55 protein-coding genes (1 of these 55 running past the window's edge) are annotated in these 57,671 nt (G+C 40.9%); 34 read left to right on the forward strand and 21 right to left on the reverse strand.

The window, feature by feature from the left end; translation table 11 throughout:
- Positions 1-829: 829 nt before the first annotated feature.
- From H5123_RS15250 to H5123_RS15265, 4 genes are all read right to left on the reverse strand, one after another.
- Positions 830-1,729 (reverse strand): ABC transporter ATP-binding protein, encoded by a 900-nt coding sequence (locus tag H5123_RS15250; RefSeq protein ID WP_182698522.1) that lies wholly within the window; start codon positions 1,727-1,729, stop codon positions 830-832.
- Positions 1,726-2,559, reverse strand: a complete 834-nt coding sequence (locus H5123_RS15255) for an ABC transporter permease (RefSeq protein WP_124018115.1) — start codon at positions 2,557-2,559, stop codon at positions 1,726-1,728. Before H5123_RS15255 ends, H5123_RS15250 begins: the two co-directional genes overlap by 4 nt.
- Before the next feature lie 38 nt (positions 2,560-2,597).
- A complete protein-coding gene (locus H5123_RS15260; RefSeq protein ID WP_124018116.1) occupies positions 2,598-3,251 on the reverse strand; it encodes a YceH family protein in 654 nt (217 codons plus the stop codon).
- Positions 3,252-3,356: 105 nt separating this feature from the next.
- A complete protein-coding gene (locus H5123_RS15265; RefSeq protein ID WP_182698523.1) occupies positions 3,357-4,190 on the reverse strand; it encodes a S1 RNA-binding domain-containing protein in 834 nt (277 codons plus the stop codon).
- Between the two features lie 587 nt (positions 4,191-4,777).
- Here H5123_RS15265 and speA point away from each other — a divergent pair.
- The 13 genes from speA (at position 4,778) to lpxM (ending at position 19,929) form a co-directional block, all read left to right on the forward strand.
- Entirely contained in the window at positions 4,778-6,688 is a 1,911-nt protein-coding gene (gene speA / locus H5123_RS15270; protein ID WP_124018118.1) for a biosynthetic arginine decarboxylase, read from the forward strand.
- 73 nt (positions 6,689-6,761) lie between these two features.
- Complete coding sequence (locus tag H5123_RS15275) at positions 6,762-7,691, forward strand: adenosylmethionine decarboxylase (protein ID WP_182698524.1); 930 nt, start codon at positions 6,762-6,764, stop codon at positions 7,689-7,691.
- Between the two features lie 209 nt (positions 7,692-7,900).
- Positions 7,901-7,972: a hypothetical protein gene (locus tag H5123_RS20860; protein WP_404948320.1), complete on the forward strand. Its 72-nt coding sequence runs from the start codon at positions 7,901-7,903 to the stop codon at positions 7,970-7,972.
- Positions 7,973-8,166: 194 nt separating this feature from the next.
- Positions 8,167-8,805, forward strand: a complete 639-nt coding sequence (gene pdxH, locus H5123_RS15280; protein WP_124018120.1) for a pyridoxamine 5'-phosphate oxidase — start codon at positions 8,167-8,169, stop codon at positions 8,803-8,805.
- Positions 8,805-9,302, forward strand: a complete 498-nt coding sequence (locus tag H5123_RS15285; RefSeq protein WP_124018121.1) for a YaiI/YqxD family protein — start codon at positions 8,805-8,807, stop codon at positions 9,300-9,302. Before pdxH ends, H5123_RS15285 begins: the two co-directional genes overlap by 1 nt.
- Before the next feature lie 50 nt (positions 9,303-9,352).
- Complete coding sequence (locus tag H5123_RS15290; RefSeq protein WP_165870182.1) at positions 9,353-9,928, forward strand: YceI family protein; 576 nt, start codon at positions 9,353-9,355, stop codon at positions 9,926-9,928.
- Positions 9,929-10,010: 82 nt separating this feature from the next.
- On the forward strand, positions 10,011-10,361 hold the full coding sequence (locus H5123_RS15295) for a DUF3802 family protein (protein ID WP_124018123.1): 351 nt from the start codon (positions 10,011-10,013) through the stop codon (positions 10,359-10,361).
- 52 nt (positions 10,362-10,413) lie between these two features.
- On the forward strand, positions 10,414-11,298 hold the full coding sequence (locus H5123_RS15300) for a RimK/LysX family protein (RefSeq protein ID WP_124018124.1): 885 nt from the start codon (positions 10,414-10,416) through the stop codon (positions 11,296-11,298).
- 206 nt (positions 11,299-11,504) lie between these two features.
- Positions 11,505-14,339 (forward strand): ExeM/NucH family extracellular endonuclease, encoded by a 2,835-nt coding sequence (locus H5123_RS15305; protein ID WP_182698525.1) that lies wholly within the window; start codon positions 11,505-11,507, stop codon positions 14,337-14,339.
- A 394-nt stretch (positions 14,340-14,733) separates the two neighbouring features.
- Positions 14,734-15,717, forward strand: a complete 984-nt coding sequence (gene pheS, locus H5123_RS15310; protein ID WP_182698526.1) for a phenylalanine--tRNA ligase subunit alpha — start codon at positions 14,734-14,736, stop codon at positions 15,715-15,717.
- A gap of 15 nt (positions 15,718-15,732) precedes the next feature.
- Positions 15,733-18,120: a phenylalanine--tRNA ligase subunit beta gene (pheT, locus tag H5123_RS15315; RefSeq protein ID WP_182698527.1), complete on the forward strand. Its 2,388-nt coding sequence runs from the start codon at positions 15,733-15,735 to the stop codon at positions 18,118-18,120.
- A 3-nt stretch (positions 18,121-18,123) separates the two neighbouring features.
- A complete protein-coding gene (gene ihfA / locus H5123_RS15320) occupies positions 18,124-18,423 on the forward strand; it encodes an integration host factor subunit alpha (protein ID WP_011637176.1) in 300 nt (99 codons plus the stop codon).
- 570 nt (positions 18,424-18,993) lie between these two features.
- Positions 18,994-19,929: a lauroyl-Kdo(2)-lipid IV(A) myristoyltransferase gene (lpxM, locus tag H5123_RS15325; RefSeq protein WP_124018128.1), complete on the forward strand. Its 936-nt coding sequence runs from the start codon at positions 18,994-18,996 to the stop codon at positions 19,927-19,929.
- A gap of 152 nt (positions 19,930-20,081) precedes the next feature.
- Here lpxM and hisIE read toward each other — a convergent pair whose 3' ends face one another.
- From hisIE to hisG, 8 genes are all read right to left on the reverse strand, one after another.
- On the reverse strand, positions 20,082-20,720 hold the full coding sequence (gene hisIE / locus H5123_RS15330; protein ID WP_182698528.1) for a bifunctional phosphoribosyl-AMP cyclohydrolase/phosphoribosyl-ATP diphosphatase HisIE: 639 nt from the start codon (positions 20,718-20,720) through the stop codon (positions 20,082-20,084).
- Between the two features lie 51 nt (positions 20,721-20,771).
- Positions 20,772-21,545, reverse strand: a complete 774-nt coding sequence (gene hisF / locus H5123_RS15335; RefSeq protein ID WP_182698529.1) for an imidazole glycerol phosphate synthase subunit HisF — start codon at positions 21,543-21,545, stop codon at positions 20,772-20,774.
- Positions 21,527-22,264, reverse strand: coding sequence for a 1-(5-phosphoribosyl)-5-[(5-phosphoribosylamino)methylideneamino]imidazole-4-carboxamide isomerase (gene hisA / locus H5123_RS15340; protein WP_124018131.1), 738 nt, complete (start codon positions 22,262-22,264; stop codon positions 21,527-21,529). Before hisA ends, hisF begins: the two co-directional genes overlap by 19 nt.
- Complete coding sequence (hisH, locus tag H5123_RS15345; protein WP_182698530.1) at positions 22,261-22,911, reverse strand: imidazole glycerol phosphate synthase subunit HisH; 651 nt, start codon at positions 22,909-22,911, stop codon at positions 22,261-22,263. Before hisH ends, hisA begins: the two co-directional genes overlap by 4 nt.
- Positions 22,912-22,920: 9 nt before the next feature.
- Positions 22,921-23,988 (reverse strand): bifunctional histidinol-phosphatase/imidazoleglycerol-phosphate dehydratase HisB, encoded by a 1,068-nt coding sequence (gene hisB, locus H5123_RS15350; protein ID WP_124018133.1) that lies wholly within the window; start codon positions 23,986-23,988, stop codon positions 22,921-22,923.
- 120 nt (positions 23,989-24,108) lie between these two features.
- Positions 24,109-25,182 (reverse strand): histidinol-phosphate transaminase, encoded by a 1,074-nt coding sequence (hisC, locus tag H5123_RS15355; RefSeq protein ID WP_182698531.1) that lies wholly within the window; start codon positions 25,180-25,182, stop codon positions 24,109-24,111.
- A 72-nt stretch (positions 25,183-25,254) separates the two neighbouring features.
- On the reverse strand, positions 25,255-26,541 hold the full coding sequence (hisD, locus tag H5123_RS15360; protein WP_182698532.1) for a histidinol dehydrogenase: 1,287 nt from the start codon (positions 26,539-26,541) through the stop codon (positions 25,255-25,257).
- A 5-nt stretch (positions 26,542-26,546) separates the two neighbouring features.
- Positions 26,547-27,446, reverse strand: a complete 900-nt coding sequence (gene hisG, locus H5123_RS15365) for an ATP phosphoribosyltransferase (RefSeq protein ID WP_124018136.1) — start codon at positions 27,444-27,446, stop codon at positions 26,547-26,549.
- 859 nt (positions 27,447-28,305) lie between these two features.
- Between hisG and H5123_RS15370 the strand changes: the two genes are divergently transcribed.
- The gene (locus tag H5123_RS15370; protein WP_182698533.1) at positions 28,306-29,175 is read left to right on the forward strand and encodes a diguanylate cyclase domain-containing protein; all 870 of its coding nucleotides are present in this window, start codon (positions 28,306-28,308) and stop codon (positions 29,173-29,175) included.
- A gap of 218 nt (positions 29,176-29,393) precedes the next feature.
- Here H5123_RS15370 and H5123_RS15375 read toward each other — a convergent pair whose 3' ends face one another.
- A complete protein-coding gene (locus H5123_RS15375) occupies positions 29,394-30,737 on the reverse strand; it encodes a hypothetical protein (protein ID WP_182698534.1) in 1,344 nt (447 codons plus the stop codon).
- A gap of 185 nt (positions 30,738-30,922) precedes the next feature.
- On the opposite strand from H5123_RS15375, the gene H5123_RS15380 reads away from it, so the two are divergent.
- The 11 genes from H5123_RS15380 (at position 30,923) to rnd (ending at position 41,778) form a co-directional block, all read left to right on the forward strand.
- On the forward strand, positions 30,923-31,291 hold the full coding sequence (locus H5123_RS15380; RefSeq protein ID WP_182698535.1) for a Fis family transcriptional regulator: 369 nt from the start codon (positions 30,923-30,925) through the stop codon (positions 31,289-31,291).
- 213 nt (positions 31,292-31,504) lie between these two features.
- Complete coding sequence (locus tag H5123_RS15385) at positions 31,505-32,515, forward strand: permease (RefSeq protein WP_182698536.1); 1,011 nt, start codon at positions 31,505-31,507, stop codon at positions 32,513-32,515.
- 24 nt (positions 32,516-32,539) lie between these two features.
- Positions 32,540-32,770, forward strand: a complete 231-nt coding sequence (locus tag H5123_RS15390) for a thioredoxin family protein (RefSeq protein WP_182698537.1) — start codon at positions 32,540-32,542, stop codon at positions 32,768-32,770.
- Positions 32,771-33,167: 397 nt separating this feature from the next.
- Complete coding sequence (locus H5123_RS15395) at positions 33,168-35,093, forward strand: ATP-dependent DNA helicase (RefSeq protein ID WP_124018142.1); 1,926 nt, start codon at positions 33,168-33,170, stop codon at positions 35,091-35,093.
- 74 nt (positions 35,094-35,167) lie between these two features.
- Entirely contained in the window at positions 35,168-35,869 is a 702-nt protein-coding gene (gene tsaB, locus H5123_RS15400) for a tRNA (adenosine(37)-N6)-threonylcarbamoyltransferase complex dimerization subunit type 1 TsaB (RefSeq protein ID WP_182698538.1), read from the forward strand.
- Between the two features lie 59 nt (positions 35,870-35,928).
- Entirely contained in the window at positions 35,929-36,258 is a 330-nt protein-coding gene (locus H5123_RS15405) for a hypothetical protein (RefSeq protein ID WP_124018144.1), read from the forward strand.
- Positions 36,251-36,928 carry a M50 family metallopeptidase gene (locus H5123_RS15410; protein WP_124018145.1) on the forward strand — a complete coding sequence of 226 codons (678 nt, stop codon included), beginning with the start codon at positions 36,251-36,253 and terminating at the stop codon, positions 36,926-36,928. The genes H5123_RS15405 and H5123_RS15410 overlap by 8 nt, the downstream gene beginning before the upstream one ends.
- A complete protein-coding gene (locus H5123_RS15415) occupies positions 36,925-37,788 on the forward strand; it encodes a class I SAM-dependent methyltransferase (protein ID WP_182698539.1) in 864 nt (287 codons plus the stop codon). The genes H5123_RS15410 and H5123_RS15415 overlap by 4 nt, the downstream gene beginning before the upstream one ends.
- A gap of 21 nt (positions 37,789-37,809) precedes the next feature.
- Complete coding sequence (locus H5123_RS15420) at positions 37,810-38,703, forward strand: alpha/beta fold hydrolase (protein ID WP_182698540.1); 894 nt, start codon at positions 37,810-37,812, stop codon at positions 38,701-38,703.
- Between the two features lie 198 nt (positions 38,704-38,901).
- The gene (fadD, locus tag H5123_RS15425) at positions 38,902-40,575 is read left to right on the forward strand and encodes a long-chain-fatty-acid--CoA ligase FadD (RefSeq protein WP_182698541.1); all 1,674 of its coding nucleotides are present in this window, start codon (positions 38,902-38,904) and stop codon (positions 40,573-40,575) included.
- A gap of 90 nt (positions 40,576-40,665) precedes the next feature.
- On the forward strand, positions 40,666-41,778 hold the full coding sequence (rnd, locus tag H5123_RS15430; RefSeq protein ID WP_182698542.1) for a ribonuclease D: 1,113 nt from the start codon (positions 40,666-40,668) through the stop codon (positions 41,776-41,778).
- Between the two features lie 91 nt (positions 41,779-41,869).
- On the opposite strand, the gene minE is transcribed toward rnd, so the two are convergent.
- The 3 genes from minE to minC are packed head-to-tail and all read right to left on the reverse strand — an operon-like array spanning position 41,870 to position 43,635.
- Positions 41,870-42,130: a cell division topological specificity factor MinE gene (gene minE, locus H5123_RS15435; protein WP_124018150.1), complete on the reverse strand. Its 261-nt coding sequence runs from the start codon at positions 42,128-42,130 to the stop codon at positions 41,870-41,872.
- Positions 42,131-42,132: 2 nt separating this feature from the next.
- Positions 42,133-42,942, reverse strand: coding sequence for a septum site-determining protein MinD (minD, locus tag H5123_RS15440; RefSeq protein WP_124018151.1), 810 nt, complete (start codon positions 42,940-42,942; stop codon positions 42,133-42,135).
- A gap of 27 nt (positions 42,943-42,969) precedes the next feature.
- Complete coding sequence (gene minC / locus H5123_RS15445) at positions 42,970-43,635, reverse strand: septum site-determining protein MinC (RefSeq protein ID WP_182698543.1); 666 nt, start codon at positions 43,633-43,635, stop codon at positions 42,970-42,972.
- A gap of 117 nt (positions 43,636-43,752) precedes the next feature.
- Here minC and H5123_RS15450 point away from each other — a divergent pair, with 117 nt between their 5' ends.
- From H5123_RS15450 to H5123_RS15460, 3 genes are all read left to right on the forward strand, one after another.
- Positions 43,753-44,031, forward strand: a complete 279-nt coding sequence (locus H5123_RS15450; protein WP_124018153.1) for a YcgL domain-containing protein — start codon at positions 43,753-43,755, stop codon at positions 44,029-44,031.
- 31 nt (positions 44,032-44,062) lie between these two features.
- Positions 44,063-45,031: a lytic transglycosylase domain-containing protein gene (locus tag H5123_RS15455; protein ID WP_182698544.1), complete on the forward strand. Its 969-nt coding sequence runs from the start codon at positions 44,063-44,065 to the stop codon at positions 45,029-45,031.
- A gap of 61 nt (positions 45,032-45,092) precedes the next feature.
- Positions 45,093-45,539, forward strand: a complete 447-nt coding sequence (locus H5123_RS15460) for a YcgN family cysteine cluster protein (RefSeq protein WP_124018155.1) — start codon at positions 45,093-45,095, stop codon at positions 45,537-45,539.
- Positions 45,540-46,000: 461 nt separating this feature from the next.
- Here the strand turns inward: H5123_RS15460 and H5123_RS15465 are convergent, their stop codons facing one another.
- Complete coding sequence (locus H5123_RS15465; protein WP_182698545.1) at positions 46,001-46,750, reverse strand: SDR family oxidoreductase; 750 nt, start codon at positions 46,748-46,750, stop codon at positions 46,001-46,003.
- A gap of 594 nt (positions 46,751-47,344) precedes the next feature.
- Here H5123_RS15465 and H5123_RS15470 point away from each other — a divergent pair.
- Entirely contained in the window at positions 47,345-48,994 is a 1,650-nt protein-coding gene (locus H5123_RS15470) for a methyl-accepting chemotaxis protein (RefSeq protein ID WP_182698546.1), read from the forward strand.
- 84 nt (positions 48,995-49,078) lie between these two features.
- Here H5123_RS15470 and H5123_RS15475 read toward each other — a convergent pair whose 3' ends face one another.
- A complete protein-coding gene (locus H5123_RS15475; RefSeq protein WP_182698547.1) occupies positions 49,079-49,393 on the reverse strand; it encodes a hypothetical protein in 315 nt (104 codons plus the stop codon).
- Positions 49,394-49,587: 194 nt separating this feature from the next.
- On the opposite strand from H5123_RS15475, the gene H5123_RS15480 reads away from it, so the two are divergent.
- Both H5123_RS15480 and H5123_RS15485 read left to right on the forward strand, forming a co-directional pair.
- The gene (locus tag H5123_RS15480) at positions 49,588-50,082 is read left to right on the forward strand and encodes a putative 4-hydroxy-4-methyl-2-oxoglutarate aldolase (protein WP_124018159.1); all 495 of its coding nucleotides are present in this window, start codon (positions 49,588-49,590) and stop codon (positions 50,080-50,082) included.
- A gap of 25 nt (positions 50,083-50,107) precedes the next feature.
- Positions 50,108-51,931: an AsmA family protein gene (locus H5123_RS15485; RefSeq protein ID WP_182698548.1), complete on the forward strand. Its 1,824-nt coding sequence runs from the start codon at positions 50,108-50,110 to the stop codon at positions 51,929-51,931.
- Between the two features lie 262 nt (positions 51,932-52,193).
- Here H5123_RS15485 and H5123_RS15490 read toward each other — a convergent pair whose 3' ends face one another.
- Positions 52,194-53,747, reverse strand: a complete 1,554-nt coding sequence (locus tag H5123_RS15490) for a LysM peptidoglycan-binding domain-containing protein (protein ID WP_124018161.1) — start codon at positions 53,745-53,747, stop codon at positions 52,194-52,196.
- 152 nt (positions 53,748-53,899) lie between these two features.
- Complete coding sequence (gene gloB, locus H5123_RS15495) at positions 53,900-54,679, reverse strand: hydroxyacylglutathione hydrolase (RefSeq protein ID WP_182698549.1); 780 nt, start codon at positions 54,677-54,679, stop codon at positions 53,900-53,902.
- Positions 54,680-54,850: 171 nt separating this feature from the next.
- On the opposite strand from gloB, the gene H5123_RS15500 reads away from it, so the two are divergent.
- Positions 54,851-55,630 (forward strand): methyltransferase domain-containing protein, encoded by a 780-nt coding sequence (locus H5123_RS15500; RefSeq protein ID WP_182698550.1) that lies wholly within the window; start codon positions 54,851-54,853, stop codon positions 55,628-55,630.
- 26 nt (positions 55,631-55,656) lie between these two features.
- Here H5123_RS15500 and rnhA read toward each other — a convergent pair whose 3' ends face one another.
- Positions 55,657-56,130 carry a ribonuclease HI gene (gene rnhA / locus H5123_RS15505; protein WP_182698551.1) on the reverse strand — a complete coding sequence of 158 codons (474 nt, stop codon included), beginning with the start codon at positions 56,128-56,130 and terminating at the stop codon, positions 55,657-55,659.
- A gap of 77 nt (positions 56,131-56,207) precedes the next feature.
- Between rnhA and dnaQ the strand changes: the two genes are divergently transcribed.
- A complete protein-coding gene (dnaQ, locus tag H5123_RS15510) occupies positions 56,208-56,936 on the forward strand; it encodes a DNA polymerase III subunit epsilon (protein ID WP_182698552.1) in 729 nt (242 codons plus the stop codon).
- A 10-nt stretch (positions 56,937-56,946) separates the two neighbouring features.
- A protein-coding gene (locus tag H5123_RS15515) for a TIGR03503 family protein (protein ID WP_182698553.1) crosses the window boundary here: on the forward strand, positions 56,947-57,671 show its 5' portion. The gene runs 613 nt beyond the window's last position; 725 of the gene's 1,338 nt are visible here — the first part of the coding sequence; its start codon is at positions 56,947-56,949; the stop codon falls past the right edge of the window.

Here is a 57,671-nt window from a genome sequence, read left to right on the forward strand (position 1 = left end):
TCATCAACCAGCTCTTGCTATCGGTTGTTATCATCAGAAACTATTTGTTTTTATCAAATCATGATCAATTACTGTCCTTCATCCTTCATCCACCTTCCATCATCCACCTTCTACCATCCATCATCATAAATCTCAGTTTTACTTACGTTTATTATATTATTTCCTGATGCTTAGACCTGGTATCGCGTTAATCATCTTTCATTAGAGTTTGTTTAATCATCGATTACTCGCCGCTATGGGCTTGAGGCTTGTCATTTAATAGAGAATAAGCTCGACTCGGGATAATAAACGATTATCAAACAGTTGTTTGTATCGCGGTTTGACTTCATTGTTTTGCAATGGGCTGGTTATTAAGGTGTTGATCGGTGTTGCTAACAAAACAAATGCGAGGTTAATGAAATAGGCCGAATGGGGGGGATTTAGCTTCCTTACTTCCCATAGCTTAACCTGAGTAATTAAAAATTTGCTCAAACTGATCCGCTAGATCTAATGACAATAACTGGCTGATGTAAGTTGTGCCGCTGTGTGATTAATTTACTCTTGGTTAATACAGTCTATGCCTGCTAGTTCAAGCTAGTAACTAAGGAGTGCGAGTTTAAGAGCCTTTTTGGGAATGGATGGTGTTTGAGCATTGTTAATATCATGAGACGATCACGGAATTGAGAGGGGGGATGATGATGTGGCATTTTTGGATCCCCTCGTTTATGAAAAGTGCTAGTTAATCATAAATAAGGGGACTACATACTATTGCAATAACGTGCAGTGAGTCGCTTTCTCATCACTAGCGAAGCTGATGAGCATAAGTCATATTCTGAATAATCTCTAAATATTAAGAGAATAAGGTTTCTTCTAAAGTTCTGCCTTTCAGCAAGGCTTTATATTGCCATTGATTCACCGTAAACAGTTCAAATAATTGTATTTCAATGGCGAAGCCAGATTGTTTTTGGTACTCAATAACATATTGATCATCACCGATACGTCTAACTTGAATAATATCGTTTAGCCCCAATAGTTTTTGGTGGAGGCTATCCATGTCACACTGTTTCATTGTCAGGGTAATAAAGTCAGTCGCTTGACTGGCTTTTATCGATACAGATTGTTGTAGTTTGCCATGCTCAAGATAGACAACTTGGTCGCATAACTTTTCAAGTTCATCAAGATTATGCGAGCTGATCACAAAAGTTGTATTACCTGATAAATCTTTAACAATCTGGCGGATTTTTTTCGCATTGGCAGGATCAAGTCCAGCTGTTGGTTCATCGAGTAAGACAATTTTAGGTGAACCCATTAACGCTTGTGCTATTGAGACTCGTTTGCTCATCCCGTGACTTAAGCTTTTGGGCTTAGCCTCAGCAGAATCGGTTAAATCAACAAGCGCGAGTACTCGTAATGCTTCTCGCTTGGCGGCTTTTGTTGTCATGCCTTGTAATTGGGCAAAGAATTGCAGTTGTGACACGATACTAAAATTAGGATCTAATGCTGCATCTTGTGGTAACGCAGATAATAGTCCTTGCAGCGCTTTGCTACCTGGCTTGTGGCCTAAAATACTAATGCTGCCATTGGTGGGTTGAATATACCCACATAATAAACTGAATAAGGTCGTTTTACCGGCCCCATTAGGACCAACTAATGCAATGGGTGCGCCCTGTGTCAACGTTAACGATACTGCGTCGAGCGCCAGCTTATTACCATATTGTTTAGAAAGGTTGTCACATTGAATGATACTCATAGTGCGCTCCGGCTCATTAAGTGTTTACCGACAAATAAAATAACCGCAGTTTGCAGTAATGGGATGGGAGCAAGTGCGAAAGAGCTTAGCCCTTGAGTATTAATTAAATTAGAAATTTGCGAACCTGGCAATATCCAATTTAACCAGCTCAGTTGGGGGAAGTTCATATTGATCAAGGCAATAAAAATCGATACCACAGCCCACAAGATAACCGCAAATATACTCGCTTGTCTGGCCGAGTTGGCATGTAATGACAGCACCGCCATTGCGGCTGTGTAGGGCAATAATACAATGACTAAGTTCACCATCACTAATAGGCTGGTGGTTATTGATGGCAGTAATAATGACATATCACGCGAAAGAGCCAATGCGATGGTGGCCAATAGTGTTAACACAATAAGCATTAATTGGATCAGCATTTGACCTAAAAAACGTCCAAAAAACAAACTGCTACGACTAACTCTTAAGGTTAAAAATCGCAAGCTACCACGTTGCTTATCTGAGCTGAATTGATCTGCGGCGATAAAAATACTGAACATGGGAAACAGATATAGTGCGGCTAGCCAGAACACTGCAAATTCTTCAACTGGCCATTCGAATAGATGGCGTAAACTCCCAGGTCCAAAGAGTGCTTCGGTAAAGTCTCTGAAGTTTGGCTGCATAATAAATTCAGATGCACTCTTAATCGGATACAGTAATAAAATTGCCCAAATTAACATAAAGGCAATTAATGAAATCATGCCGCTTTTATTGGTAAAGCGTTTGCTTAACTCATATTTGGCTAATAACCAAATATGAGTCAATGTTGATGGGGAGGCAGTACTTTCCATAATATTGTCCTTGCTTACCGTTTAACGAAAAGCATAAGTTAGTCTAATAGGGGTTCTAATTGTGCGAGCTTTTGTTCCAGCAATTCAACTCTGCGCTCTAATTCTGCAATCCGAGTATCTTGCTGTAATGTTTGCTGCGTGTGGCCTGAAACCACAATGGCATCACTACTGTTAACATCATAGTCGTCAACATTACCACTGAAGCACTCAAGAAAGCGGCAATCACGTTTATTCGGCTCTCGAGCAAGTTGTACCACTAAGGGTTTTTCACCTTGGCTTAATGCCAGTAATACGGATTCAACTTGGGATACATCAGTGAACTCGTGCAGTCTATTTGATCGCGTTTTGAGTTCCCCTGGCGTTTGAGGACCACGTAATAACAACACACAAATTAATCCAACTTCAGCACTGGTTAACTGTAATTCGCTGAACTCAGTATTACAAAAGCGATGTTTATATTTTACGACGCGACTACCAAAACCGGATTGCTCACTGATTAAGCGTTTTTTAGTGAGGTCTTCGAGTATGGTTTGTACTTGAGATTCACTGAGTGACATAACCGGTTCACGGCTACTTTTTTGGTTACATGCTAGGGTAAGTGAGTTTAATGACAGGGGATATTGATCAGGAGTTGTAAGTTCTTTTTCGAGCAAGCACCCGATGACTCGAGCTTCTAGCGGGGTTAATTCCATAAACAGTATCCTTTTAATAAAAAGCATGATTCTATTACTTTTATAACAGAGCCATGCTTTTTCTCAAAGGATTGCACTAGTTTAGGGAGGTTAATCGATTATTGTTCACACAGTTAAGCGAATACCGTCACTTTCGATAGTGATTTCACCTGCTTTAAATAAACCACCAATAGATTTTTTAAAGGCTTTCTTACTCATAGCGAGTTTGTCATAAATAACATCGGCATCAGTTTTGTCGTGTAAAGGTAAAAAGCCGTTTGCACTGCGCAGTTTATTGATGATCAAGCGAGCATTTTTATCGAGCTCATCTTTGTCACCTTTTTGTAGCACAAGATCAATTTTGCCATCACTGCGCATCGTTTTAATAAAACCGGTGACTTTTTGGCCAAAGCGAAGTTTTTGAAACACTTCATTTTGGTATATCACTCCCCAGTGCTGGTGATTGATAATAGCTTTGTAGCCTAAATCTGTTGTGCCGCCAATGATCAAGTTAACTTGTTCGCCTTCGGTGTAATGAGCTTCTGTTTTATCAACAAACTTATCCAGTTTAGAGGAGGCCATGATGCGTTCATCGGCATGGTTAGCATGAACATACACTAAATATGAGTGGCCTTCTTCGGCAGGTTTGTGTTGCTCGCCGAAAGGCAGCAATAAATCTTTGTCTAATCCCCAATCTAAAAAGGCACCATATGGGCCTGTTGCAACCACTTTTAAGTAAGCATATTCACCTACTTGAGCAAGTGCTTTTTGGGTGGTAGCTATCACAATGTCTTCTGAGTCTAAGTAAAGAAATACATCGACCATATCACCGACATTACAACCGGTAGGGACAAATTTATTAGGAAGCAAGACTTGCCCAAGCTCTTGAGCATTTAGATAAACCCCAAAATTAACTTGTTTAACGACTTCTAATGAATAACGTTTACCGATTTGTATCATGAATGACTCTGCTCTACTTTAATGAAAGATAAAAATGAAAAGATGATCTTTGGAAATCCGCTTAATTATACACGTAAATTTAGCTGACGTTGTGCCAATTAAGCACGATTAAAAATCATTTATGGTTGAGGTACTGTTTATTGATGTTTAACTCATCGATTATAGACGTTTTTTTCTGGTAATTATTCGGTAATTAACTTGCATTACTCGCCATTGCAGGTTTTAATTGCGCCGTTTTTATAAAGGCTGAAAATGTTACTGGTTTTGGGATTAAAAAGTGATCTAACCGTGCGCGAAATCAGTAAAAAACCTGTTACAGCAACTAGCCGATACTCTGTTAGTAAAATTTGCATGATTTGTGAATATCTGCGTAAGATGATTAGCATTAGATGTTGTGCAATAGATAAATAAAGATGAGATGACATTAGGGCACTTGGCAGTGCCTTTTTAGTCAAGAGTTTTGTAGCTTCAATCGTGCTGCACACTCTTTTACTGTTGAGATAACCTTGTTGTGTTATCTGGATTTTTAACAAGTAGATGCCCCTATTGCGGCACTGCTAACTTTGATACAAATACGGAAAATAATTATGTCTGATTGGTCTATCGAAGATGCTCGCTCGGGTTATAACGTGACTCACTGGAGCCAAGGTTTTTATGGTATTCGTGAAGATGGCGAAGTGACAGTGTCACCTAACCCACAAAATCCTGATCATAAAGTTGGCTTAAATGAATTAGCTAAAAGTATGGTTGAAGCAGGCGTTTCGTTACCGGTTTTAGTCCGTTTCCCGCAGATTTTGCACCACAGAGTGGAAAGTTTATGCGAAGCATTTAATGATGCAATTAAGAAGTACGATTATCAAAATGATTACTTGTTAGTTTACCCAATTAAAGTAAACCAACAGAAAACGGTAGTTGAAGAAATTTTAGCTAGCCAAAAATCGAAAGAAGTCCCTCAATTAGGGCTTGAAGCTGGTAGTAAGCCTGAATTAATGGCTGTATTGGCTATGGCACAAAAAGCCAGTTCAGTCATTGTATGTAATGGTTATAAAGATAAAGAATATATTCGTTTAGCGCTTATCGGCGAAAAGCTAGGCCATAAGGTGTATATCGTTCTGGAAAAAATGTCAGAACTTAAAATGGTATTAATTGAAGCAGAAAAGCTCGGTATTACACCTCGTTTAGGTTTACGTGTACGTTTGGCTTTCCAAGGTAAAGGCAAATGGCAAGCCAGCGGTGGCGAAAAGTCCAAGTTTGGTTTATCTGCAGCGCAGGTGTTGAAAGTTATAGCTGAATTGAAAAGTGCTAACATGCTTAATTCTCTACAGTTATTACATTTCCATTTAGGGTCGCAAATTGCCAACATCCGTGACATTCGCCAAGGCGTAAGTGAAGCTGGCCGTTTTTATTGTGAATTACGCCAACTGGGTGCCAGTATTGATTGTTTCGATGTCGGCGGCGGGTTAGCGGTTGACTACGATGGTACTCGTAGCCAAAGCAACAACTCAATGAATTATGGTTTAAATGAGTATGCAAACAATATCGTCAATGTATTAACCGATTTATGTAATGAATACGAGCAACCAATGCCGCGTATTATTTCTGAATCAGGTCGCCATTTAACGGCGCATCATGCAGTGTTGATTACGGATGTTATAGGTACTGAAGCCTATCTTCCTGAAAATATTCAGGAACCAAGTGAAGATGCACCGCAATTGCTCCACAATATGTGGCAATCTTGGTTAGAAATCAGCGGTCGTTATGATCAACGTGCGATTATTGAAATTTATCATGATAGCCAAAGTGATATTTCTGAAGCACACTCATTGTTTGCTGTGGGTCAATTAAGTTTGGCTGACCGAGCTTGGGCAGAACAAGCTAATTTACGTGTTTGCCATGAAGTGAAGGGATTATTAAGTAACAATAACCGTTATCATCGTCCAGTGATTGATGAATTAAATGAAAAATTAGCCGATAAGTTTTTCGTTAACTTCTCATTATTCCAGTCATTACCTGATGCATGGGGTATTGATCAAGTGTTCCCTGTGTTGCCTTTATCGGGATTAGATAAAGCGCCAGAGCGCCGTGCGGTTATGTTAGATATTACCTGTGACTCAGACGGTATTGTGGATCAATATGTTGATGGTCAAGGTATTGAAACTACCTTACCTGTACCTGCGTGGAGTGCTGACAGCCCGTATTTGATTGGTTTCTTCATGGTGGGTGCGTACCAAGAAATCTTGGGCGATATGCATAACTTATTTGGTGATACTAACTCAGCAGTAGTGCGTATCGATGAGCGTGGATTAAGCCAGATTGAGTCTGTCTTACAAGGCGACACGGTAGCAGATGTATTACGCTATGTGAATCTAGATGCTGTTGACTTTATGCGCACCTATGAAGAGCTTGTGAATCAGCATATTGTTGAAGATGAGCGAGCTAGTATTCTAGAAGAATTGCAGTTAGGTCTTAAAGGCTACACTTACTTAGAAGATTTTTAATCTCTTCTATTAGGTTAACTTGTTATCCAAAAAGCCTAGCACCCTCAGGTGGCTAGGCTTTTAAGTTGCTAAGATGTTTTTTGAAGGTTCAGAGAAAAAGTTAGAGATTATTGTTGATGCAGCCGCGCCTAAATTACGGTCTTTAGATCGAACGTTTTGGCAGGGGCTTGTTGCTGCCTCAAATGCAGACATTTTATCTAGCATAAGCAATGATTTTTGTGATGCTTATTTATTGAGTGAATCAAGCTTATTTGTTTGGGATGATCGTATCGTTGTGCTCACATGCGGGGCTAGTACGTTAGTCGAATCAGCCTGTTACTTCATTGAGCATATAGGTGAACAAGCGATTTCCTATGTGTGTTATCAGCGTAAAAATGAATATTATGCTCATTTACAAGCCAGCTCTTTTGGCGATGATGTGCTTAGGTTAAGAGATTTTATTGGTGGGCAGGCCTATAGAATGGGTCATTTAGATAGCCATCACCATTATATTTTTACCACAGATAAGCATTATCAAGCCAGTCCACTTGATACCACCAATGAATTACTGATGTATCATATTTCTGGTACCGTAGCAGACTATTTACGTGGCGAGCATCAATCAACAGAACAAATTAGTCAGCTGTTACAATTGGAACAATTATTCAGCGGTTTTAGTGTTGATCAATATTTATTCAGTCCTTTAGGGTATTCAATTAATGGTATTCGAGGTGCTGAATATTTTACTATACACATTACGCCGCAGGAAAATAGCTCTTATGTGAGTGTTGAAACCAACATCGATATTAGCTCAAATCAGGTCGATATTTTTGCTGAGCTTATCGTATTATTACAGCCTAACAGCTGCGATATTATTGGCTTTAATAGTCATATGGCCAATAAGCCAATGTTAAATTATGTGTGTTTAAGCCATTGTTCGATGACTCTTGAGCAAGGTTACAACATACATTTTAGCCACTATCAGCAAGATTGCTTAGAAGTGCTGAAGCCTATTTTATTATAATTATCGGTGCTAGCTATCTTTTGCATAGCCTATGACTCCTTTCACCGACAAAGCTAATTATTGGCTTTATTCAAATGTATTTAGCTATTTACGCCAAGCGCTTAATTTTAAACCCATTGAGTCTAACACTGTCATTGTGATTACTTAGATGCTGCTTTTCATCCGCTACGGATACCTCAGAGTGTTGTGGCTTAACCTGTGATAAATCAATGGCAATTATGCGCGGTTTACGTGGTATGAGTCTTGTTGCGATAGATGTTGTTGCAGTCGCAGCATCATAAATTCTGCTGAAATTACCGCGCTTGCAGGTGCAACATTGGACCTTGAAATACTGTATGTTTGGACCCAAGGTAAAGGCTTAATTAAAAAGTAATTTTAACTTTACTATTAAACACCTAAGCCAACGTGTTGACGTTGGCTTTTTTGTGTCTGCTCAGCGTAGAATACAACTTGCAAGCTTTAATGAGGAGCCAGTATGAGTGATTTAAGTGATATTCGCCGTGAATATACCCAAGGTGGATTAAGAAGGGCTAATTTACCTGCTAACCCAATGGATCTGTTTGAACAATGGATGCAGCAGGCTAAAGATGCTCAGCTTTCCGATCCAACTGCTATGTGCGTTGCTACGGTTGATGAAGATGGTCAGCCATTTCAACGTATTGTGTTACTGAAGAAATTTGATGACAACGGTTTTGTTTTTTTTACTAATTTAGAAAGCCGCAAAGCTAAACAAATAGCCGTTAATAGCAAAATCAGTTTATTGTTTCCATGGCATCCACTTGATCGCCAAGTCGCGGTATTAGGTCAAGCGGAGCCATTATCGATGTTAGATGTGGCAAAATACTTTATGTCTAGACCCAAAGACAGCCAAATTGCTGCTTGGGTATCTAAGCAATCAAGCAAAATTAGTGCGCGACAGGCCCTTGAAGGAAAATTTGCAGAAATGAAAGCAAAGTTTGCCCAAGGTGAAGTCCCTCTGCCGAAGTTTTGGGGCGGATATTTAGTTCGTCCTGCCAGTGTTGAGTTTTGGCAAGGTGGTGAACACAGATTACATGACCGATTTATTTACACCAAAACCGATGCTGATTGGAATATTGATCGTTTGGCACCTTAATGAGTGTTAATGAACAGGAGCTTTTAGCTGTGATAACGAATAAAATCTGGGTTGATGCTGATGCTTGCCCTAATCCGGTTAAAGAGATGTTATTTCGGGCATCTGAGCGGAAATCGATTCAACTTGTGCTGGTTGCTAATCAGATGATTAAAGTACCAATATCACCTTTAATTAGCATGATCCGAGTGAGCTCAGGTTTTGATGAGGCCGATAACTACATTGTCGAACAAGTGGCACAAGGGGATTTGGTGGTTACTGCTGATATTCCCCTTGCATCGGATGCGGTTGATAAAGGTGCGCTTGTATTAAATCCCAGAGGAACGGTTTATACCGTGGAAAATATCAAACAGATCCTGACAATGCGTGACTTTATGGAAGAAATGCGCAGCAGTGGTATTCATACTGGTGGCCCGAATAGTTTTTCACAAACGGATAAGCATGCGTTTGCACAAGCATTAGACAAATGGCTGGCTAAATTGATCCCCAGCAAAATATAAGCAAATATTACTCTATACTTAATCTGACTTTCTATACTAAGGACTTTATGATGAAAAAATGGTTACCATTATTAGCCGCTAGCTTGCTCAGCACATCTGTGATGGCAAGTGACTGGCAAGTCAATCAAGATCATTCTCGAGTAAGCTTTATTTCGATTAAGAAAACTGATATTGCTGAAGTGAATCATTTTAAACACGTTGCTGGTTCATTAACGGATGCGGGTGCATTTTCTTTATCGATTGATTTAACCAGTGTTGATACTGGAGTTGAAATTCGTGATCAGCGTTTGCAGTCAGTGTTATTTGAAGTCGCGCAGTTTCCAACATTAACGATAGATGCGGTGGTCAATCCTAAATTGCTTGCCGGATTAAAAGTCGGTGACACATTAACGACCCAAGTTGAAGCGACCATTATGTTACATGGTCAGAAACAACAGAAGAGCTTTGATGTGTTAGTGGCAAAATTATCTGATAAGAAAATGGTGGTTTCAAGTTTAGCGCCTGTGATTGTACAAGCAAATGAATTCGGTCTTGTGGCAGGTGTCGAAAAACTCAAAGAATTGGCCGGTTTACCGAGCATCAGCTTAGCAGTGCCTGTGTCATTTGTGCTAACCTTAGCGCAGTAGTTATCGGTGATTGAAAATGGCATTCGATCATCACGATTGAAAGCCATTTTCGGTTAAGTCGTTTCAAGAAAGGTAGGATAAAATGGTTACTGACAAAGAAGGGTACATACATTTAATTCAGTATTTAACTGAACATTTAGGGCTGTTTGAGTCATCTGAGAATAATGTAGCGGCAACTGAAACTGTCATGGAATTGTTTGAAGAGCAGTTATCTGCTCAGATTATTATGGTTTGCGGCCAGAACCCACAGTTATCGTTTGCTGAGCGCAATATGGTGATCCGTGAAATTGACGCAATTGTATACGATTTAGAAGAGATTTTAGCCTCTGTCGCTAATCATTTAGCCACCCCTGAACAGAGTATTTTTATTACTGAGTTTTCTGGTTTAATTAAAAATTTATTTGATCAAGAAGTTGATCATTTGTTGCGTTAAACGCAGCTAAACGCCCGCTATTAAAGCGATTTGTGGATTTTTGGAATTGATCATGTTTAAAAGAATTGTGATTGCCGCTGTATTGTGTTTCCTTTCTATATCCGTATTTGCAAGTGATAAAACCGTTTTAAGACAAGTTGAAACCATGACTGTTGCTAAGTCTGGACTTCATTATCGTGCCCGCATTGATACCGGTGCAGCCAATACCTCATTACACGCAGTCGATATAGATATTATTGGCGGTGCATCTAAGAAAATGAAAAACGATGTCGGTAAAATTGTTGAATTTACTACACAAAATGAGCGTGGTGAGAAAAAACGTATTCAAGCTGAAATAGTCAGTACATCTAGAGTCAAAAATTCTCAAGGGATTGAAACACGTTATATGGTGAAACTCGACGTCGGTTTTGCCAATGAGTTTCATAATATTCATGTTAATTTACGTGATCGTAGCCATATGAATCACAAATTACTCATAGGGCGTAACTTTCTAAAGCATGATTATATCGTGGATGTTTCAGATAAAAAAATGATTGGGCCTCTAGCTGAGTTGAGTATTAAGCAAACTGGCTTGTTGTATAATACCCGCATTGATACGGGGGCTGTTGAAAATTCATTACATGCGGTGAACATTCGCGTCGATAAAGAAGACACAGTTAATATCGAAAATAACATAGGTAAAATGATCACATTCACCACAGCTAACGAAAAAGGTCAGCAAGCTGAGGTTCGCACCAAAATTCGTGGTACCTCATTAATTCGTAATGCACAAGGTACAGAAAGACGATACATGGTGAGGTTAAATGTTGGTGAACCTCGTCATGAATATGTTGTTGATGTTAATCTTAAAGACCGCAGCAAAATGGGTTACAAATTATTAATTGGCCGCAATTGGCTGCAAGGTCATTATATGGTCGATGTGTCCAAAAAACATTAATCACAGTTAAACCAATTCATCTTATTAATACCGCTCATTATGAGCGGTATTTTTTTATTACTTTTATCTGATCCTGCAACATACCTGCAACCTAACTGTCATCGGTTACCGATATAGTAACAGCCGATTTACGCTATAAATCGATAAAAATATGTTTACGATATAAATCAGTTAACTAAAATTATGGATAATAATAAGGGTCTATTATGTTAAGCAATAAAACCTTGCTTGCGGCATCAATATCAACATTAATGGCTTTTCAAGTCAGCGCACAAGATTTACTTATTTCAGAATACGTGGAAGGTAGTAGTAATAATAAAGCTATCGAATTATATAACCCAACAGGCACCAATATTGATTTAAGTGATTATGTATTATCATTTTATTTTAATGGTAATACTTCTGCGTCAACCAAGATTAATCTTTCAGGCAACATTGCGGCTAACTCTACTTTTGTGATTGCTGATAATGATGCTTCAGCAGACATTTTAGCATTGGCCCAGTTGACTTCTAATGGTAGTTTTTTTAATGGTGATGATGCCATTGTGCTGACTCATAGCGACAATGTTATCGATTCTTTAGGCCAAGTAGGCGTCGATCCCGGTGCAGAATGGGGCAGTGGCGATATCTCTACCCAAAATAATACGTTGCGCCGTGATACAAATAATTTAACTGCAGATCAAGTGATTGACGATGCCGTAACATTTGTGGGCTGGCAAGGTTTTGCGCAAGATGACATTAGTGACTTAGGTCGATTTTCAGCCAATGGTTCAACGGATCCAGTTGATCCAGTTGATCCTGTTGAGTTTGTCTGTGGTCAATCAGCTGTCGCTATTCATGAAATACAAGGTAATGCACAAGCCAGCGCATTGATAGGGAATACAGTGGTTGTTGAAGCCATTGTCACCAGCGATCAGCAAGCGGGTTTAAAAGGCGTGTTCTTGCAAATGGCTGACCTTGAAGCTGATGCTGATATAGACACTTCGGAAGGTATATTTGTCTATACCGGCACTCAGGCGTTACAAGTTAATGCGGGCGATAGGATTCGATTAGCCGCAAATGTAGCAGAATATAACGGTGTGACCCAGTTATCGGGCGTTAGCCAATTTGCGCTTTGTGCTACTCAGCAAATGTTGCCAAGTGTCTCATCGGTTACCTTGCCAATAAATGACAATCAGCAGCTTGAGCGTGTTGAAGGTATGCGTGTGTATTTTGACCAGGATTTAGTGGTCAATGAGGTATACAGCTTAGGCCGCTATGGGGAAGTGTTATTAGGTAGTAGCCGCCACTTTATTGGAACTCAGGTCGCGACTCCAGGTGCTGATGCTGTTGCCGTTACAGCCGCGAATTCCCGTGACAGCATTATTTTAGATGATGGTTCAACTCGCCAAAATCCTGAAGTGATCCCGTATCCTGCGCCCGGGCTATCGGCTAATAATACCTTACGAGTGGGTGATAGTGTGACTCGGCTTGAAGGGGTAATGCATTATGGCTTTAATCAATTCCGCATTATGCCGACCAGTTTAGTGAATGTTATCCAAAGTAATCCACGTCAAATGGCACCAGAAGTGGTTGCTGATGCCGATTTACGAGTCGCCAGTTTTAACGTGCTCAATTACTTCAATGGCGATGGTAACGGTAACGGTTTTCCAACTGATCGCGGTGCTGATTCAGCCGTTGAATTTGAGCGTCAACGCGCAAAAATTATCAATGCCATGCAAACGATCAATGCTGATGTATTTGGTTTAATGGAAATTGAGAATGATGGCTATGACACTAGTTCGGCCATCAGTGATCTTGTTAGCGGTTTAAATGCGGCACTAGGCACAACAACTTATGCGTATGTAGTGCCTAGCGTGACAAAAATCGGCACCGATGCAATTACTGTGGGAATGATTTATCGCACTGATAAACTGACGCTATCTGGTGAGGCTGGGATTTTATCATCAGCAAATTCACCCGCTGATGATAATGGCGTGCAATTGTTTGATGACAGTAAAAATCGTCCAATGCTCACTCAGCAATTTACTGTCAATGGCACAGACGAGAATATTGTGGTTGCCGTGAATCATCTAAAATCTAAAGGCAGCAGCTGTGATAGTCTTGGTGATCCTGACTTACAAGATGGTCAAGGTAATTGTAACCAAACTCGAACTCGAGCAAGTGATGCTATTGGCCAATGGTTAGCGGTGCAATACCCTGATAGCAAAGTACTGGTAATAGGCGATTTAAATGCCTACGCAAAAGAAGATCCGTTAACCATGCTAGCAAGTCATGGTTATAATGAATTAACCAGCTATGTCGGTGCCCAAAAGCCTTACTCTTATGTGTTTTCTGGTGAGTCAGGTCAGCTAGATCATGCTTTAGCCAATGATGAATTAGTCAGCAACTTAGTCGGCATTACTCAATGGCACATTAACGCCGATGAGCCTATAGTACTGGATTATAACGAAGAGTATAAATCGGCAACACAACTGCAAGAATTGTATCAAGCGGATGCATTTCGTTCATCCGATCATGATCCTGTGATTATCTCGTTTAAGTTTGCTCCAGCAAATGCGTTACCTGTGGCCAGCTTTGAGCAACAATTAAATGGCAGTGTATTGCACGTTCAGTCAACTTCAACTGATAGTGACGGCCAAATTGTTCAGCATCAATGGGACTTTGGTGATGGCACTGTGGTATCTGGCGTGACGGCTTCGCATCAGTATTTGCAACCAGGCGATTACCAAGTGCAATTAACCGTTACCGATGACAAAGGTGATGTTGCGACGAGTGTCAGCAGCATAAGTATTGTCGAGCCTGTCAACATGGCCCCCATTGCGCAAATTCAGCGAGTAAATTTATGGTTTATGCAGTTATTTATTTCAACTAGCTATGACCAAGACGGTGTCATTAAGCGCCAGCAATGGGCCTTTAATAATGGCCGCAAAGCGCGCGGACCTGTGGCCTTTAGTTTCAGCCGTCGTGAACATACCGTTGAGTTAACTGTGGTTGATAATGACGGTGAAACAGGCTCAGCAACGATGCGTTTTAGATAATAAGATTTGACTGATTATCGATGGGTATCTATTTGAGTTAGTCTCAGTAAAAAGGCGCATAACGCGCCTTTTTTATTACGTAATTATGCCAAATGATTTGTGGCTGGCATGTAAAAATTCCCCTGCAGTTAATAAGAATGATAGGCAATAGGCAATCACTAGCAACATAGACGTCGAAATTGTAGTTAAATACAACTATTTGGCATTAAAAAGTCCAATAATGACTAGTAAAATGGTAGTCGCTAACGTAAAATTTCAGTCTTTATTTTTAACCTTAGTTTTAGCTCTTTGTGGCTTTTGACAAGAGTTAAACTACCGCGTCGTCACTATTGATTGTTAATAGTCGACCAGACGCCCAATCGCATTGATATGCACAAATGCAGTGGATGATAACATGCAGCAGTTAACCGAGATCGTAGAACAAGCCTTAGAGGTCATTGATAAGGCCAGTGATCTAAAGACATTGGATGATATCCGTGTCGATTACCTTGGTAAAAAAGGTAAAATCACTGACATGATGAAAATGATGGGGTCATTAAGCGCAGAAGAGAAACCTGCCTTTGGTGCCGCAGTCAATCAAGCAAAGCAAGCCGTTCAACAACAGTTGACAGAGCGTATCGACGGATTGAAAGCATCAGAATTAGAAGCTAAATTAATTGCTGAAAATATCGATGTCACTTTACCTGGTCGTACGTTAGATATTGGTGGCTTACATCCGGTTACGCGTACAATCGAACGTATCGAAACATTCTTTGGTGAACTTGGGTTTGTTGTTAAGCAAGGTCCTGAAATCGAAGATGATTTCCATAATTTCGATGCGTTAAATATTTCTGAGCATCATCCTGCTCGTGCCGATCATGACACGTTTTACTTTAATCCAAAAGTGATGTTGCGCACCCAAACTTCTGGCGTGCAAATTCGCACGATGGAACATGAAAAGCCACCGCTACGGATCATCTCTCCAGGCCGAGTTTATCGTAACGATTACGACCAAACACACACGCCAATGTTCCACCAAGTTGAAGGCTTAATGGTTGCAGAAAATGTTAACTTTGCTGAGCTTAAAGGTATCTTGCATGACTTTTTGCGTAACTTCTTTGAGCAAGATTTAGAAGTGCGTTTCCGCCCATCTTATTTCCCTTTCACAGAACCTTCTGCCGAAGTGGATGTGATGGGTAAAAACGGTAAGTGGTTAGAAGTATTAGGCTGTGGCATGGTACATCCAAACGTACTGCGCAGTGTGGGTATTGACCCTGAAAAATATTCTGGTTTTGCTTTTGGTATGGGCGTTGAGCGTTTAACCATGTTGCGCTACGGCGTAAATGATTTACGTGCCTTCTTCGAGAACGATTTACGTTTTCTTAAGCAATTCAAATAACGGAGCAAAAATTAGATGAAATTCAGTGAATCTTGGCTTCGTGAGTGGGTTAACCCATCAGTAAGTCGTGACGCATTATCACACCAAATTACCATGGCCGGCCTTGAAGTTGACGGTGTTGATGCTGTGGCTGGCGATTTTAGCGGCGTGATCATTGGTGAAGTGGTTGAATGTGGCCAGCATCCTGATGCCGACAAACTACGCGTTACCAAAATTAATGTTGGCGGTGATGAACTTATCGACATCGTTTGTGGCGCACCAAACTGCAGTTTAGGCTTAAAAGTTGCGGTAGCTATGGTCGGCGCAATATTGCCTGGCGATTTTAAAATCAAAAAAGCCAAATTACGTGGTCAACCATCAATGGGCATGTTGTGCTCGTATGGTGAGTTAGGTATGGACATCGAAAGTGATGGCATTATCGAATTACCACTAGATGCGCCTTTAGGCGTAAATGTGCGTGAATACTTGCAATTAGATGACGCCATTATTGATGTTGATTTAACAGCTAACCGTGCTGATTGTTTAGGCATGGCTGGGCTTGCGCGCGAAGTGGGCGTGTTAAATCGCCAAGCAGTGACCGAGCCTTCTTGGCAAGCTGTTACAGCGACTATTGACGCACCGTTTAGCATTAATGTTGTGGCGCCAGATTTGTGCCCTCGTTACTTAGGCCGTGTGGTTAAGAACATTAATGTTAAAGCTGCTACGCCATTATGGATGCAAGAAAAGCTACGTCGCAGCGGTATTCGTTCAATTGATCCAATTGTTGATATCACCAACTATGTGTTGATCGAATTTGGTCAGCCAATGCATGCGTTTGATTTAGCGACCTTAAATGGCGGCATTACTGTGCGTTTGGCAGATGGTGTTGAAAAGTTAACTTTGCTAGATGGTAACGAAATTACTGTCCCCAACGACACCTTAGTGATTGCCGACGATAAACAAGCTGTTGCATTGGCAGGCGTATTTGGTGGTGAGAGTACTGGTGTGAGTGAACACACCCAAAACATCCTTTTGGAATGTGCTTTCTTCTCACCACTAGCCATTATGGGTAAATCACGTCGTTTAGGCTTACACACAGACGCGTCACACCGTTTCGAACGTGGTGTTGACCCTGAGCTACAGCATAAGGTGATGGATCGTGCTACTCGCCTAGTATTAGATATCTGTGGTGGTGAAGCAGGGCAAGTGATTGAAGCTTTGTCTGCGGAGCATTTACCAACAGCGGCTAATATTACTTTGCGTCGTAGCAAGTTAGATAAAACCTTAGGTCACTTTATTCCTGACTCTGACGTGGTTGAAATACTAGAACGTTTAGGTTTTAGCGTGCAAACCAATGCTGATGTATGGAATGTGACCACCGCGACTTATCGTTTTGATATGGCGATTGAAGAAGATTTGATCGAAGAAGTGGCGCGTATTTACGGCTACAACAACATTCCTAACGTTGCCCCTATGGCTGCGTTAAGCATGTCTGATCACCAAGAAGCTGATATCTCGCTTAAGCGTGTGCGCAGTGTGTTTGTTGCACGTGGTTTCCAAGAAGCGGTGACCTACAGCTTTGTTGATCCAAAAATGCAGAATATTGTGCACCCAGGCGAAGAAGCCATGGTGTTGCCAAACCCGATTTCAGTTGAAATGTCAGCCATGCGTTTGTCGATGTTTACTGGATTATTGACTGCTGTAGGTTACAACCAAAGCCGTCAGCAAAATAGAGTACGTTTATTTGAGACCGGTTTACGCTTTGTTCCTGATGCGCAAGCAGATTCTGGTGTTCGTCAACAAGCTATGCTGGGCGCGGTTATTTCTGGTGTTCAAAATGACGAACATTGGTCAATGGAATCGAAAACTGTCGACTTCTTTGATTTAAAAGGTGATTTAGAAGCAATAATCGGCTTGACAGTTGCCTCTACAGAATTTAGTTTTAAAGGGGCAACACATCCTGCGCTGCATCCAGGTCAATGTGCTGAAATATTGAGAAATAATCGAGTCATTGGTTACATCGGTGCTATCCATCCTAGTTTGGAAAAGCCGTTTGGCCTCAATGGTAAAACAATTGTTTTTGAGTTAGAACTGGATGCATTATTGCACGCCCGTTTGCCGCTAGCCCAAGCTGTATCTAAGTTTCCTGCCAATCGTCGCGACATCGCGGTAGTAGTAGATGAAACTGTTTCTGCAACTGATGTTATGAATTTGATAAGAAAAGTTGGCGAAAATCAGTTGGTTGGCTTAAACTTGTTCGATGTATACCAAGGTAAAGGTGTTGAGCCTGGCAAAAAGAGCCTAGCCATCGCACTTACGTTACAAGACACTACTCGCACACTTGAAGATAAAGATATTACTGAGGCTATGGAATCAGTGGTATTGGCTCTAAAGACCGAGTTCAACGCATCGTTGAGGGATTAAAGTATGGCACTTACCAAAGCCGAAATGGCAGAACATCTTTTTGAAACATTAGGCATTAACAAACGTGTGGCTAAAGAGATGGTCGAGTCTTTTTTTGAAGAAATTCGTGAAGCACTCGAAAGTGGTGAGCAGGTCAAGTTATCTGGCTTTGGCAACTTTGACCTTAGGGACAAGAATCAAAGACCGGGAAGGAACCCGAAAACTGGTGAAGATATTCCGATTTCTGCACGTCGTGTTGTTACCTTCCGTCCTGGACAGAAGCTAAAATCACGAGTTGAAGCGGCAAATTCGGGTAAAAAATAATTCACTAGTTAATACGCCAATCCGATCGGATCTGTATTACGAAGAGCCACTCTTAATTGAGTGGCTCTTTTGTTTTTGAGTTTGACGAATACTGTTTATCGTCTGTATTGATTATGGATATTATACCCATTCCAATATTTATCTGGTCATTCAGTGGGAGTGTTGTGCCTTTTAGGCAAGTAATAGGATTGTAGGCATAGTTGTTCTTCGTCAAAATCATATTAAGCAGTGTATATGGTGCAGAAACCCGCCCTTGGGAGTGACTTAAGCTTTCCATTTTTTGTGGCATTGTTTTATGAGGGACAAGCATTATTTCAACAATGCGCCTCAAACTGAAAAAATTCAGTGACTCTGATTGAGCACGTAATTAATGGAATTGGTATTTCAAATTGTTATATCGGATAATCTTATTGACGCTGTCTTATGCGTCAGAGCGATGCTATAGGTGACACTGTCGTTTTGTTATTGTTGATTATAATGTTGGTTTGCACTCCTTAATCACGAGTATAATGACCTTGTTAGTATATTATTTTTTGCCGTGGCTCACGGTCAGTTTATTTGGAGATTCTTTTGGCACGACAAGCAAAATATTTTGACACTCGTTTTAAGCAATCATTACTGCATCCTCGTTACTGGGGAACATGGTTAGCCATCGCCGTGTTGTTTCTGTTTGGTGTTCTTCCCGCAACTGTAAGAGATCCTATTGCGAAATTATTGGCCCGCGTGGTGATGAAAGTTGCCAGTAAACCAATACGAATCGCAAAGGTTAATATTACCCATTGTTTCCCTGATAAGTCGCCTGACGAAGTCGATGAGTTAATTAAACAAAATGTTGAGACTTTTGTGATTACCTTATTGTCACAAGCTGAGTTGCTTATTCGGTCTAAAGCCTACTTAAAACGCCGTATTCAACTAAATGGCTTTGAAAATGTGCAAGCTGCTCGAGATGCTAAGCAACCGATAATTTTTATTATGCCGCATGTCTGGCCGATGGAATACGCGGGCCTGAGAATCAACTTAGAAATTCCGTTAGTGACTATGGTTAAAGCACATCGAAATGGATTATTTAATTGGTTTAGTAATCGAATGCGTAGCAGTCAAGGTGGACGTGTGTATATGCGTGAAGCAGGGATCAGAGCCTTGTTAGCCGAATTAAAAAACGATAATAGTTTTTTCTATTTGCCTGATGAAGATCTCGGACCTGATAAAAGTATATTTGCGCCTTTTATGGGCACAGTGAAAGCCACATTACCGGTCGTAGGGCGCTTAGCTCAAGCAGGTAATGCCCAAGTCATGCCAGTTAAGATTGGTTACGATCAACAAGCTAAGCAATTTATTATGACTGTGATGCCAGCGATAAATCCCCAAGAGATGGTTGGTAAAGAGAACGAAGCTATTGCATTAAATAAAGTGGTTGAGCAAGTGATTAATGCCTATCCAGAACAATACATGTGGTTTTTAAAACTACTGAAAACTCGCCCTCCGGGTGAAAAAGAGTTTTATTAATCATATACGATTTGAATACATTATTATCGGTCATGATCTTCTACTCATTCGTTGTAGTGTGTATCAGTTGCTTAACGCCAACCATGACTATGATAATATTAGTAAAAAAGACGCCTCGGCGTCTTTTTTTACTAATAAAATGGGCTAAAACGTTACTGACCGGTGGCAGACTTGCTGGCTTTGGTATGGCGCTCTAGTAAGTTTTGATTAATATCGGCCATCGACAAACCTTGATCTTCAAGCAACACGATTAAGTGATACATCAAATCCGATGCTTCATTGACTAACTCTTCTTTGTCATGAGTGGCTGCGGCAAGGGCTGTTTCAAGGCCTTCTTCACCGACTTTTTGGGCAATGCGTTTAGTACCATGTTCAAATAGTGAGGCAGTATAGCTTGAATCAGCACTTTGGCCTTTACGGGAAATAATCAGTTTAGTCAGATTATCGATAAAAGGATGTGCGTTACCATCTTTCCAGCAGCTTTCTGTTCCTGTGTGGCACGTAGGCCCATTAGGAATAACTTGCACTAAAAAGCTGTCGTTGTCGCAGTCTTTGTCGATAGCGATGAGATCAAGCGTGTTACCAGAGGTTTCGCCTTTGGTCCATAAACGTTGTTTAGAGCGACTAAAAAAGGTCACTTGCTTAGTGGCTAAGGTTTTCTCTAATGCCGCTTGATCCATATAACCTAGCATAAGCACTTTGCCCGTTAGGTGGTGCTGCACCACTGCTGGTATCAAGCCTTGTTGCTTGTCCCAATCTACGCCTGTGCTATCAAATTTGATGTCTGTCATTTGTAATCTCTTTTTGGGTGAGGCTATGTTTAGTCTCGTAAAAATCTAAGCTTATAAACGAATCGCGATGTTATTGGCGTGCAAGTATCGTTTTAACTCACCAATATCAATGATGCCTTTATGGAACACACTTGCTGCTAATGCGGCGTCAACTTTGGCAAGCTCAAACACTTGTTTAAAGTGCTCCATAGTGCCTGCACCACCAGAAGCAATTAACGGCACATCGCAAATAGCGCGTACCATGCTAAGTTGTTTGATGTCATAACCACCGCGCACGCCATCTTGGTTCATGACGTTCAATACAATCTCGCCACAACCGCGCTTTTGTACTTCTTCAACCCAATCCTGAGTATACCATTGAGTGTCTTTGGTCGCTGCTTCATCGCCGGTAAACTGTTTTACTTTGTAACTGTCAGTTGCAGCATCATAAAATGAGTCAATGCCGATAACGATACACTGGCGGCCAAACTCATCTTGTAGGCGTGATATCAAACTCGGGTCGCTTAATGCAGGCGAGTTAATTGATATTTTATCCGCACCAAAAGCGAGTTTTTCGCGTGCTTGCTCGATGGTTTTAATTCCACCGGCGACGCAAAACGGAATATCAATTTGTTCAGCAACGCGGCTTACCCAGGATTTATCGATAACCCGGTCGTGTGCACTGGCGGTAATGTCATAAAACACTAACTCATCAGCGCCTTCTTCTGCATAACGTGCGGCGAGGGGAACGATATCACCGACAATTTCGTGGTTGCGAAACTGTATACCTTTAACCACTTTACCTTCGCGAACGTCAAGACACGGAACTATGCGTTTGGCCAGCATTGTATTGCCTCCTCGACGGTAAATTGATTAATCAATAAAGCTTTGCCGATAATAATTCCCGATGCTTTACTGTCGCGGACTGCGGCAACGTTATCGAGCGTAGCAATGCCACCAGAGGCTTGCCAAAGGATAGTAGGGTAAGTCGCGGCAAGTTCAGTGTAGAGCTGTGTATTGGCGCCAGTTAAGGTGCCATCACGGCTGATATCAGTCACCAAAGCATGCTTAAGGCCGACGGTTTCAAATTCAGCCACTAACGACTCTAATGACTTACCACCACCCGATTGCCAACCCGATACCGCGACAATTTTTTCGCCGTTATCGTTGATGTTAACGTCCAGAGCCAAACAAATGGCTTCACTGCCGTATTTTACAAACCAGCTTTTTACCAGCTCAGGCTCTTTAACCGCAAGAGATCCAATGACTACACGCTTAACACCGATAGCTAATAATTCTGCGACTTGCGCTTCAGTTCGAATACCGCCGCCGACTTGAATATCAACATCAAGCCCTGCAGCAAGTTCAGCGATTAATTGGGTTTGGCGTTTATTAGGATCTTTTGCACCGGTTAAGTCGACGATATGCAGCAGTTTTGCCCCTTGGGCTTGATAAGACTGCAATTGTGCCAGAGGGCTTAAGTCAAAGGTGGTTTGCTTGTCATAGTCACCTTGGTACAAACGCACCACTTGGCCGTCAATTAGATCAATGGCAGGAATAATCACTGTGGTGTCCCCATGTTTAAGAAGTTCTGCAAAATTTGTGCGCCCACTTTGGCACTTTTTTCTGGGTGGAATTGCACCCCAAAAAAATTACCTTTGCCAATGGCGGCACTGAATGACTCGCCATAAGTGCTACTGGCTAGGGTATATTCACTGATTGGCGCACGGTAGCTGTGAACAAAATACACGTAGCTGCCATTTTCAATGCCGACAAATAATGGGTGATCGCTCACCTCAATTTGATTCCAGCCCATGTGCGGCAAGGGCAGACCTTTGCTGTCTAAGTCACCAATATCAGTCGGCACTAAGCCTAAACAGGTGATATTTTGTTCGCTACGACCACCATGTTCATTAGACAATGATGCCAGCATTTGCATGCCTAAACATACGCCCATAACAGGTTGCGTTAAGCTTTTAATCAGCTCAATTAGGTGTTTTTGTTTTAGGGCGTCCATAGCCGCACCAGCGGTGCCAACACCTGGCAATACCACTCTTGCTGCGCTGCGGATCACATCAAAGTCAGCGCTGACTAAGACATTGGCGTTAAGGCGCTCAAAAGCAAACCGTACAGAGCTTAAATTGGCACAGCCGGTATCAATAATCACGGTAAGATCATTGGTAGAGCTTGAAGCGTTCGATACTTGTGTCACATGAACTCCTTACAGCACACCTTTGCTTGATGGCAGTATGTCACCTTCTACTTTCACCGCTTGGCGAAGCGTACGGCCTAATACTTTAAACAGGGCTTCTACTTTGTGGTGATCGTTATCGCCTTGCGAACCAATGTGTAAGGTGCAACGTAGGCCATCAGCGAATGAGCGGAAAAAGTGTGGCACCATCTCGATAGCCATTTCACCGACCATTTCACGATCAAAGTCAGCATTGAACTTTATGAATGGGCGACCAGAAATGTCCATTAGGCACTCGCCGCTGGCTTCATCCATGGGTAAGCTGAACCCAAAACGAGCGATACCGCGCTTGTCGCCAAGGGCCTGACGAATCGCGTCGCCAATGGCCAGTGCGGTATCTTCTACACTGTGGTGGTCGTCAATTTCTAGGTCGCCGTCAACATGCACGTCCATTTTAAAGTTACCGTGGGTTTGAATTTGATCCAGCATGTGGTCAAAAAAGCCAATTCCGGTTTCAATCTTTCCCTTGCTTTGATTATCTAAGTCGATGGTCACTTTGATGTTGGTTTCTTTGGTGGTACGCACTACTGTTGCCACGCGACCTTTACTTAATAAAGCACTGGTTATAGCGTCCCAGTCGAGCGTTTGACGATTGTATTTAAAGCTTTTAATGCCCATTGCATTGGCAAGTTCAACGTCGGTTTCACGATCGCCAATCACTGCTGAAGTGGTAAAATCTACTTTGCCTTGGGTTAAGTAGTCTTTTACTAAGCCTAGTTTAGGTTTACGGCAGCTGCAGTTTTCATCATTAAAGTGTGGACAGATAACCACATCGTCAAATACCACACCTTGGCTTGCAAAAATTTGCATCATCATGTCGTGCGGGGCATCAAAGTCTTCTTTTGGAAACGAAGGTGTGCCCAACCCGTCTTGGTTGCTGACCATCACCAAGCGAAAACCGGCTTTTTGCAATTTAAGTAACGCTGGGATCACTTGTGGTTCAAACACTAGTTTTGCCAAACTATCGAGCTGCTTGTCGATGGCAGGCTCTTCCACTAATGTACCATCGCGATCGATGAATAATATGTTCTGTTTCATGTTCAATGCCTTAAATAGGGTGTAATTTATTTGTTTTAATCTGTTGGTTTTATCTATTCAATTTGATCTATGTGTTTTTCAATAGGCTAATCACTGTGCTTATTGAAACGGCTTTAACTTTTATGCTACTGACTCTGACACCGCTTTTTCAAACAAAGCGATAATCAAATTGGTTTGTTGTTCATTGGTAAAGCTAAAGCGAATTGCATCAGCAAGGCGTGGATCTTTGTATGCACGGGCAACCACGCCGGAATCACTTAATCGTTTGGCTGCAGCGCTAACATCGTCAAATTTTGCTAACACATAGTTACCATTAGCAGGCAGCACTGTAGCGCCATAGACGGTTAACGCAACGCTTAAGCGTTGGCCTTGTTCAATTAAACTGGCGACTTGAGTTCGCATAGTATCGATGCCAGCAGGACTTAAGGCTCTTACCGCAAGTTCAGATACTGGCAAAGGTACTGGATACGGTGCGATAACTCGCATCACTAAATCGATAATGGCATCACTCGCAAGCATAAAGCCACATCGAGCACCAGCTAAGGCAAATGCTTTTGATAAGGTACGCAACACGACAAGGTTAGGGTACTGATCAAGTAAATCAGCCACGCTGTAGTCTGGGCAAAATTCAATGTAGGCTTCGTCGACCACTACAATCGAGTTTGGCGCCGCTTGAATGGCTTGTTCAATCTTGTCTTTAGCAAGTACGGTGCCGGTTGGATTATTGGGATTACAAATAAACACTACTTTTGCATTGCCTATTTGGGTTGGCCACGCGTCCGGTAACTGATAGTTGTCGGTTAAACTTAGCGCTGTGACAGCCACATTAAAGGTTGCGGCACTAATTGAATACATGCCATAAGTCGGTCCAAAGCAAGCAATACTGTCGACGCCAGGGATACAAAAGGTGCGAATGAGTAATTCAATCGCTTCATCAGCGCCACGACTGGCAATTATGTTACTGGCTTTCACACCTGAATAACTGCTGTAAGCATTGATGAGTTCAGGTGGCTGGCATTCTGGATAACGGTTCACTTTATCAAGGTCGCTATTATTAAATGGCGATTCATTGGCATTGATCCAAATATCACCTCTACCGCCAATACGTCTGGCACTTTGATAAGGTGTTAACGTGAGTAATTCGGGTCTGGCCAAGGTGTTTGGATCAAAAGTCGCTACTTGGGTCTGGCTCATGGCTATGCTCTCTACTTTCAACTCTAATAAGGTGTTAACTGAACACGACAGATTTTGCTCTAGGCTTAACAGTTACATACTGGCTAAACGGATTGCGATAGCATTTTTATGCGCATCTAAAAGCTCATTCTCTGCTAATACCATGACACTTTGCCCCAAGGTTTGTAATCCCTGCTGACTGAGTTCTTGCACTGTAAAGCGGCGACTAAAATCGGCTAATGACAAGCTAGATACCGAACGACTGTAACCATAGGTCGGTAACACGTGGTTGGTGCCACTGGCATAATCGCCAACCGATTCAGGGGTGAATGCGCCTAAAAACACAGAACCCGCACCGCGAATTTGCTGTAGTACTTCCCGAGGTGCAGCTGTTTGAATAATCAAATGCTCCGGGCCATACAAGTTAGACACTTTAGCGGCCGCATCCATATCACTGACAATGATACTTCTGCTGCATTTAAGCGCTTCTGCGGCGATGTCTTTACGGCTCAATGGTGCTAATTGCTCAATTAATGCTTGGTTGACTTGCTCTGCCAGTACTAATGAATCGGTCACTAGCATCACTTGCGAGTCAACACCATGTTCTGCTTGCGACAATAAATCGGCTGCTACAAAAGCAGGATTAGCATCTTTGTCAGCAATCACGAGTACTTCAGAAGGACCCGCTGGCATATCAATTGATACGCTAATACGGCTGTCTTGTGACACTAAGCGTTTCGCCTCAGTCACGTAACGATTACCCGGACCAAATATTTTATCAACGTTTGGTACGGATTCTGTTCCAAAAGCCAGTGCTGCTATGGCTTGCGCGCCGCCGACTTGGAAAATATCGGTAATGCCGCAAACATTGGCTGCATAAATAATTGCATCATTAATTGGCGGAGGGCTGACTAATACGCGTTTGCCACAACCGGCTATTCTTGCCGGTAAGGCTAGCATCATGACAGTTGAGATTAATGGAGCCGTACCGCCTGGAATATATAAGCCAACACGCTCGATAGGCTCGCTTCTGAGTTCACAACGAATTCCTGCTTGAGTTTCAATATCTACACCCTGAAACACTTGCGCTTTATGAAAGGTTTCAATGTTGTTGACCGCTTGTGCAACTGCTTGCTTAACGTCGTCACCCACTCGTGCACATGCTGCAGCAATGGCGTCAGTTGATAACGCTAATTCTGTTAGCTCAACACCGTCAAATTGTTTGTTATAAGCCAATAATGCGCTATCACCTTGAGCGTTAACTTGCTCAATAATGTTGCGAACACCTTGCTCAACACTTGCGTCACCCACTAATGGAGAACGCGCTAACGTTTGTCGTTGCTGTTCGGTAGATAAAGAAGCCCAATCGAGAATTTGCATTTGTGTTACCCCATCATTTTTTCAATAGGCATGACCAGAATTGAGCTTGCACCTAGCGCAGTTAATTCTTCCATTGTGTCCCAGAATAAATCTTCAGTACTTACAACGTGAATTGCCACCCGATTAGTGTCGTCATTTAGTGGTAATACGGTTGGGTTTTCAGCTCCAGGGAGTAGGGCAACGATTTGATCTAAGGTTTCAATTGGCGCGTGCAATAAGATGTATTTACTTTCGCGAGCACGGATAACGCCATTAACACGCGATAGGATTTTATTGATTAGTGCTTGTTTTTCAGTTGATTGAGTTGTATTAGATTGAATGATGCACGCCATTGAACGGTAAATCACTTCAGTTTCATACAAGCCATTCGCTTCAAGGGTGGCACCTGTAGAGACTAAATCACAAATACCGTCTGACAATCCTGCTCGTGGCGCTACTTCAACCGAGCCCTTTAGCATACAATCGCTGTAGTTAATGCCTTTTTCTTGCATAAAACGGCGAAGTAAATTCGGGTAAGAGGTCGCAATGCGTAAGCCTTCAAGTGAGTTGGCATCTTTGTATTCAAACTCATTGGGTACAGCTAATGATAGACGGCATGAACCGAAATCTAACTCACGTAATTTAGTGCATTCAGCAGGCTTATTTGCGAGTTGACGCTCAATTTGCTCTTCTTCAAGAACGTTCTCACCGATAATACCTAAGTCAACAACACCATCCATTACTAGGCCTGGAATATCATCATCACGAACGCGTAATAAATCGATTGGCATATTGTCTGCGTGTGCAATCAAGCGTTGCTCATTTACATTAAATTTAACCCCACAGCTTTTTAGTAACTGTTGAGACTCTTTTGATAAACGGCCTGATTTCTGGATGGCGATACGTAAACGTTTTGACTCACTCATGTGATACTTCCTTATGTATTAAATATAAAATTCTGTAAATTTAAAAGCTTAAATAAAAATATAATTTTAGAAAAACAAAAAACCCCTGAAATTCCTTCCAGGGGTTTATGTGAAATTTTGTTCACCACCAGAAGGATAACATCCTTCGGCAGTAAGCATCCGAAGGCTACCGCATATGGTGATGATGGTGGAATGTAGTCACTTGGATGTTCATATTAATTACTCTTTAAGTATGCTTGCTGTAATGGTTGTTATTGACTATCTATTAACCATTACGTTTACATTAATAATTCGCTAAAAACTATACGATTAAACTTAACCGTATTTATAACAGTTTGCAATAGTCGATAAACATAAAATGCGATTTACAGGTCAAATTTTTTGCATAAGTTATAAGTTTAATGTCAAGTTACCTAAATAAGCCAATAACAAGATATTTATTGGTTATTAATAAAGCGATATGAGTTTATTTGTTCACCGTTAGGACAGCAGTCAGCAAAATTTACAGGATGGTGTTATCTGTGAGTTAACTTTTTTGTAACCATTGAGTCGTTGATTATCTAATGATAGTAAATACTATGCTGTATTAATTTTACTCATTCAATACATCGGAAAGGTCATAAGCTGATGGTAAAATAGGTCAAAATTGGAGTGAAAAGTGAATATTGTTAATGGTTTATTTGTTTTTTATTGAATCGATACACTATACTTTGTTGCTAATATGGCTTCACACATTACACTTCTTTAATGGATGTCATTAAAGGATATTCATTAAAGTCATTGAGTATATTTAACTAAGCTCATAATATTATATATTGCTTTATTAGTGATAAAACAACGTTCTCGGGGTATGCATTGTATGAAGACCATTGACCTAGCTGCGCTTAGGGAAGTTATGGATTTAATGCTTGATGCTGTTTGTGTAGTGGATAAAAGTGGTTGTTTTGTATTTGTGAGTGCAGCGTTTGAAGATATATTTGGCTATGCACCAGCTGAAGTCATCAATAAACCAATGATTGATTTTGTTTATCCTGATGATGGACTAAAAACACTTAAAGTTGTTGAAACACTGATGAGTGGCATGCACCAGCGGCGTTTTGAAAATCGTTGGGTCCGCAAAGATGGCAACATAGTTGATATTCTGTGGTCTGCAAGGTGGTCAGAAGATCACCAGTTGAGGATTGCGATTGCTCACGACATCACTGAGCGCAAAAAAATGGAACAACAACTTCATTACATTGCAGGACATGATCCATTAACAGAATTGCCCAATAGAGCATTGTTATTTGAACGCTTGCAAACGTCACTAGGGCTAGCGCGTCGTGAAGGAACATCTTTGTCATTACTGTTTATTGATATTGATGGGTTTAAGCATGTCAATGACAGTTATGGCCATTTGGTTGGTGACAAACTGTTAAAGAGTATAGCTCAACGTTTACGCCATTGTGTTCGTAAATCGGATACGGTTGGGCGCTTTGGCGGGGATGAGTTTTTAGTTGTACTAAACTGTATTAATTCTCTAGAGAAAGTGCTTGTTATTGCTGAAAACATTCGTTCTGAACTCGATAAACCTTATCGGTTTGATGATCTCGTTTTGCAGCTATCCCCTAGTATTGGTATGGCACGTTATCCTGATAATGGTGATGATGAACAGCAATTGATTCAACATGCAGATAAGGCTATGTATAGTGCTAAAAATGCGGGCGGAAATAGAGTCAATGTCAGTTGATATAGTGCTAACTCAGCTGGTTACTTAGCCTATATCGTCAGTTTAAATCATATCCTTTTTATTTAAGCAAAAAAACCGCATTTAACCCGCATCCTCTCTCAGCACACCTAGTGTTTAATCTATTTTGTTTATCATGAATTGATAACAGCATACTGATATTGTTAAATTATCACATAGAGTCACTCTGCAAGTCATTGAGGCCATCTCATAATGGGCATTTATGGATAAATAATATTCGACGATGTCAGCTGTAATTGTATTTGAGTACTGATTTCACCTTTTTGACTGGCCGTTAGTTGGCTTGATTTATCAATGGCTGCCAGCGCCGATCGCTTATCAAATCCACTCCACACAGTAATAGTATTTATAATCGATTCTAGTCGTGTTGCGGGGTCATTAATGAGTTCGGCTACATTAAACGCTTGCTGAGGATCTGTTTGATTCAGCTGAGCTGAACGTTGATTTAATGCAATATCTTTGTTGTTATCAGACAATTGATTAATCAATTGTAAAAAATCGTTTTCAGAATATTCTACTAGGGCATAGCTAGCGTTAATAATAATATCGCGTTGCACTCTAGCCTCGTAGTTATCAAGTCTGGCTAACATCATGTTAGGTTCAACACTGGCGATTTCTGCTAGGGCGCTATTGAAATAGTCTTGGTTTAAATTGTAGCTTTGTTTTTGATTATTTAAAAAAATCAACGCGGCCTCTGGATCTGTTTCTGCCATTTTGCGTGAAATAATGAAAACGCCACTGGCGCGTTGTTCAACGGCAATGCCATCCAACCAATCAACAGCTTCTTGAATATTCTTTTCAACTAGCTGATATACCATCGAGGTAATCAGATAATTTGTCGACTCATTCAATGGTAACGATGCAATAAGATTTGCAGCCTCATTAGGTGATTGTTCAATGTAATAATACATAGTATTTAAGTACATTTTTAAGGTCGATTGCGTTTCAGGTTGTAACTTTAACCATTCAAATGCCCCTATTGCATCTGAGCTTGCCCATGAATCGACAATCGACATCATTATCGATGACTTCATCGGCTCTACTGCTAATAAATCAATCTCGTTTAACGCCTGCTGTGGATTAACGGTCGCTAGACCGCGCAAATAACTGTCGAGTAATGATTCGTATAGCTCAGTGGATTTTTGGTGTTCTAACCATGAGATCACGTTCGAAAATTGCATTTTCCCAGCGATTTCTAAAATTAAACCGTATAAGTCTTCGTGTTGTGTTTCTTGGGCAACGAGCAATGCTTCAAGGGGATCTTGTTCAGCCAATTGCATGATACGAAAAATCGACATGTAAGGTGTTTCATCGCTGTTTAATGACGCCTTAAAAGCATCGCGGTCTAGAGAGTTTTGCGAAGGATAATTTACTGAATGCAAAGCTAGTTTCTCTGCCGATAGCGAATTTAGCGTGTTGGTTTGTGGAGTTTGAGTCAACTCCTCTGGGGTTTTAGTTGTGTCTATGACGTCCCTCGGCCAGATCAGTGGATAACTGATAAACCCGATACACCAACTTATTACCACCACGATTAACCATTTCATTACTGCTTTTCCTTAAGCTTACTGTGTTTGCTCGATTCACTCTCATTTAGGTTACGTTATTATGATGCTGTTAATATTGCAATAAATTGTTCCGCCACAGATATGATAGAATGACTGTTAACTGACTAACTTTTATATTGAATTAATCATTAGTATCTAGACTATGTGGCCCCAAGCGAGTATTTATGCGTAAAAATGACAAAAAAAGAGACAATCAAATAAGGCTAGGGTTAACGGCCGTATGCGAACATGCATTAAATGCCTATCCTGGTTTTGCGTGGATTACCCATATTGTTGACTATGATTTGTATCCTAAGAGCCTTCAGATAGTGTGTATATTTGATACTGAAACACAACTAAGACAATGTAGCCAAAATGGTGATAAAGCCGCATTATTAGACTTAATTAAGTGTACTTTAGCTAAAGATGGCATTGAGTTTAAAAATATTAATCAACATGTTAGCTTCGATACAGAAACCGCCTGTGAGCAGCAACATAAGGGAAACTGGGCATTGCGATTAAATGAAAGAAAGCATAGTGCTAGCTTACACTAATTGATTGTGTCTGCTGCTTTTTATCTGTTAGCACACCTTATAAGATGATGTTGCATATCATTCATTGATTGAATTAAGATTTTCCATTTCAACATTTCCCGTACTAGCTTGTTTAAGTTTATTTCTACTATCCGCAAAAGCGAGATCTAGCGCTTATATCGCCTGAGTAAAAGCCGTTATCCTAATATCAAGTAAATTTGGGGTTACCGACTTATGTTTCAGGTCTTTTCAGATTTTGCCTCTTGGCTTGTTTACAGTGTATTGGGATTGTCTCCAGAGACAAAACTCGGCGATGCCCTGCATTTTTTTGCTGAAGATGTGACTAAAATTTTTGCTTTGTTATTGGTGATGATTTATCTCATTGCTTTAATGCGAGCATCGTTAAATGTTGAGCGAGTCAGAGATTATTTAGCCGGCAAGCACAGAGGGCTAGGGTACCTAATGGGATCGGGTTTTGGTGTGGTAACGCCATTTTGTTCTTGCTCGAGTATTCCGGTATTTTTAGGCTTTACCTCTGCGGGGATCCCATTGGGGATCACCATGAGCTTTTTGATTACCTCACCTTTAATCAACGAAGTGGCGATATTGCTGTTAATGAGCCTCTTAGGGCTTAAGTTTACCTTGTTATATATCGCTGTTGGCATGAGTGTCGGTATGCTGGGCGGCTTGTTTCTTGACAGCATTAAGGCTGAGCGTTGGTTACAATCATTTGCAGCAGAAGCGTTAAAACGTGGTCAGCAGAAGGCTGGCAATATAGTTGATGATAGTGCCAATGTGCAAGCCATGTCGTTAAGGCAAAGGCATCAATTTGCCAAAACTGAGATGCTAGATATATTTGGCCGAGTGTGGAAATGGGTCATTATTGGTGTGGGTTTGGGCGCCGCATTACACGGCTTTGTCCCAGACGGTTGGATTGCCGCGCATTTGGGTGACGGACAATGGTGGTCTGTTCCTGCTGCTGTGTTACTCGGTATTCCGCTATATTCGAATGCGACCGGAGTTATTCCGGTCATGGAAAGCCTGATTGTTAATGGTTTGCCAATAGGCACCACATTGGCATTCTGTATGAGCACGGTGGCTGCCAGTTTTCCTGAGTTTATTTTGCTAAAGCAAGTCATGCAATGGCGATTGCTCGTCATCCTATTTTGTTTACTGTTGGTTGCATTCACCATAGTGGGGTGGATATTTAATGGGGTTGCACCGTTTCTATTGTCTGCTAATTAATTAGGCTAGTCGCAAGGAGTAAAAATGAAAATCATTAAAGTCTTAGGTTCTGGTTGTAAAAAATGCCTTGAAACTGCGGAACTTGTTCAAGCGGTTGCGGATGAAAAAGGGGTCACGATAACAATCGAAAAAGTCACCGATATGGCACAAATTATGGCTTATGAGGTGATGAGTACACCAGCAGTGGTGATTGATGAAAAAGTGGTCCACAAAGGCAGTAAACCCACCAAGGAGCAAGTGGCAACGTGGATATAGAAGATATGTTTTACGGATGATTTTGTGATGCCTGATATATTGTCATTTGACTTATTCGGTCAAAATCGGCAGAAAAAGTCACGAGCATAAGTGTTAAACGCAAGGTTACCAATGAAAAAGTGGTATTTGAATTCACCCCTGAACACCACATTCAAAACCAGTTCTCTGAATTACTAAAAAATAAACTTTTGATTATATTTTATACGAGTCAAGAAATGCTGAGTCACGCTGGTGGCCAGCATTTTTGTTTCTGGTCTAAATTTAGTCAAATCATCGATATTGTTTATACAACTGCCTTTACAACTTTTGGCGATAAACAGTTGGAACATGGAGCGGTTATAAGCATAATAGCGCAAACCACATCACATCAGCATTAGCGCGATAATTTGAGGATGCTTTGAGCTCTACATTGACCCAATCTGTAATCCATGAGTTTAGCGAGCGTGGTGCGTTAGCCAAACATGTACACAATTATCATAATCGCCAAACTCAAACTGATATGGCTGTTGCGGTAAGTGATGCTATTGCTAAAAAGCATAATCTCATTTTAGAAGCGGGCACAGGCGTAGGAAAAACCTTCGCGTATTTAATTCCAGCCTTGCTCAGTGGCAAACAAGTGGTGGTGAGTACTGGCAGTAAAAATCTACAAGAACAGTTATTCCTCAAAGATTTACCAGCATTGTTAACCATGCTCGATATCCATGTGCCTGTTGCATTACTTAAGGGGCGTAATAATTACTTATGCCATTTACGCCTTGAAAAACAGATGCAAATGGCCAGCCAATTAAGCGAATATTATATTGATGATTTGCTTAAGATTAACCAATGGGCACATTTAAGCAAAGATGGTGACATAGGCAATTTAACCTCGGTGGCAGAGCATTCTGATGTTATTCCTAGTGTTGTTAGCACCAAAGAAACCTGTACGGGTAAAAAATGTGACCATTATGACGTGTGCTTTACCCGTAAAGCGCGGATTAGGGCGATGGAGGCCAAAGTGGTGGTGGTCAATCATCATTTATTTTTTGCCGACCGATTACTCAAAGACACCGGATTTGCCGAGTTACTGCCTGATCCTGATGTGGTCATTTTTGATGAAGCCCATTTAGTGCCAGATATTTGCATTAACTATTTTGGTAGTCATATATCCAGCCGCGAAATTGATCTGTTATTAAATGGCATCATCAAAATTCACAAAGAGGTGATCCGCGACAGCATTCAACTAGAGCAATTGTCGCAACGTGGTTTGTTAGCGTTAAGTGATTGGCATAATGCCATGTACGACAGTCAAGTATCTGATTGGCGAAAAGTACTTGCCAATAAACACTTAGCGACGGTGTCGTGGGCATTACAGCAAGCGTTGACTGATCTGGCCAATTCTATGCGCCATCATCTTGGTCGCGATGATCAACTCGATTTAGCGTTCGAGCAATTGTATGAATTGTCTCAAAAGCTGCAAGATTATTTTGAATGTAAAGATATTCAGGCAGCTTACAGTGTTGAACTTGGTCCGCGTTTTATCATGTTAAGACTTAGTCCTATCAATGTCGCTAAACAATGCCAACAATTATTTGATGCCGATACTCGGTGGATTTTTACCTCGGCAACCTTGCAGGTGAACCGCAGTCTGGCTCATTTTGCGACTGAGCTAGGATTATCATCGGCACAACAAATTATTTTAGATAGCCCGTTTGATTATCCTAATCAGGCAGTATTTTGTGTGCCACGTCATTTAGGTAAAGTGGGGCAGTCGCAGCATACGGTTAAACAACTGGTTGATGTATGTGTTCAAGCAATCAATGCTGCGCAAGGCCGCACGTTTATCTTGTTTACTAGCCATCAAATGCTCGAGCAAGTTGCATCGGCATTGCAAGGTAAAGTGGCTTATCCTTTATTGGTACAAGGCCAAGCGAGTAAACAAAGTTTGTTAAATAAATTTAGACAGTTAGGTAATGCCGTTTTGCTCGGTACCAGCAGCTTTTGGGAAGGGGTCGATGTTCGAGGTAAATTATTAAGCTGCGTGATTATTGATAAGCTGCCGTTTGTGTCACCAGATGATGCCTTATACAAAGCCCGTGCCGCCAATGCCGAGCGTCAGGGACTTGACCCCTTTAGCCATATTTCTTTGCCGCAAGCAGTCATTAGTTTAAAGCAGGGCGTCGGGCGGCTTATTCGCGATGAAAAAGATCGCGGAGTACTTATCTTGTGCGATAACCGCATTGTTAATCGGGCTTACGGGCAAGCTTTTATTAATTCTCTGCCACCAATGCAGCGTACACGTGACTTAGACCGTGCATTACAATTTTTAAAACAAATTCCTTAAGCTTTTTAAAACGGTGCGCATCAGTTATCATATTAAGTCTAATTTGATGCTTTTTTACTGGGTAACCCATCATAATGCCAAAGCCGTTAACCATCCTCGCTCTTGATACTTGCACCGAAACTTGCTCTGCTGCGTTAACCACCAATGGTAAGGTGTTTGCACTTATTGCCGATGCTCCTCGTGAACACAGCCAACGTTTATTGCCTATGGTTGATGATGTATTGACCCAAGCCCAAGTGACATTGGCCGATGTGGACATGATTGCCTATGGCCGTGGCCCTGGTAGTTTTACCGGTATTCGTATTTGTACCAGTATGACGCAAGGTTTAGCGTTAGGCCTTGATTTACCCGTTATTGGTATTTCAACCTTAGCCGCAATGGCTCAGTTAGCAATATCACAACACAATGCCTGCCAAGTTCTATGTTGTATTGATGCCCGCATGAACGAAGTCTATTGGGGCCAATACATTGCCAAAGACGGCATAGCGACATTAGTGGGTGAAGAACACGTTAGCGTACCAGAGGCAATTGAATTAATACTCGATACCCAGCAAAGTATTAGTGTATGCGGTACCGGTTTTGAAGCTTATCCAGAGTTACTCAATATTGCGCCAAACATGACACCATGTGCAGAAGCGACTTATCCAGATGCGAAAGCCATGTTAATTCTGGCGCAGCACGGGTACCAACATGGATTACAGACCAGTGTTGATGAACTGGCACCAGTGTACCTTCGAGATACCGTTACATGGAAAAAACTTCCTGGTCGAGAATAGCCATTAAAGGTAATTTGACATAGAGTATAAGATACAAGTATAGGTAAATGGTGTCGTTAATGGCGATAAATGCTGCATTATCAATGGCAAATAATCAATCAGGTCCAATAACCCTGAGTCAAGCTGTTGCTGGTAATCGGCCTATTACGGCGGCCATTGAGCCTATTGTTGTTAATGTCTCTGCTTCCGAGCAACAAATTCAAGGCATTGAAGCGCGCAATATGGCCATAGTTGATGATTCAACTTTGTCGGCTAAACAGCAAGCTCGGGTTGAATATGACCGTGATACTTACAGTCAACGGGGGGCTATCGCGCAATATTTATCAACACAGCATTCTGCTAAAAGAGATGAAATTCAACAAATGGTTGGTATTGATTTATATGCCTAATGTTCCGTTGTCTGCAACACCCAGTCGCAGCCGTTTTATGATTGAATTACTGCTAGCTTTCCTACTGACTCGATTTCCTTATATCTCTATCCCTTTTAAATGGTTTGAAAGCTACTTTCACGAGTTATCTCATGGTATCGCAACGTTATTGACAGGTGGCTCTGTGAGTCATATTCAATTATTTCCAAATGGCGCGGGCTTTTGTTTTAGTCAAGGTGGTAGCAGTATACTTATTGCTTACGCTGGTTATTTTGGTGCGGCGCTATGGGGATACTCAATATTTCTGATGGCAACTCAAAAGCAAACGATTAGATTTACCTTAACCTTGTTAGCCCTCACTGTGGCTGCGTCATTGCTTTTCTGGGCGCGTGATGTATTAACGATCATTATTCTTAGCGTATTAATAATACTTTTTTTGTTACCACTTAAATTAAAAAATAGTAGTCTGCTAAACACCTTACTGCGTATATTAGGCCTAATGATTATCCTTAATGCTATGGCTAGTCCTATGGTGTTATTGGGGTTAAGTGGTCAAGGCGATGCGGTGATGTTAGCTAAAATGACTTGGCTACCCGCATGGTTATGGGTGATGACATGGCTTGCATTCAGTGGGTTTATGTTATGGCTCTGTTGGCGTAAAGTTGATCGAAAAAAGGGAGTGTCAAAATGAAACGTAACATGATGTTAGGGGCCTTAATTGGCTTATCAAGTTTAGGTATGTCAACGGTAATATACGCTGCGGATAGTGTTGACGAGAAATCCGTTACTGCGCCGCAGGTCAATGCTGCGCTCGCCAAAGCTGTGGCCAGTGAGTTTCGGTCGACTAAAAATAAACTGCGCGATCAATATCGTCATCCAGCAGAAACATTAGCATTTTTTGGTGTAAAACCCGATCATACTGTGATTGAGTTATGGCCTGGTGGGGGGTGGTATGCTGAAATTCTTGCGCCTTATTTAGCCGCTGATGGCCAATATGTTGCCGCCAATTTCGAAACAAAACCCACTGAAGATAATCGCCAAACAGCGTATTATAAATCTGCGGGGATGAAGTTTGAGCAATGGGTCAGTGAAAATAAAGCCAGTGTGGGGAATGTTCAGTTTGTTACTCTCGATCCACCGGCTAAATTGTCATTAGGTAAAGATAACTCGGCAGATTATGTATTAACGTTCCGTAATTTGCACAACTGGGCCATGAAAGGCGAGTTAGAAGGTGTGTTTAAAGCCGCCCATGATGTATTAAAGGTTGGTGGTACACTCGGCGTTGTTGAACACCGAGCCAATGTCGATATGGCTGCTGAAAGTGGTTATATGGAACAAAACCAGATGGTTGAACTTGCTAATAAATATGGTTTTAAATTAGCGGCTAGCTCTGAAATAAACGCTAATCCTAAAGATACAAAGGATTACGACAAAGGTGTGTGGACATTACCCCCAAGTTTGGCCAAGGGCGATCAAGATAAGCAAAAGTACCTTGATATTGGTGAAAGTGATCGTATGACACTTAAGTTTACCAAAACAGCAGCTCAATAATTTTTGCAAAGTGAGTCAACAATGTTGAATGTTAACGTAGAAGAAATTCAATTGCCGTTGGCTCATATTACGCTTGCTGCAAAACGTTATGGTCATGCTGACAAGCCAGTAATATTAGCTTTACATGGCTGGCTTGATAACGCTGACAGTTTTGTTCCGCTAGCGCATGCCTTTGCACAGCAAAAATTATTCGATAAATTTCAACTCGTATGTATTGATTGGCCTGGGCATGGATTATCAGATCATCGCCCGGGTCGTTATCCATTACATTGGGTTGATTATATTTATGACCTGCAAGCCGTCATCCATACACTTTCACAAGATACAGGTCCTATTATTTTATTGGGGCATTCTCTTGGCGGCATAATTGCGTCGGCTTATAATGCCTGTCTTGCTGAAAATATTCATAAACTCATATTAATTGAAGCGCTTGCCCCTTTATCTGAATCTGCTTCTAAAGCCAAAGATCGTCTGCGTAAAGGTTTGCTGCAACAACAACGTATTAATCGCCAAGTAACCAGAGACTCTTCGACTTATTCTTCTATGGATTTGGCGGTACAAGCCCGCCATAAACTGACCGGATTAGCCATTCCATGGTGTGAGCTTATTACTAAGCGAAATATGGCAATAACAGATGGGCAGTATCATTGGCGAAGTGACCCTAGATTAAAATTAGATTCACTTAACCGATTTAGTTTTGAGCAGGTTGATGCACTGATGAGCACTAGTAATACGTCTACTTTACTCATGGTTGGTCACGATGGATACAAACACCTAACCGCCTCAACAGAACAGGCTAATAAATGGTTTTCTAATATTGAAATCATTCAGTTAAGTGGAGATCATCACCTCCATATGGGTAATGCTTATACCGTCGCTGAATCGATTGGAACATTTATTCTAAATAGGCAGTAGCACTGGCTGAAATCGCTGTTATTTTTGTTTTATTTATGTGACTATAGTCGAAAATTAAAACACTTGTATGATTTAGGTCACTACGAGCATCATAATAAAGCCTGCGATAACAATATTAATGATACGTGGGCAATAAAATATTTTACCACTGACGGGGAATGCACGTCTTAGCACAGTGGGTATTATTAGGAGACACCTGTGGACCAGCCTTGGATTAATAACTTACCTGAACATGTTCCGGCCGAAATCGACCCATCTCAATTCAGTTCTTTAGTCGATATGTTTGAAGATTCAGTAGCAAAATACGCTGATCAGCCTGCGTTTATTAATATGGGCGCGACCATTACGTACCGAAAACTCGAAGAACGAAGTCGAGCATTTGCAGCCTACTTACAAAATGAATTACATTTAAAAAAAGGCGACCGTGTCGCCCTTATGATGCCAAATTTACTGCAATATCCTATTGCTCTGTTTGGTATTTTGCGCGCTGGTATGGTGGTGGTTAATGTCAATCCACTTTATACCCCACGGGAATTAAAGCATCAATTGGTTGATTCTGGCTCTAAAGCTATCGTCGTGGTGTCAAACTTTGCTAACACCTTAGAAGAGATTGTTGATCAAACACCGATTGAGTCGGTGATTATTACCAATCTTGGCGATCAACTCAGTGCCCCGAAACGCACGTTAGTTAATTTTGTGGTTAAATACATCAAAAGATTGGTACCAAAATACCATTTACCACATGCATTATCGTTTCGTGATTCGCTCTCTAAAGGTCGACGCCTACAGTACATTAAGGCCGATATTGGTGGCGAGGATTTGGCTTTTTTACAGTATACCGGTGGCACGACTGGGGTCTCTAAAGGTGCTATGTTAAGCCATAAAAACGTGGTCAGTAACGTTTTGCAGGCCAGTGGTGCTTATTCTCCAGCCCTTGATGATGGTGCAGAGTTTGTCGTGACAGCATTGCCTCTGTACCATATTTTTGCCCTAACAGTGAATTGTTTACTGTTTTTACATAAAGGTAGCAAAAATTTATTGATCACCAATCCTCGTGACATTCCTGCTTTTGTTGCTGAGATGAAAAAGTATCCGTTTACTGTCTTAACCGGTGTTAATACCTTATTCAATGCTTTGGTCAATAATGAAGAATTTACTCAACTTGATTTTTCTGGTTTAAAATTGTCTATTGGCGGTGGTATGGCGGTTCAGCGTGCGGTCGCGGATAAATGGCAAAACCTTACTAAGACACGCTTACTCGAAGGTTATGGTTTGACTGAAGCTTCACCATTAGTTACATGCTGCCCATATAACCTCAGTGGGTATAATGGTTCTATTGGTTTTCCTGCACCATCGACCACGATTCAAATTAGAGATGAAGATTCAAAAGTATTAGCTCAGGGTGAAACCGGCGAGTTATTTGCTAAAGGTCCGCAAGTCATGCAGGGATATTGGCAACGTCCGGAAGAAACTGCCACTGTGATTGATAAAGATGGTTGGTTAGCGACTGGCGATATTGGCTATATGGATGAAAAAGGTTTCTTTTTCATTGTCGATCGCAAAAAAGACATGATTTTAGTGTCTGGTTTTAACGTGTTCCCAAATGAAGTGGAAGAGGTTGTCGCGTTACATCCCAAGGTTATTGAAGTCGCTGCGGTTGGCGTTCCTAATGATGCCAGCGGTGAATTAGTGAAGATTTTTGTGGTCGCAAAAGACAAGTCACTTACAGAAGAAGAGTTGATTAAGCATTGTCGTCATCATTTAACGGGATATAAAATTCCTAAACTGGTAGAATTTAGGGACGAATTACCGAAAACCAATGTGGGTAAAATTTTACGCCGACAACTTCGAGATGAAGTTAACAAAGCATAAAATGATAGCCGGCAACTGAGCCGGCTTTTTTATACTTGGCAATTCTCAGTTTATGACCATTACTCACATCCCTTTTTAGCGGAGCCTATTTTGTTAATGTTTGAATATATCAGCGATGATGCCAGTTTGTTGTCATTAGTTGAACAATACCAACACAGCGCCTTATTGGTGCTTGATACTGAGTTTGTCCGTACTCGAACCTATTATGCTAAATTAGGCCTCATCCAAGCTTATGATGGTAAAACCCTAGCATTAATTGATCCGGTTGCGATTAAAGACTTAAGCCCATTTTGGCAGCTATTAACTGACCCCAATATTGTTAAGTTAGTGCATTCATGTAGCGAAGATCTTGAGGTATTTGCTCATTATGGCGAATGCCAACCGAGTCCATTATTTGACAGCCAAATTGCGGCTAGTTTTGCGGGCCTAGGTCATGGCTTAGGTTATGCCAAACTTGTAGATGCATGCTTGCAAGTTGAAATTGATAAAGGTGAATCACGAACCGATTGGATGAATCGTCCATTGTCTGATTCACAATTGCAGTATGCTGCCAATGATGTATTTTATTTGTATAAATTATATCCTCAGTTACAACAGAAGCTTGTAGCCGAAAATCGTCTCGAATGGCTGTTTGAAGAAGGTCAGCGTATGACCGAGGGACGTTTGTCACTGCCAGAAGGTGACAGCGTTTACCTTAAAGTTAAAAATGCCTTTCAGTTATCAAGTCAGCAGTTAGCCTACTTAAAGGTATTGGCTAAGTGGCGATTGAGCAAAGCGGTGAGCCGTAATCTTGCGCTTGGCTTTGTGGTCAAGGACCATGCATTAATTGCATTGGCCAAAAAGCAGCCCACAACATTGTCTGAGCTCAACAGTTTAAATGATTTAACTGATCAAGAAAAACGCATACACGGTAAAGATTTATTAGCGGTAATGGCGACTGCAGATTTAACAGATCTACCTGAAGAGGTAGATGTTGTGGCACTAAAGTCTGGTTATAAATCGGCTTTCAAAGAAGTTAAAACGATATTAACTGAGCTATGTGAGCGTGAAAATGTCGCATTAGAATTTGTTGGTTCGAAGCGCCATATTCACGAGTTTTTACTCTGGTTGTATCACAATAAGCAAACACCAACACCATTACTCTTTGTGGGGTGGCGCGGCCAATTGGTCGGTAATTTACTTGCGCAAGTTAAGTTTAATTAATTCAATAGCGTCATTAAACGAAAAAGGATACTGGCAGCAATGCCAGTATCCTTTTTGTTATATTAAGTCAGTCAATCTAAAAAGATGAGCGTTACTTAGTGTCCGGTAAGGTGACGTTAAGTTCTAGTACAGATAAGTTGTCATCATTTTGGTCTAACTGCACAGAGACTTGGTCATCTGATATTTGCACATATTTACGGATCACTTCGATGATTTCTTGTTTCATCTTTGGGAAGTAATCCGGTGCACCACGTTCTCCACGCTGATGAGCCACAATAATTTGTAATCGCTCTTTTGCCAATGACGCGGTATTGGGCTTTTTACTGCTTCTAAAATAATCAAGTATCGACATAATTAGCTCCCAAATATCCTTTTAAGGAATCCCTTTTTTTCTTCTGTAATAAATCGAATTGGTATATCGTCGCCTAATAAACGCGCAACGGTATCGCCGTAAGCCAAGCCTGCATCGCTTTCTTGGTCAATAATCACAGGTACACCTGAGTTTGACGCCTTCAATACCGACTGAGATTCAGGGATAACTCCCAGCAATTCAATAGCAAGAATATCCTGCACATCTTCAACACTGAGCATTTCACCTGTTTTAACTCTGGCCGGCGAGTAGCGAGTTAATAGTAAATATTCTTTGATAGGTTCCAAAGTCAATTCAGCTCGACGCGAGCGACTCTGCAGCATGCCCAAAATACGGTCTGAATCACGTACTGAGCTCACTTCTGGATTGGTGGTGACAATGGCAATATCGGCAAAGTAAAGTGCCATCATTGCACCTTGTTCAATACCCGCTGGTGAATCACACACAATAAAGTCGAAATCTTTGGCTAAATTTTCAAGGACTCGGCCGACGCCTTCTTTGGTCAGCGCGTCTTTATCTCGTGTTTGAGACGCGGGTAAGATAAATAATTTGTCGCAGCGTTTATCTTTAATTAACGCTTGATTCAAATTGGCTTCACCATTGATGACATTAACAAAATCGTATACGACCCTGCGCTCACAACCCATAATCAGATCAAGATTGCGTAAACCAATGTCAAAGTCGATAACGACTGTTTTGTGTCCTTTTAAAGCCAATCCGGTGGCAATTGCTGCACTGGATGTTGTTTTTCCCACACCACCTTTACCTGATGTGACAACAATAATTTGCGCCATTTATATTTATATCCTTGTGTTTGCCGATTATTGGGGCAATGTTTCAACAGTAAGGGATGCGCCCTCAAGGCGAATACAACCTCTTTGGCTTAAGTCGTATTGTTGCAAGTGTTCAGTCAACCAATACTGTCCAGCAATCGATACTAATTCTGCTTCTAACGAGTTAGCGATAATCACACTTTGATTATCTCCCGCTGCACCCGCCATGGCTTTACCACGAAGAGCACCATATATATGAATGCTACCATCAGCAATGACTTCAGCGCCATTACCAACTGCACCAAAAATGATTAAATCAGCGTTTTGTGCGTATATTTGTTGTCCAGAACGCACATTTTGCTTAACAATTTTAGTTGCTCGTTCGGGAAGTTCTGCTTTACGGGCTTGTTTGCCAGACTTTACCACTGCAATCCCCATGTGTTTTGCTTGTTCAATTTGCTCTGGGGTGGCGTCGGTAATGCCGACAATAATAAGGTTACGGTCAATCAATAATTGTTTTAGGGCATTAAAATCAATTTGGATATGCTGAATGGCTGATAAATTTAATACCAATGGTGCGCCCAAAAAAAACTGCGGCGCTTGTGCCAGCTTGTTGTCTAATTCAGCAGCAATAATATCGAGATCGTGATGATTAATATGCAGCACTGATAATGTAAAAGACGTAGCCTTTAATTCGAGATTTTGTTTAGCCATCCCGGCGTGATTCTCCATACTTCAGCGATAAACTGATTTACAATTATTTTTTGTGTCACCATGTTATAGTGTGCTTAGTTGACTATCAAGTTTGAACCTTTGGAAATTTACACTAAAATGATATGTGCAGTATATAAAAGCGGTCGAAGAGCGGATACTTACCTTTTTGTCAAAAAACGTGATGTTTTTGATGACGTTCCTGAGCCTTTAATGGCAATGTTTGGTACTCCGTCATTAATCATGATTGTCCCGCTATCTAAACGAGATCACTTGGGCATCGCAGATATTAATAAAGTGAAGTCTGCATTAGTTGAACAGGGTTATTACTTACAAATACCACCACCGCCGGTTAATTTACTCGAACAGCATAAACAAGAATTAGCGCTTAAGAAATAAGCATAATCTTAAAGGAGTAATCAACACGAATATGATCCCCAGAATCATTCTAAGCGTTTTTTTTTACTTCTTTTGCTCTCATGTTGTGATGGCTGAAGACAGCCATCACAATTTTGATGACTATCTATTATTGCTACAACAAAAAGCAATCGCTGCAGGCGTTAACCAAGCTATAGCAGAACGCAATATTGCGACGATTAAGATATTTAAGAAAGCCAATCTCAACCCCTCAGTCGATAAACCTAAGACATTAGAAGACTTCATCCCACAAGCTGTACCCGAAATCACCGTCAGTACTGCAAGAGCAATGTTATTGCAGCATGAATCAAAACTCGAGCAGTTGAGTAACACGTATCAAGTGCAGTCGCGTTTTTTGATGGCATTATGGGGGATGAATTCTCGTTTTGGTGAGCAGCCAGGGCGTTTCCCTGGATTATCGGTTTTAGCCTCACTTGCCTACAAAGGCGATGAAGAAGCATTTTATATTGCTGAATTTATTGCTGCACTTAAGTTAATTGAGCAAAAAAATATCAGTGAAGATGCATTGCTGAGTTCTTCATCTGGGGCAATGGGGCAGATGCAAATGATGCCGAGCCAGTTGCTAAAGTATGCTGTTGATGCTGATAAAGACGGCAGGATTGATGTTTGGAACAGTATGGATGATGCTTTTTCATCGCTGGCTAATATGTTGCATCAACAAGGTTGGCAGTCCGGTTCTACATGGGGAAGGCAGGTGAAACCCACTATGGCACTCGATCCTGGTTTGCTTGGTTTAAGAGTCAATCACACATTTGTTCAGTGGCAGGCTTATGGTATTAGGCGTTTTAATGGCGCAGACTTACCGCAACGCAGTGATATGAAGGCGTCCTTAATTGCACCTGATGGATCGAAAGGGCGTTTTTATTTAGTCTACGATAACTTCCTTTTATTACATCAATTTAACCCGACTTTGCATGATACTTTGGCGATAACTTATTTGTCTGAAAAAATTAAGCAGTAAATTGCGGCCCATTGGGTGTAAAATGCAGGCAAATTTCGATAAAAGCTACATTAGATAACCAATGATGACTCAGTTTTGGACTACCACCCCCTTAGAAGATATGACCACCGAACAATGGGAATCGCTGTGTGACGGCTGCGGTAAGTGTTGTTTAAATAAAATCATCGACGATGAAACTGACGAGCTTTATTATACTAATGCTGCATGCCATCTACTGGATGACAGCAGTTGTGGTTGTCGTCGTTATCCTGAACGCTTCACCTATGTACCTGAATGTACAGCCATTACACCCGTTAATATCGCTGAGTTGACTTGGTTGCCTGATAGTTGTGCTTATCGGCGCGTATATGCTGGCAAAGGATTACCGAGTTGGCATCCGTTACTGACAGGAAATAAAGATGCCATGCATGCGGCGGGGATTTCGGTACAAGGGAAAACAGTTAACGAAACGAAAGTGAAATACTTAGAAGACTGTATTGTTTTGTGGCCTATGTTAGATGTTGAATAGTCAGCGTTGACTGTATAAGTGATTAATAATCAATGTATTAAGATATTGCATTATCGGTTAATGGAAAAGTAATGTGGTTCATATCCAATCTATAATGAATCAATTTATGGTTATGTTTGGCCACAATCTTATACAGTTTAAGCGTGTAAGATGGTTAACCCTGCTTGGCTTGATACATTGGACCAATAAGGCCAAGTAACCATACTTGTCCTTATTGGTATCAGATTTGCCCTTTTCGGCAAATAAAAGCGGATTCTCGTATTACAAGCAGAGTCATGTGAGTCCATTACAGGTTAATTCAATAAGGTTAGCCAGACAAAAAATGATTTGATAATCACTTTTATCCCCAACTGAGCTTATTTATTTTTGGGTAAATAAAACTCGGCCATGATGAGTTAATCATGAGTGATTAAGCTACCCTCGTCGCTAGGTGCTTGTGTTGCTATGTGACTATGATTAACTTAACTCATGTTGCGCAGCATGCTCAGCGGAGCAATACGTAATACCCAGTGTAAAATGGCCCAAGGATAACTAGGAACAAATGCATTGGCTTTTTCTTTCTGAATAGCCTTCACCATGGCTTTACAGCCCGTTTCAGTATCAACAATAAACGGTACCGTTTTTACCTTTTGGTTAATTTCACTGCGAATAAATCCTGGATGTACACAAGTAACCTTAATCGGCGTGTTCAGTACATCGATGCGGATACCTTCAGACAATGAAGTCACGGCGGCTTTTGTGGCAGCATAAACAGTCATTGCACGTCTAAATCCACGAACAGCACTGATAGACGAAATAGTCACTAGATGCCCACTGTTTTGTTCTCGAAAAATTGTCATCGCCGCTTCACATTGGGCGATAGCGGCAATAAAATTAGTTTGCGCAGTCTGCAAATTAGCAGCAAAAAAGCCAGTGCCTATAGATGCGCCTTTACCCATGCCTGCGTTTACAATGACTCGGTCCAGCTGCCCAAACTCTTGCTTAAATTGATTAAATACCTCAAAAACTTGTGGGTGATCATTTACATCAAGTGACTTAATTATCACCTTGATATTAGGATTAATGACGAGTAATTCTTGTTTTAATGTTTCAAGGCGGTCCATACGTCTGGCGCATAGTGCAAGGTTATGATGTTGTTTAGCAAACTCAATTGCCATGCCGCGCCCTAAACCTGAACTTGCCCCTGTTATGAGAATGTTTGTTCGTTTCATAATGTGCTCTTTTATTAATACGTTGTTTATAATAGAGATAAACAATGATCACTTACGCTGGCATCAAGCCTACATTAAGCGACGTAAATGTTTTAGCGAACCATCAAAAAGCCATGTTCATTAATGCTAAGTAAGCTTAAGCACTGTTGCTTTCGCTGTAACTGAGTCAGGCAGAAACTGACTAATGATTTATTAAGACTAAATATTGGTTGGTCATTTATTGATGATATTTGTACATATAGCAGGAGTTATTTTCCCGCAAGAGACGAATACCAATAGCGAGTCATGTGTTTGGTTTGAGCGATAAATTGTGCTAAGCCAGTCGTCATTCGATGGCTAAAATACTACCCAAATGCACTCTCAGTATCTGGGTTCGTAGAGTGAGTGTTTTGCCAGTGTTTATTTATCATTGTTTACCACTAAGTATTTATTTTTTTGCGATTTTTAAGTGAAAATATTGACAACTGTCCAGTAAGGCACAACAGTTACAAAACAGTATCTTGATTCAATTGATTTTATACTATACATATTATTGCTGAGTCTGAGTTAATAATCATTTCAAAACCATTTTAATTATAATGCCATGGTGCCCGTATGAACCCAACAAATATGTTTTTTCGTAAAACCACTATTTCTAACCGTTTACTAGGCATGTTGGCACTAGCCATTATCGCTACTGTGATTGTTTTCTGGTTTTCATTAACGCGAGTTGAAAATGTGTTAATTAATGAAAAAGAAGCCAAGTTAAATGCGTTAGTCGATGTTGCAATCGCAATAACTGATAAATATTATCAAGATGTTCAGACTGGAAGTATGGCTGAAGATGAGGCTAAAACTTTAGCATTAGCTGCAATAGATAAACTGCGCTATTCAGGTAACGAGTATTATTTCACTATTGATATTCAAGGCACCATGATCCAGCATGCTTTTGCAAAACAGTTAGTTAATACCAAGGTATTAGCAATGCAAGATCCAAATGGGGTAAAACTGTTTCAAAAAATGATCCAAGGTACGGAACAAAAAGATGTTGCTCGGGTTGATTACATGTGGAATAAACCCCAGCAGGAAAACCCAAGTCCGAAAATGTCTGTAGTTAAGCGATTTAAACCCTGGGGCTGGATTATCGGTACAGGTATTTATGTTGATGACATTCAAGCTGATAGAAACCAATTTATAACCCAATACCTATTATTACTGACACTGGTGTGGCTGCCGGTCATCTTATTATTATTTTTTATCATTCGCAGTATTTCAGGTCCTATGGTTGAGACCATTGCAGCGTTTAAGAATATTGCTAAGGGTGAGGGGGATCTAACCCTACGGTTGTCCGAAGAGGGAAATGATGAGCTCAAACAAATTGCTCATCATTTCAATACTTTTATTGAAAAAGTCCAAAAAGTGATTATCTCTGTCAGCGACTCAGTCGATGAATCAAGCCGCTTGGCGAAGAATATGTCAACGATTACACAGCAGGCGAATCAAATTTCATCCAACGTACAAGCCGAAACAACTAATGTTGCCACTGCCATTAACCAAATGTCGGTAACGGCATCTGAAGTGGCCTCTAACGCACAGTTGGCAGCAGAAAGTACACATAATGCAGACACTGAAGCAGATAAATCCGCTGCCGTTGTCGATAATGCGATGCAAAAAATATCAGAGTTATCGACAGAATTAGCCGCGACAGAAGAGGTTGCTAAAAGCTTACAAGTGAGTTCGAGTAAAATCGGGCAAATTCTTGATGTTATTGTTGGGATTGCCGATCAAACTAATTTACTCGCATTGAATGCGGCGATTGAAGCTGCCAGAGCCGGTGAGGCTGGCCGTGGCTTTGCCGTCGTGGCTGATGAGGTTAGAACCCTGGCGAGTCGTACCCAAGCATCAACAAGTGAGATTAATCTTATTATCGATGCCATCAGAAGTGCCATCGATAGCGTTAATTCCTCTGTTGAAAGAGCTAAAACTAAATCATCAGAAACCGTTAATGAAACTCAGCAAGTCGTTGGAGCACTTAATAACATTAAATCGTCCATTGATCAGATTTCGCAAATGAATATTCAAATTGCGGCGGCAACAGAGGAGCAAAGTACCGTTATTACAGAGCTTAATATGAATATTACCCGTATCAATGACATGTCATTAGATAACAGAACTCAAAATGAATTGATCAATAAAGGCAGTATGGATATTGAAAAAGGTGCGATCAAGTTGCATCAGCTTGTGGAGCAATTTAGAGTAAAATAATACATTGTCAATCGGGCTAATGTTTTTTAGTCCGATTGAACGTTTATATTTTACAACCAAAGCGAAAGAGGCAGAGCATCACTATTAACGTTGCAATTGCACCATAATATCGATGACATCTTGATATGAGATATTATATTTTCGAGATAGATTGATGATTTTTGTTTTATAGGTTTGGATATGTTCTTGTTTAAGCAGGTCTAATTTTTTTTGTTCAACAATTGAATTGACCGTGTCTTGCAATATTAATAAACGACGCAAACTAAAATCCAACGAATCAATATACGCTGTCATTTGTTGTTTATTACGTGCATTTTCAAGGTTTGTTGTTGTGCGTTGTTCGAAGTCTAGCTCGTCAAACGCATCCATCATTTTCTGTAAATTTAAATCGTCACTCATAAGTATGATTGTTTACGTTATTTTTCGGAAATTATATGCATTTTTATTGTATAAGTCACTCTTTAACTTGGTTTGTACAGCGCTTGATAGTCTGGACTAGCAGTACTTTTTAAAGTGAATAATATATCGTTAACAAAACTTGTTGAATTGCCTAATAATTAGTAATCTAAGATTCTGATTTTCAAGGAGGACTTATGCTAGATTTATTACCTGATCTATTCGATCATTACCCTGAGCAATTAGTTTTATTGCCTAATCCATGGCAGTCCTTTGGTGCTAAGCCGATATTTTACGGTGAAGTAGTGACGGTAAAATGCTTCGAAGATAATTCCAAAGTTAAATCTGAATTAGCCAAAAATGGTCAAGGAAAAGTATTGGTTGTGGACGGCGGCGGTTCGACTAGACGTGCGCTATTAGGTGACATGATAGCTCTCAATGCATATGACAATGGTTGGGAAGGTATCATTATTAATGGCTGTATTCGTGATGCAGGTACGATTAATACTATGCAGATCGGTGTGCAAGCATTAGGTACAAATCCGATTAAAACGGATAAAAAAGATGTTGGTGATGTCAATGTAGCGATTGAGATTGCGGGTGTCAGCATCTTTCCTGGAATGATGATCTATGCTGATTTAAATGGTGTTGCCGTCAGTAAGCAGGCATTAGATCTTACTATTTTAGCGTAAACAATCAACAGACAAGGAAGCAACAATGAAAGTAGTAAAATGGTTATTAGCAATTGTGCTAACTCTAGTAGTAGGTGTGACCGTCTACTTAACAATGTTTTTCGACCTTAATAACTTTAAACCGCAAATAGTTGATGCCGTTAAAAAACAAACCGGTCGTGATTTACAAATTACCCAAGACTTAAGCTGGAGTGTGTTTCCCTCTTTAGGCATTAAGCTCGGTGGTATAACTCTTACTAACCCAGATGGCTTTACTCCTGCATCCATGCTCAATGTGAATGAGGCTGTTGCGAATGTGGCGCTAATGCCATTATTTAGCCAACAGATTGAAGTAGATTTATTAAAGCTTGATGGTTTAACACTGAATCTGGTTACGCAAAAAGACGGTACAACCAGTTTTGATGGATTAGTGTCAAAAAGTACGGCGGATAAACCACAAACTGCAGCAACCAATGATGCCAAACCTATGTCATTAGAGACATTGGATATAGGTGGTATTGAACTGACGAATACCAATATTAACCTCATTGATATGGCCAGCAATACGACGCAGACCTTTAATTTAAAAAGCTTCACCTTAGGTCAGTTTAGCCTGGGTCAGTTTGCTGATTTTGCTTATGAGTTTTCTGCGACATTGCCAGATATGCAGCTTGCATCATCTGGACAAGGTAAAGTCAAAATTGATCAAGCATTGAATCATGTCACTATTAATGATTTTGCTATGGTACATAACGCCAAAGGTGACAGCTTGCCGAATAAATCGGTTACCGCTGAGCTCACGACACAAATGACAATGGCACTGGATGCCAAAACTATCGATCTGCAATTGACTAGAATGTCTGCTATGGACTTGGCTGCCACCGGGGACATTAAGGTTAACTATGCTAATAGCGTTCCTAAAATTGCGATGAGTTTAGACGTGGGTGATATTGATCTTGATGCGCTGTTCCCAAAGCAAGAAGGTAATACTGAAGAGTCTGCCACAAAGACCGACACAGTATCGACTCAAGAGCCTGATCTGTCAGCACTTAAATCAGTAGATCTCACCCTAAATTTAACGGCTAAATCGATTAAAGTCAGCAATATGCTCACGCAAAACTGGCAAATGAAAATGGCTATCAATAAAGGTATCTTGAACTTGTCGTCGCTTACCGCTGACTTATATCAAGGCAAGTTAGCACTAAGTGCAAAATTGGATGCTCGCAAGGCAGTGCCAACATATCAATTTGATAAGAAATTGATTGGTGTGCAAATTCGTCCACTTTTAACCGATGCGGCTGAAGTGGATTTAATTTCAGGTACTGCAAGCTTTGAAGTTAAAGGCAGCGGCTCGAGTTTAATTACTGATAATCTGAAAAAGAACCTTGATGCCGTTGGTAAATTTGAAGTCGCTGATGGTTCGCTTTATGGGGTTAACATTCCACAGATGATCCGTAGTGCTCAGCAAAAATTAAAAGGCGACTTGTCTGAATCCAGTAAAGAAGAGTTAAAAACTGACTTTACCAGCCTGACTGGCAGTTTCACCATGAAAGATGCCGTTGTGACTAATCCTGATTTGGCCATGGCTGCCCCCTTAATTCGTTTAGCGGGTAAAGGGACGGCAAACATCGCGTCAGAAGCCTTAGATTATGCATTAACAACGAGTGTCGTTGGGTCGTTGTCAGGACAGGGTGACGCTAATGATGAGTCGCTTAAAGGTGTCGATATTCCTCTAACCATAAAAGGCACATTCCAAGAGCCTAAGTTTGGCATTGATACGAAGGCATTATTGGAAGGCAAGCTTAAAGGTGAAACCGATAAAGCTAAAGAAAAGCTAAAAGAGGGGTTATTTAAGAAGTTAGGGATTTAAATTCATTCTCGTTGAGAATAAAGGCTGTCGTCGCTTATTGTGACTACAGCCTTTATTTATAACGTTAGCTACAAGGTACTTAGGTGGTGAAGTTTGCCTAGAATATCTGTTGCCACACAGATATAAGCGCCTAATAAGTTAGCATGGCTATTAATCTTAAAACATAAAAAAAGGACAAGTGCATACTTGTCCTTTTTTATAATTCAAAATCAGTACTAAGGTGAAAACTGTTATAGGATAATCATCTTAGAAGCAATGTTAGTTAGCTATTGGTCATAATCAATTTTAATATTTGACCAGGTTGAATTAGCTTGCTGTTTTGCAAACTATTCCATTCAATTAACTCTGCCACCGTCACTTTATATTTAACTGCTATACGCGCCAATGAATCACCTGATTGAACACGGTAGTTAACCGTTTTTTCATTATTACTGGTGCTTGCTGTCATTTCATTTGGATAAATAACTAAGTTTTTACCTATTGATAACGTTGACTGTTTTGTCAGGTTATTCCACTTCATTAATTGTGCCACAGTCACTTGTTGTGACTGAGATATTTTCCATAATGAATCACCAGACTTTACCGTATAGCTTTGCTTGTTGGGGCTAGATTTCACAACCGCTTTACGAGCGAGAACTTGGTCTGCTGTCATAGTCGCTAAATCTGGGTCTTTCGCAGCAACCGGAATAATTAAAAATCGTCCAGCAATAATGTTATTGCCTTTAATACCGTTACTGCTTCTAATTAAAGATGCCGTTGTTTCAAATTGATCAGCAATTCGACTGATGCTGTCACCAAACTTAATTTTATAGCGAACCCAGTTAATACGAGAGTCTGGTTCTATAGTAGCTAATGCAAGTTTAAAGTTTGTTGCTTTATCACTGGGCAATATTAATTGATGTGGTCCTTGTGGTGCCGTTGCCCAACGCTTTAAACCCGGATTGAGCGCCTTTAAGTCAACTATATCAATTTGAGCTAAATCGGCTGCTAGGTTGATATCAAGTTGGCTCTCAATAGGAACAACTTCTATTTGCGGCACATTGTCGATAGGCGTTAACGTTATGCCATATTTATCGGCATGCTTAATGACATCAGCCAATGCCAATAATTGTGGGACGTAATGTGCCGTTTCTTTGGGTAACGATAACGACCAAAAATCTGTTGATTTGCCGCGAGCTTGGTTGTGCTTAATCGCATTTAAAATTCGACCTTCACCTGAATTGTATGCGCCAAGTGTATAAAGCCAATTTTGATCCATTTTAGGATAAAGGTACTGAATTAAGTCTAATGCACCTTTAGTTGACGAGGCCACATCGCGGCGACCGTCGTACCACCAGTTAGTTTTTACCCCAAAAGACGTGGCAGTTGGTGCGGTTAATTGCCAAAGGCCTGAGGCATGGCCACTGGAATAGGCTAGTGGATCAAAACCACTTTCAACTATCGGTAATAAGGCCAGTTCAATTGGCAAATGACGCTTTTCGAGTTGATCGACAATATAATACAAAAATGGGCTAGCGCGTTGAGTGATAATTTCTAAATGCTTGGGATTATCGATGTACCACTGTCGATAGCGAGCAACTAATTCGTTGTCTGTTATCGGTAGTGTCATTTCATTACCGATCCGCAGCCATAGATTATTGACTTCGGAAACTTGTACTTCTATTTCATCTAGTGTTACTGCCGACGACTTTTTGCTTTTAGCGTTAATGGCGACAGTCTGTTGATCTATATCTGTTTGCGGGCTAGTACTTTGAAGGGTCTGACACCCTGTTATTGCCAGTATGCTACCAGCAATAATAAATAAGTTTGCTTTCATTTGAAGATACACTTCCTCAAGTTCTCAGGGCGTTAAAATAAAGGCTCGAACATACCAAGTGCCTATGAGACTCTGTTGGTCATGCTTTAGTTCAGTTTGGCATTGTAGATTAAATTATTTAGCTTGTCTTATTAAAGTGTTTTCATGTTACTTTAGAATTGGTTCTTCCATTCCCTTATTAAAGTAAATGATTGAATTTCATTAATATTGTCGACCCCACTCTGAGCGGATATTGCGACTTGGGTCTCATTTAAATGGCAGCGAAGGAACGGATTTATGGCTTTTTCTGTCGCGATAGAACTCGGAATGGTCGGTTTGTTTTGTGAGCGTAATTGATCCACTTTATTGGCATAATCAATTAAGTGTAAATTTTTTGGCGTGACATGTAAGGCAAAATCCAGATTGGACCGGGTATATTCATGAGCACAAAAAACCAGAGTTTTATCAGGTAAATTGGCTAACATAGTTAACGAATGCAACATTTGCTCAGGCGTTCCTTCGAATAAACGTCCACACCCGCCACTGAATAGGGTGTCGCCACAAAATAATTTATCGTCAATATAATAAGCAATGTGACCTAAAGTATGCCCTGGAACGGCCATGACTTGAGTTAGTCCTAAATGTGGAATATCGATACTCATCGTTGACTCTAGGGACAACGGCTGGGTTAATCCATCAATGCGCTCGTTACTGGGTCCATAAACAGTCAAGTTATCATTGAAGTGTTGTTGCAGTTTTTCGATACCGCCAGTGTGATCACTATGATGATGAGTAATCAATATGCCAATGAGGTTTAGATCGGTAGTGGCTAAATAATCGATAACAGTTTGACCACAACCTGGATCAACCACATAAGCATTAAGGCTGTTTGTTTGATGGATTAACCAAATGTAGTTGTCATTAAAAGCTGCAATGGTATGAACGTTAAGCATAATCTGACTCGAGTGATGATTGACTATCTGTTAGGGTAACGGATATCGTTTAATAACTTCAAGTAAAGACAGATCGAAGTTTCAATTATGCTTAGCTGAAAATTAAATACCTTATGGTAGAGTGAATCTAATCAATACAGCATTTTTGCACAATAAACCTTGGCGGGCTTCATGTTAAAACCCCTTATTTGGCAAGATTTACCTTTTGGTGAGTTATTGCAAACCGAGATAGAAGCTAAATTGGCTCCTTGGTGGCCCCGTATATTTGGTTATCATTTACTCAAGGTTGGGGCGTTAAGTGGTCAGCTAAATAGTTTATCTTGCAGTATTACTCGGCATTTTTCTGTTTATGACGCTACAAATGCCAGTATTCAGGCTGACCCACACCATTTACCCATACAGCAAAGTGCTATTGACACAGTATTAAGTTGTTTTTTACTCGAGTTCGAGTCAGATCCCTACCAAATTTTACGTGAGTTTGACCGGGTTCTCATTAGCAGTGGTTATATATTCATTGTCGGTTTTAACCCTATCAGTCCTGCTTTTATTGGTAAGATTTTACCAAAGTATCAAACTCAATTACCTTGGAGTGGGCAGTTTTTTATGCCATCTAGAGTGAAAGATTGGCTTGGGTTATTGGGCTATCAAGTCTTAGCGGATGAGCGTTTAATGTATCATTCGTTGTTAGGACAAGGTGCGGATAACCGTGGCCATCAAGCTAAAAAAAGCCCGCAAACTCCATTGTGGCAAAAAAGTATTGCTAACTGGTTACCTAGCACGGGCAGTGTCTATTTAATCGTGGCTCGAAAAATGACCACTCCGCTAACACCCATTAAAGATAAATCCAAAATAAAAGCGCCTACCTGGTCGCCGGCGCCAACGGCAGGTCGTTCAGGATTAACAAATACCCAAGTTGTTGAAAAAGCGTTGATAAAGCCCAAAAATTCCTAAGTATATGCAAATAATGAGCTTGACTCTTATTCGGGCTGATATCCAATATCAGTTTGTTGAGGTTTAGCTTCTGCGGCTTTTCGGGCTAACACGTCACAACGTTCATTTTCAATATGGCCCGCATGGCCTTTTACCCAGCGCCAGTCAATTTTGTGTAATTGACTTACTGCGTCTAAACGTTTCCATAAATCTACATTTTTAACTGGTTGCTTAGTTGAAGTTATCCAGCCCTTTTTTTTCCAGCTATGGATCCACGTCATAATACCCTGGCGCATGTACTGACTGTCGCTGGTTAAAATGATATTACAGGGCTCATGTAAGGCTTCTAATGCGATAATTGGAGCCAAAAGCTCCATCCGATTATTGGTCGTTAATGAAAATCCGTCAGCCATTTCGTGCTGCTGATGTTTATATTTCATTACCACGCCATAACCACCCGGCCCTGGGTTTCCTAAGCAAGAACCATCAGTAAAGATATACAGCTGTTTGAGTTCGGCCATCAAGTTGTTACCATAGCTAAATATTCGCGCCAGTATACTCAATTTATACAAAGGCGAGGGCTGAATGAGTAAAAAATATGAACATTATTTCTAGTGCAAGTCGTCAAGTTATTCTCGATACCGAAACCACAGGTATGAACCAAGCTGGTGGCCCTATTTATGTGGGACATCGCATTATTGAAATTGGTTGTGTTGAGGTGATTAATCGCCGTTTAACCGGCAGGACTTATCATCAATATATTAATCCTGGTCAAGCCATCGATGAAGAAGCAATTCAAGTGCATGGCATTACCAATGATCGTGTTGCCAATGAGCCACGATTTCACCAAATCGCCAAAGATTTTATTGATTTTATTGATGGTGCTGAAATTGTCGCTCATAACGCTAACTTCGATGTTAGCTTTATGGATCATGAGTTTTCCAAACTCAATCCAATTGGTCCCAAAACCAAAGATATTTGCAGTATTTTAGACAGTTTAGCCATTGCCAAAAGGTTACATCCTGGCCAAAAAAATAACCTAGATGCACTGTGTCGACGTTATGGCATCGACAATGGACGTCGCACCTATCATGGGGCGTTACTTGATGCTGAAATTCTCGCTGATGTTTATTTAATCATGACCGGTGGACAAATTAAGTTTAATTTGTCTAATGAAAAAGCGGGTCAAGAGGGCGGCGGGATAAAAAATATCGATCCTGCAGCGTTTAATCTTAAAGTCGTTGGCGCGTCAGCCGATGAATTACTATTACACGAACAACGACTTGATCTCATTGAGAAGTCAGGTAAATGTCTCTGGAGAGGGTAAACCAACTTTTATGAGTGCCATTCGTGCCGGTTATCTAGCGATTTCTTATTTATTTTTGCTAAGTATCATCTTGGTTTGGCAATCTACTGCCCAAGCTTCAGTGGTAGCTGCATCGCAAGCTGCAGAATTAAAAAATCGTTTTCGCATTGATCATATGGTTGATCATCTCACATTAGTGATCCAACGGAGCTATGGTTCAGCCCCCGTTGTGGTGATTTTACCCGATGGCAGTAAATGGTATTCAAATCGTCATCCACAAACCGTCAAGTGGGTCGACGGTATTGCTGCCGACATGATTTATATTGAGAAGCCGATGCCTGGTCCTTGGCAGTTATTAGGCAGTGTGGTGGAAGGATCGACCATTCAAAAAATTTCTGCACTCGATATTGCTGTGGAACCTTTGCCTCAGCCTCTTTATCAGGGCGAACGCTTGAAGGTGACGGCAAGGCTGTTAGGTGATGATTTAACCATGAGAATGCCGGGTTTAGACTATATGGTGGAATGGACCGCTCGTTTTACCAGTCAACACCTTGCTACTGACGATAATTTTGCTACTGGTACTGTTATTGTTGGCGAATATAAAGACAATGGTGAATTGTTTGATGAAGTTCCAGACGATGGCATCTTTACTGGCAGCCAAAATTTGCAACAACCCGCGGGTCATTATGTGCTTAATGTCACTGCGCGAAATAATGTGTTTGAGCGCGAATATACAATGCCTTTTGAGCTTTCAGC

Source organism: Shewanella sp. SR43-4 (assembly GCF_014163845.1).
GTDB lineage: Bacteria > Pseudomonadota > Gammaproteobacteria > Enterobacterales > Shewanellaceae > Shewanella > Shewanella vesiculosa.

What these genes read in the sequence shown, in the direction of transcription:
- H5123_RS15250 (WP_182698522.1), bottom strand. Translation starts at nt 1,729, where the DNA reads ATGAGTATCATTCAATGTGACAACCTTTCTAAACAATATGGTAATAAG.
- H5123_RS15255 (WP_124018115.1), bottom strand. Translation starts at nt 2,559, where the DNA reads ATGGAAAGTACTGCCTCCCCATCAACATTGACTCATATTTGGTTATTA.
- H5123_RS15260 (WP_124018116.1), bottom strand. Translation starts at nt 3,251, where the DNA reads ATGGAATTAACCCCGCTAGAAGCTCGAGTCATCGGGTGCTTGCTCGAA.
- H5123_RS15265 (WP_182698523.1), bottom strand. Translation starts at nt 4,190, where the DNA reads ATGATACAAATCGGTAAACGTTATTCATTAGAAGTCGTTAAACAAGTT.
- speA (WP_124018118.1), top strand. Translation starts at nt 4,778, where the DNA reads ATGTCTGATTGGTCTATCGAAGATGCTCGCTCGGGTTATAACGTGACT.
- H5123_RS15275 (WP_182698524.1), top strand. Translation starts at nt 6,762, where the DNA reads ATGTTTTTTGAAGGTTCAGAGAAAAAGTTAGAGATTATTGTTGATGCA.
- pdxH (WP_124018120.1), top strand. Translation starts at nt 8,167, where the DNA reads ATGAGTGATTTAAGTGATATTCGCCGTGAATATACCCAAGGTGGATTA.
- H5123_RS15285 (WP_124018121.1), top strand. Translation starts at nt 8,805, where the DNA reads ATGAGTGTTAATGAACAGGAGCTTTTAGCTGTGATAACGAATAAAATC.
- H5123_RS15290 (WP_165870182.1), top strand. Translation starts at nt 9,353, where the DNA reads ATGAAAAAATGGTTACCATTATTAGCCGCTAGCTTGCTCAGCACATCT.
- H5123_RS15295 (WP_124018123.1), top strand. Translation starts at nt 10,011, where the DNA reads ATGGTTACTGACAAAGAAGGGTACATACATTTAATTCAGTATTTAACT.
- H5123_RS15300 (WP_124018124.1), top strand. Translation starts at nt 10,414, where the DNA reads ATGTTTAAAAGAATTGTGATTGCCGCTGTATTGTGTTTCCTTTCTATA.
- H5123_RS15305 (WP_182698525.1), top strand. Translation starts at nt 11,505, where the DNA reads ATGTTAAGCAATAAAACCTTGCTTGCGGCATCAATATCAACATTAATG.
- pheS (WP_182698526.1), top strand. Translation starts at nt 14,734, where the DNA reads ATGCAGCAGTTAACCGAGATCGTAGAACAAGCCTTAGAGGTCATTGAT.
- pheT (WP_182698527.1), top strand. Translation starts at nt 15,733, where the DNA reads ATGAAATTCAGTGAATCTTGGCTTCGTGAGTGGGTTAACCCATCAGTA.
- ihfA (WP_011637176.1), top strand. Translation starts at nt 18,124, where the DNA reads ATGGCACTTACCAAAGCCGAAATGGCAGAACATCTTTTTGAAACATTA.
- hisIE (WP_182698528.1), bottom strand. Translation starts at nt 20,720, where the DNA reads ATGACAGACATCAAATTTGATAGCACAGGCGTAGATTGGGACAAGCAA.
- hisF (WP_182698529.1), bottom strand. Translation starts at nt 21,545, where the DNA reads ATGCTGGCCAAACGCATAGTTCCGTGTCTTGACGTTCGCGAAGGTAAA.
- hisB (WP_124018133.1), bottom strand. Translation starts at nt 23,988, where the DNA reads ATGAAACAGAACATATTATTCATCGATCGCGATGGTACATTAGTGGAA.
- hisC (WP_182698531.1), bottom strand. Translation starts at nt 25,182, where the DNA reads ATGAGCCAGACCCAAGTAGCGACTTTTGATCCAAACACCTTGGCCAGA.
- hisD (WP_182698532.1), bottom strand. Translation starts at nt 26,541, where the DNA reads ATGCAAATTCTCGATTGGGCTTCTTTATCTACCGAACAGCAACGACAA.
- hisG (WP_124018136.1), bottom strand. Translation starts at nt 27,446, where the DNA reads ATGAGTGAGTCAAAACGTTTACGTATCGCCATCCAGAAATCAGGCCGT.
- H5123_RS15370 (WP_182698533.1), top strand. Translation starts at nt 28,306, where the DNA reads ATGAAGACCATTGACCTAGCTGCGCTTAGGGAAGTTATGGATTTAATG.
- H5123_RS15375 (WP_182698534.1), bottom strand. Translation starts at nt 30,737, where the DNA reads ATGAAATGGTTAATCGTGGTGGTAATAAGTTGGTGTATCGGGTTTATC.
- H5123_RS15380 (WP_182698535.1), top strand. Translation starts at nt 30,923, where the DNA reads ATGCGTAAAAATGACAAAAAAAGAGACAATCAAATAAGGCTAGGGTTA.
- H5123_RS15385 (WP_182698536.1), top strand. Translation starts at nt 31,505, where the DNA reads ATGTTTCAGGTCTTTTCAGATTTTGCCTCTTGGCTTGTTTACAGTGTA.
- H5123_RS15390 (WP_182698537.1), top strand. Translation starts at nt 32,540, where the DNA reads ATGAAAATCATTAAAGTCTTAGGTTCTGGTTGTAAAAAATGCCTTGAA.
- tsaB (WP_182698538.1), top strand. Translation starts at nt 35,168, where the DNA reads ATGCCAAAGCCGTTAACCATCCTCGCTCTTGATACTTGCACCGAAACT.
- H5123_RS15405 (WP_124018144.1), top strand. Translation starts at nt 35,929, where the DNA reads ATGGCGATAAATGCTGCATTATCAATGGCAAATAATCAATCAGGTCCA.
- H5123_RS15410 (WP_124018145.1), top strand. Translation starts at nt 36,251, where the DNA reads ATGCCTAATGTTCCGTTGTCTGCAACACCCAGTCGCAGCCGTTTTATG.
- H5123_RS15415 (WP_182698539.1), top strand. Translation starts at nt 36,925, where the DNA reads ATGAAACGTAACATGATGTTAGGGGCCTTAATTGGCTTATCAAGTTTA.
- H5123_RS15420 (WP_182698540.1), top strand. Translation starts at nt 37,810, where the DNA reads ATGTTGAATGTTAACGTAGAAGAAATTCAATTGCCGTTGGCTCATATT.
- minE (WP_124018150.1), bottom strand. Translation starts at nt 42,130, where the DNA reads ATGTCGATACTTGATTATTTTAGAAGCAGTAAAAAGCCCAATACCGCG.
- minD (WP_124018151.1), bottom strand. Translation starts at nt 42,942, where the DNA reads ATGGCGCAAATTATTGTTGTCACATCAGGTAAAGGTGGTGTGGGAAAA.
- minC (WP_182698543.1), bottom strand. Translation starts at nt 43,635, where the DNA reads ATGGCTAAACAAAATCTCGAATTAAAGGCTACGTCTTTTACATTATCA.
- H5123_RS15450 (WP_124018153.1), top strand. Translation starts at nt 43,753, where the DNA reads ATGATATGTGCAGTATATAAAAGCGGTCGAAGAGCGGATACTTACCTT.
- H5123_RS15455 (WP_182698544.1), top strand. Translation starts at nt 44,063, where the DNA reads ATGATCCCCAGAATCATTCTAAGCGTTTTTTTTTACTTCTTTTGCTCT.
- H5123_RS15460 (WP_124018155.1), top strand. Translation starts at nt 45,093, where the DNA reads ATGATGACTCAGTTTTGGACTACCACCCCCTTAGAAGATATGACCACC.
- H5123_RS15465 (WP_182698545.1), bottom strand. Translation starts at nt 46,750, where the DNA reads ATGAAACGAACAAACATTCTCATAACAGGGGCAAGTTCAGGTTTAGGG.
- H5123_RS15470 (WP_182698546.1), top strand. Translation starts at nt 47,345, where the DNA reads ATGAACCCAACAAATATGTTTTTTCGTAAAACCACTATTTCTAACCGT.
- H5123_RS15475 (WP_182698547.1), bottom strand. Translation starts at nt 49,393, where the DNA reads ATGAGTGACGATTTAAATTTACAGAAAATGATGGATGCGTTTGACGAG.
- H5123_RS15480 (WP_124018159.1), top strand. Translation starts at nt 49,588, where the DNA reads ATGCTAGATTTATTACCTGATCTATTCGATCATTACCCTGAGCAATTA.
- H5123_RS15485 (WP_182698548.1), top strand. Translation starts at nt 50,108, where the DNA reads ATGAAAGTAGTAAAATGGTTATTAGCAATTGTGCTAACTCTAGTAGTA.
- H5123_RS15490 (WP_124018161.1), bottom strand. Translation starts at nt 53,747, where the DNA reads ATGAAAGCAAACTTATTTATTATTGCTGGTAGCATACTGGCAATAACA.
- gloB (WP_182698549.1), bottom strand. Translation starts at nt 54,679, where the DNA reads ATGCTTAACGTTCATACCATTGCAGCTTTTAATGACAACTACATTTGG.
- H5123_RS15500 (WP_182698550.1), top strand. Translation starts at nt 54,851, where the DNA reads ATGTTAAAACCCCTTATTTGGCAAGATTTACCTTTTGGTGAGTTATTG.
- rnhA (WP_182698551.1), bottom strand. Translation starts at nt 56,130, where the DNA reads ATGGCCGAACTCAAACAGCTGTATATCTTTACTGATGGTTCTTGCTTA.
- dnaQ (WP_182698552.1), top strand. Translation starts at nt 56,208, where the DNA reads ATGAACATTATTTCTAGTGCAAGTCGTCAAGTTATTCTCGATACCGAA.